Genomic DNA, 49,629 nt, shown 5'->3' on the forward strand with positions numbered 1-49,629 from the left:
ACCCGCCTCGACCGTCGCCCGATCGTCGGTGACCGTCGCATCGACGACGATCGAAGCCGCATCGTTGGCGCCGGTGAGCGAGATCGAGACATTTGCCTCGCTTAGTGTGCCATTGCCGAGCCGTATCGCGTAGACAAAACTATCTTTGAGGATTTCACCGGCAGACAGCGTGTTGATATCCGCGCCCGAGCCCGCGATGCCGCTTCCATCACTAAGACGGTATTCGATCTTTGCATTATTGATCCTGACCCAATTGCCGAGCAGGGTCTTCTCCCAGGCAGATGTCCCATTCGTTCCGACGTCTTTCGCAAGAAGCTCATAGTCGGCGGTAATTGGATTGCCATCTCCGTCGTCGACCGAAAAGAGGGATTTGGCATTCCCGCCAAGATCGTTCGACATCACGTCAAGGGTTATGGTTTTGGTAGCCGCATTGTAAAGCTGGAGACTGAGCAGTTGGTCTTCTGTCCAGATGTAAGAGTCATCCTTCGCCTGCGGCGTATTGGAGAAAGAAGTCGTGCTGCCACCGCCGGTGCTTTGCGTACCCATCAAAATACCCCCATAACACAAAACAAGTAACCCGGGGATGATTCAAGACTATCAAACCAGAACGACACGCATGAACACGCAGCCGCGCCGGTATTATCGGCAACAATGCCAATTTTTCTTAAATTATGACCGGAATACTCCCCATCCCTAATAAAGTGTTAACACATATACTGTGAAATGAAAGACGATTTTCTTGCGATGGTAAATTTATCCAGGAATTCGCCGCGAGAGACGCCGAAGTCGCAGACCTCGATCCTGACGAGCAGTGGGGGTGGGATGGCGGCGCGCAAGCCGCTTGCGAAGCGCAGGCCCAAACTTTAGAGCCTTTCCGCTTTTCCCCGATTAGGTCAGCACCGGCTGCTCCACGCCGATCATTTCATCGGGATGTTGTCCCGGATCGGCTTTCTACAACGAAGCCAAAAGAAGGAGCTCCAAATGTCCGACGAAGCCGAAAATAATGGTACAACCGCCATCATTCCAGCTTAGAACGCGTCACCAGCCGAACAAGCAGCCACCGCGTCCGTGCTCGAAGACATGCGAAAGGAAAGACTGGACACCCCGCCCGCGCTGTTCTCCTGGCAGCTCGATCCGCAGGGAATGGCCAAGCTGATCTTTGAGATGATGACACTGCCGATGATCGTGTGGTCGACGGGCATGTCCCTGGCGTATTCCCTCTGGTTAACGTCGCTGCTTCCCGCACGCGAGACGATCGATCAGAGCGCGGATTGTGCTTAGCAAATCGATCGATGCCGTCGGGTCGCACCCCAGCCACCTCTGGAACGCTCAACTCTCCGCCCAGAATTCCGAGGATATTCGCGGAATGACGGGCGGAGGCAGAGGGCCGAGCCATGCGCAGACGCAGCAAGCGGCTGCGAGCGGCTATGCTTCAACCTGACGAAACTTAATCGTTGATATCCGGCTCGATGACCCGGGCAAGATTGCGCAGCGACTCCTGCCAGCCGAGGTAGCAGGCTTCGGGCGGGATGACGTCGGGCACGCCGGCCTGGGTGATGTCCACCTCGGTGCCGACTGAAACCTTTTTCAGCGTCACGGTGACTTCCATTTCACCCGGCAGGTTGGGGTCGTCGAACTTGTCGGTGTAGCGAACGCGTTCGCCAGGGACGAGCTCGAGAAATTCGCCGCCGAAGGCGTGGCTGTTACCCGTCGTGAAGTTGCGGAACGACATTTTGAAGGTGCCGCCGACGGCCGGCTCCAGATGATGCACGGTGCAGAGGAAGCCGTTCGGCGGAAGCCATTTGGCAAGCGCGTCGGCCTCGATGAAGGCGCGATAGACCTTGTCCGGGCTGGTCGCGAAAACACGGTGCAGGCGTATGGTGTTCGGCATGATCGTAATCCTTTGAATGAACGGAATGGACGAAGCTAGGACGGGTGTGATTTGGCCGATCCGACACCGGATCGAAGTTTTCTTCAACAAAATTGCTCAGGGCGCGCGCGCGTCGTGCTCAATTGGCCATGCAGTCGAGCGGCTCAGCCGGGCATGCCGTCGAATTGCGGGAGATCGAGCGGTCTTGCCCATTTCAGCCGGCGCCGGGTAAACATTTCGACCCCCGGCTCGATCAGCTCGGGCCGGTCAAGGCTGCCGAGCGTCACGAAGACAAGGCCGGGAAAACTTTCCAGGTTGCTGCTGAACAATCTGGCGCCGCAATCCGGGCAGAAATTGCGGTCGAGCCCCTTGCCGGAAGCGGCAATGTAATGAAACGCTTTCGGGCGGCCGGCGATCAAGGTGAAATCATCCTGCGGTATGGCGAAGAATGTCGCCGCCTCGCCGCCCGACGCCTTCTTGCAATCCAGGCAATGGCAGTTGGCGACAAAATTGGGGTCGGTACCGAATGCAAATTTCACCGCGCCGCAGGCGCACTGCCCCGTATATTTCCCGGTCATGTCAGGCGCCTTTCATCAGTTCGCGCGTCTTACGATTGGCTGCCGAGGCCGTCATGCCGCAGGCCGTCGTGGAGACGTCCCTGCGGCCCGGCCGACGAGCCGAATGAACGATTGTCTATGATTCGCCGAGCGGTCGCCGCCTAAGCCGCATCTTGTTTTTTCAACGCCTCAAGGAGCGTTCTGGCGCCCTCTTTCGACGAAGCCGGATTCTGGCCGGTGATCAGCAGACCATCCTGAACGACATGCACGCCCCAATCCGCCGTCTTCGAAAACTTTGCGCCCTGCTCTTTCAGCACGTCCTCGAGCAGATAGGGAACGACGTCGACAAGGTGCATGGCTTCTTCTTCGGAATCGGTGAACCCCGTGACAGCCCGGCCCTTGGCGATGGGCGTTCCATCCGGCGCCTTCACATTCGTCAGGATACCGGGGGCGTGGCAGACGAGCGCCACGGGTTTTCCCGCCGAAAGCATGTCCTCGATGAGCGACAGCGCATAACGGTCGTTCGTCAGGTCCCAGAGCGGGCCGTGCCCTCCGGGAAAGAATACGCTGTCATAGTCCGTCTGGTTGATTTCGGACAGCTTCACGGTGTTGGCGAGCCTAGCCGTTGCGGCCGTGTCTTGTTCAAACCGTCGCGTCGCTTCCGTCTGGAAGGCCGGCTCATTGCTCTTCGGATCGAGCGGGGGCTGACCGCCCTTCGGCGAAGCCAGCGTGATGTCGACCCCGGCATCACGGAAAACGAAGTAAGGAGCGGCAAGCTCCTCGAGCCAGAAACCCGTCTTCTTGCCGGTGTTTCCCAACTGATCATGCGATGTGAGAACCATGAGAATTTTCATTGCTCAGCTCCTTCAAAGCCGGCCGGCGGACAAACCGTCGGCACCCGGATTTACGGTGAAATACTGCCTGCAATCTCATGCTGAAACCGGAGGGGACATAGAGCGGCTGCGCCGCGAAACAAGCTCTCTCGCATGGTGTTTGCGGGAATTGCGTTAGGCAACCTCACCAAGAACCGACGTCGCGCGCACCTTAGCCTCTGTGAGATTTGAGGCTAAGGTGTATGAAGAGGAAACGACGTCGCGTAAGGCCATTCGAGGGACCTGGAAAGTGAGCAAGCCGAATTACCGGGACATCGCCCGCCATGCCGGCGTGGGAACAGCCACGGTCGAGCGGGTGCTGAACGGGCGTGGGGGCGTTCGCCCCGAACTGGTCGAGAAGGTCATATCCGCCGCACGTCGCCTGGATTACCCGCGCAAGCTTCCCGAAACCCATCGCGGCCTGCTCAGGATAGAAGTGCTGATGGTTCGCCCGGAGACGAGCTTCTACCGTCGCCTTTCACATGCTTTCGAAAGAATAGCCGCTACCCTCGACCCCCTGGTCGTCGTGCACCGCAGCTTCACCGACGAACTGAATCCGGAGGCGATCGCGCGGCGCATCCTGTCGACCGACCTTTCGCGTGCCGGCTTGATCCTTGCGGTGCCGAGCAGCCCGGTGATCAGTGCCGCAGTGGAAAAGGTAAATGCGCAAGGTCTGCCGGTCGTGCACGTCGTGACACGCGCGTCCGAGCGCGTCGGCGAATTTATCGGTATCGACAACAATGCCGCCGGCCGGACGGCCGCGCTCTACATCAGCCGAATGGCTGCCCGGACCGGGCCTGTCGTTGCAATCTGCCACCCCATTTATCAGGTGCATCGCGATCGGATCCGCGGTTTTTCAGCCTATTTTCATGAACATTCCGGCGCCTCCAGCTTCGAATGGCTGGGATTCGGCGGCGATGAGGAGCGCTCCAGCGCCGATCTCCTGTGGTCGGCCCTGGAGATGTATCCCGGCCTTGCCGGTCTCTACAATGCCGGCGGCGCCAACTCCGCCCTGATCAAGGTGCTTCGCCGGCATCCGCGCGGCCGCGACGTGTTCTTCGTCGGGCACGAGTTGACCGAATACACGCGTGCAGCCTTGCTGGATGGCATCATGGACGTGGTGCTGGATCAGGCGCCGGAAGCACAGGCGCGCCGCGCACTCGACCTCATCCTGCGCCGCATCGGTTTGACCGATATCGAGCCGGACCGGGCTCCTATTCACTTCATCACCATCACCAAGGAAGGGCTTTGATCTAATCAGATCAAAGAAGGCTTCGGCGTTCGCAAGCCCCCCTGATACTTTTGCGTCAGGGAGGAGACCCGGCGCGAGACAAGCGACACCGGATCACCCCACCAGAGATATGTGTGGGGCGCGGAGAATATGCGACGCCCGGAGGAAATGGAATGGATGATCTGAAATTCGGCAAGCGCAACAAGCGCGGCGACTGGGCGCCGGACCAGCCGGCCGAGACCGCGCCGCTTTTTGCCTTTCCGCCGCGGCTGACGGCGATCCTGAAATGGCTGCCGCACTACTTCCTTCCCTGGAACCTGATTTTTGCCCTGTCTGCGCTCGCCTACTGGACCTGGGTCATTCCGCCGGTCGATACGATGAAATCGCTGAGCCTGGGCTGGGTCGCGTGGCTCTATGCCGTCAACGCCGTCTCGGTCTTCCTGTTCTACGGCGCCTTCGAACTGCATCTCTACGTGTTGAAGCGCCAGGAAAACCGCTTCAAATACAATGGCAAATTCCCGGCCGAGCAGAAGAGCAAGGCGTTCTGGTTCGAAAGCCAGAACCTCGACAACATCCTGCGCACCTTCCTGTCCGGCGTGGTGATCTGGACCGCCATCGAGGTCGGGATGCTCTGGGCCTATGCCAATGGCTACGCGCCGTGGCTGAGCTTCGCGGAAAACCCGTGGACGCTGGCGCTCGTCGCGCTCGTAGTGCCGATCATTCACGAGTTCCACTTTTTCTGCATTCACCGGCTCATCCACACACCTCTCCTCTATAAGTGGGTGCACTCGGTCCACCATAATTCGGTGAACCCCTCGCCCTGGTCATCGCTGTCGATGCATCCTGTCGAGCATCTGCTCTATTTCGGAACGGCCTTCTACCACCTGTTCCTGCCCTCCAACCCGATCATCATGCTCTACCAGCTCCACTATGCGGGTTTCGGAGCCATTCCCGGCCATGTCGGCTTCGACAAGGTCGAGCTCGGCGAGCAGGGGCTGGTCGATAGCCACGCCTATGCACATTACCTCCACCACAAATACTTCGAGGTGAACTACGGCGACGCCCTGATCCCGCTCGATAAATGGTTCGGCACCTGGCACGACGGCTCCCCCGAAGGCGAAGCACAGATGCAGGAGCGCTACCGCAGACGGAAGGAAAGGCTTGCGGCTCGCAAGGCTCGCCTGGAAGTCGGAGGGGCGGCCGAATGACCTGGGTTTCAGCTGGCAAACTCGACGATATCGAACAGGAAGGGGCCATCCGCTTCGACCACGGCGGGCGCACCTACGCGATCTACCGCGGCCCCGACGACAGTGTTTACTGCACGGCCGGGCTCTGCACCCACGAGGCGATCCATCTCGCGGAAGGCCTGGTCATGGATTTCGAAGTGGAATGTCCAAAACATTCAGGCGCCTTCGACTATCGCACCGGCGAGGCCCTGAGGCTTCCCGCCTGCGAGAACCTGAAAACCTATAAGGCCGAAGTGGTCGATGGCGAGGTTCGCGTCGCCCTCAGTTAGGCCGCACGTATCGGATGGCCGCGATGGGCATCCGGCATGAAGCCGGGTGACCCGGCGTTTTTATGGAGAAAACATGAACGGTATCGTCATCATCGGCGCGGGCGAATCCGGCACCCGGGCGGCCTTTGCCCTGCGCGAGGCGGGTTATTCCAGGCCCGTCACACTGGTCGGAACCGAGCCTCACTTGCCTTATGAACGGCCTCCTTTGTCTAAGACCGTCAACGATGCGGTGCAGATGAAGCTGATCTGCGCGGCAGAAGCGCTGGATGCGGCCGGCATCGCCTATCTCAAAGGGGTGTCGGCCTTAAGACTGGATACCGGCGCGGCAATGGTGACCTTGAGCGATGGGCGGGCGTTGCGTTACGAAAAGCTGCTTCTCGCCACCGGCGCACGGCCGAGACGGCTCACATGCCCCGGGGCAGAGCGCGCGCTCGACTTCCGTACCCACGCCGACGCCGAAGCGATCTTCTCCAACATTGCGCCGGGCCGGAGCGTGGCGATCATCGGCGCGGGTCTGATCGGGATGGAACTCGCATCGGTCCTTCGCGGAAAGGACGTTGCGGTCAGCGTGATCGAAGCCGCGCCGAAACCTTTGGGCCGCGCCGTCCCTGCCCGTTTCGCCGAACAGCTCCATGCCAGACATGCTGCCGAAGGCGTGCGCTTCCATCTCGATCTGGGCGTTGCGGCAATCGGCGATGACGGCGTCACCCTGACCGATGGCAGCCTGGTGGCCGCCGATCTTGTCGTCGGTGCGATCGGCGTCCTGCCTGAAACAGTTCTCGCGGAAGCGGCCGGATTGGCCACGGGCAACGGAATTCTGACAGACACCTGTCTTCGCACCAGCGCACCGAATGTTTTCGCCGCAGGCGATTGCGCGGCGGTAGCCCAACCCGGCGGCGGACATATTCGTTTTGAAAGCTGGCGGAACGCCCGGACGCAGGCCGAGACCGCAGCGCGGAACATGCTCGGTGCCACCGAGAATTTTGCCGCCCTCCCCTGGTTCTGGTCCGACCAGTATGATCTCGGCCTCCAGGTGGCGGGGCTGCCGCAGCCCGCGCATCGGATCGTTCTGCGTTCGATCGCCGACGGCGAGCTTGAATTCTATCTGGATGATGGGCGTCTGGTGGCGGCGGCGGGCCTTGGCATCGGCAATAGCCTCGCCAGGGATATCAAGCTCGCCGAGATGCTGATTGCCGCAGCTATCAGCCCCGGCCCCGCGGAACTGGCCGACCCCGGCATAGGCCTCAAAACGCTTCTGAAGAGCGCGCGGGCCGCATGATGCAGAAGCTGCTGATCTTCCAGTCGCTCTGGGCCATGGAGCGCCGGCACACCGACGGGTTCGAGCGCAGTCTCGAGGAGAACATCGCCATGATCTCCGAGGCCGGGTTCGACGGCATCAGTGCGCACTATACGAACCGCCGGGATGTCGTTCGTCTGAACGACGCCATCCGGGGCACCGGCTTGAAGATCGAGGCAGTCTGCTTCCCCCGCTCTGTCGACGACCTGCGACTGCCCCTGGAACTTGCCGCGGAATTTCCGGTCAGCCACATCAACCTGCAGCCTGATATCCGCCCGCGCCGCGTCGAGGCTTGCCTGCCGCTCCTCGACGGCTGGATGCGCCTCGCTGGAGATGCCGGCATTCCGGTGTTCATCGAAACTCATCGCGACAGGATGACGACGGACCTGTTCTTCACGCTGGATCTCTTGGACCGGCGTCCCGAACTGCCGCTGTTGGCCGACCTGTCGCACTTCCTGGTCGGCCGCGAATTAGCCTTTCCCGTCGATGAAGAGAACCACGCACTGATCCGCCGCATTCTGCAGAACGCCCATGCGTTCCACGGACGGGTCGCCTCACGTGAGCAGGTGCAGATCGAGATCTCCTTTCCGCACCACCGGCCCTGGGTCAATCTCTTCCTCGAATGGTGGGAGTATGGTTTTCGCCATTGGCGAGCACGCGCCGCCGATGACGCCGCGCTGATCTTCACCTGCGAGCTGGGTCCCAAACCCTATGCGATCACCGGCAGAGACGGCAACGACCAGACGGACCGGTGGGCGGAGGCCTTGGCGCTTCGGCAGATGATCCTTGAACTGTGGGTAGCGACTGGCCTCAAGCCTGTTACGCCTTAAATCGGGGTCCGGCATCCCAAGATTCGCGAAAACCATGGTCGACCGATCCGCGCATGAGATTGCCGCCTATGGCCGCGAAAACTCCGCCGTCTGCAACAGCCGCGGACGAAACATTTTCTACAAATCAGTAGAAAGGAACGACCTGTCGCATGACGGCCTCCCGTGGTCCTGTCCTTCGGAGATTGGCGTGAGGGCGATCGATTGCTTCTTTTTATCCGTGACATAAGTGTATCTCAATGCTGCGGTTGGGGATTGTTAATCAGAAATGCCTAATGTAAATCTTAACGTGCACAAGTTGTGTGGGAGTCGAACTGCTACAATAACTGATTAGGACATTCGGCCGAGGAGAGCCTTGGACATGCGGAAAATTCGTGCGGCCCGCCCGGCCCGCGGAAAAATGGAGGCAAAAGTTTTGAGCTCGATCGATCGGCTTTTGTTCTTTGACCGCGATTTCAATCCCGTCGAGAATTTGCTGGGCAATGAGCTGCCTGCTTCCGTCAAACCAGCAGCGTCGTTTTGGGAGCATTTTACAGAATTAGACAAATCGGAAATTACCCTCGCTTTCGCTTCCATGGGCGATGGTACCCAGCCTTTGCGGATATTTGGCGATCCCAGCAGGTCTGGGTGGCGCGGACTGACGATTTACAGGATCGGAGATCTGTTTGCCGTGGTTCGGTCCGAGGAACCTATCGACGAGGAGCGGGCAACCCTTTTGCATCTCGCCACCCACGATCCACTGACTGGACTGCCGAACCGACGCCAGTTCAGCGACGACCTCACCGAGTTGTTACAGGAGACCGCAGCCTCGAACGAGACCCTGTCCCTGATGCAGCTCGACCTTGACGATTTCAAGCCCGTGAACGACACGCTCGGGCATCCGGCCGGAGACAAGCTTCTTCAATTCGCAGCAAAGCGTATTCAAGGCTGCCTCACCGCTGATGACAGAGCCTATCGACTGGCGGGTGACGAGTTCACCGTCATATCGATGGGCTCGGGGCATCCGGCCAAAGCACACCACCTGGCAGAAGCTTTGGTTGCCGCATTCAAAAAGCCCTTCACCATAGATGGCATCACGGTATTTGTTGGTACCAGCATTGGCATCTCGACCGCTCCACCGGATGGAACAAGTCCGGAGCAGCTGATGAAAGCCTCCGATCTCGCCCTCTACGCCGCGAAGAAAGAGGGACGCGGCCGGGCAAGCGCGTTTGATCCCTCAATGCTTGAATTGCTGGAGCAACGCGAACTGCTGCGCCGCAGCCTTCGCATGGCCTTGGTCCAACAGGAATTCTCCGTCGAATACCAACCCATCGCCGAGGGCGGCTGCATTGTCGGCTTCGAAGCATTGCTGAGGTGGCACCACCCTCTCCTTGGAAATATTCCCCCCGTGACATTCATTCCGATGGCTGAGGCCGATGGACTGATGCCGGAAATAGGTGCATGGGTTTTGGAGCAGGCATGCCGCGAGGCAATGAAGTGGCCGCCGAACTACCTCGTCGCCGTCAATGTGTCGGCGGCTGAATTCTTGACGAGCGGCCTCACCGATCGGATATCCCAGACGCTCGACCTGGTCGGGTTGCCGCCCGATCGTCTGGAACTCGAGATAACCGAAAGCGTGCTGCTTGAGCGGACCGTCAATAACATCGATACCTTGAATACGCTCAACGTGCTGGGGTTACGAATCTCGCTGGATGATTTCGGGACCGAATATTCTTCGCTGAGCTATCTGAAGACATTCCCTTTCGACACGATCAAAATCGACAAATACTTTATCACCGATCTCGAAAGCGATCCGAAAAGTCAGACAATCGTCCGCTGTATTGTGGACCTGGCACATGGTCTCGACATGCAGGTGACAGCCGAAGGTGTTGAAACGCCGGCTCAAGCGGAATGGCTGCGCAGCGTGGGCTGCGACAGGCTCCAAGGCTATTTGGTGAGCAGGCCGCTACCGGTCGAGGCAATCGACGAGTTCATCGCCCGGGCAGAAACATCTGTGCAGCACGCTCTGCCATAACGAACAACCGATTTTTTGCCGTGCCTTTAGCTATCGCAAGCATTAGCCTGACGCCCCGGGCAAAACTGATGGAGGGTGGATTTGGAAGAGGAAGCATCTGGCTTCGACGACCACGCATTCGTGCCGATGGTATCGCTGGAAATGAACCTTGCGATGTTCAAATCCCGATGGCAGCTTTGCGACGGGATTACCGAATATCTCTCGGAAATCCTGGGCCAAAGCCACAGCGATCCGGCTCGATATTCCAATTTCCTTTCCGTCGCAGCAAACGAGCTCGTTGAACTTGCTTTCCGTTCGACCAGAGCGCCTGGAAGGATCAGGTTCGGTCTCTATCGCAGCGCGACATTCAATCGGCTGAGAATTGCGTTTCCTCGCGAGGACGCATTTGACCGCCAGCCTGTCGCCGGGTCCGCAGAGCTGGTCACGAAGTCCGAAGAAACAGTCTTGCTCCGAGATTTGGCGACAATATTCCGCGCCGCTATCCGCATTGAAGAAGACGACGTGCACGGGATGCAAATCATCGCGGATTTCCCCTCCAGGGAGGACTTCCAATGAACCTGCTTCCCCTGCCCTTCACCGCGCATTTCGATCCGACAAATCAGGAACTTTTGCTGGCTGGCAAGATGCGGCCCGAAAGCGCCGGTGAGATTGCCGATGTCCTGAAGCTCGTGCGGCAAAGTTTGGAAAAATACAGCGGGGTCGTTTACCTCAATGTGAAACGTCTGACACACATCAACATGACGGCCTTCGCCGCCCTGTCCGATGTCCTGACGGCAAGCTGCCGGGCCAGGCCGGAACGGAGGATCGTCATCATTACGTCGAGCGTGGTGGCATGGTCGACCTCGTTGTTCGAGACCTTGGTCGCCTCCCAACCAAACTTGTCGGTCGAAGTCTACGACTCGGCATTTTATCCGGGCCAGACCTTCGTCGAGGATGAGAGTTTCATTCCCATTCTGCGCACCCAGACGAAAATGACATGGAGGCACGAACGCGAACTGCTGCCTCGCCATGGCCTGCGCAACGGCCTTGTCATCGCCGATATCTGCTGCGGAATTGGTGATTTTGCCGCCCTGGTTCAGCGGGAGTTCAAACCGGCACGCCTTGTCGCGCTGGATCATTCCGTGCGCAGCCTCGATTATGCCCGCAAGGTCGCTGCCGATTTCGATCTGCAGGGAATCGAGTACACCTATGGTGACGCCTCGCAAATGCTGCTTCGAGACAACCAATTTGACTTTGTCACCTGCCGACATTCGCTGCAGATTTTCGACCGTCCCGAGATGCTGCTGCGGGAGCTTTACCGAATCTGCAAACCAGGCGGCCGCGTCTACATCACCAACGAGAAAAATTCGCATTGCCTGGGCGAGCCACATGCTGAAACAATAAAATGGACTTACGAGGAGGTCGCCAAACTGTTCAGGCATTTCCACATGGATGTCGAAATGGGGCCGAAAAGCCGCCATCTCCTTGCCGATGCGGGGTTCGATGACATCAAGGTCGACTGCTTCATGGTGACCAACCTTGATGGGGATCCCCAGGACTTCGCAGACATCATCGAAGCTTGGGAAAATGTCTACGCCGGTGAGATGGCCGTCCGACGGGGCGACTCCGTGGATTTCATTCGCAGGTTCCGGCAGGGATTCAAGGATCACATCTTTGCCGCTCTTCACCCCAAGGGTTACGCAGGCTGGCCGATCTGGGCTGCATCCGGAAGAAAGCCGCTGTAATGGACGCGCAATTATCGAAGAGACCGGCAGGATTGGCCTCGTTTCGGGCAAAGTTCATCCTGGTCGTCGGCGGAGCCGTCCTCTTTGACCTGCTGGTCAGCGGTGGACTGGCGCTTTGGAACGTTCAGAGGCTATCGCGTGACGCGACGCTCGAGGTCGGCCAGGGTCTTGAGGCTGCGAGCCAGGAATACATCGGCACTTATGCCGATTCGACCGCAGCCCAGGTGAGCCTGCTGCTGCGGCAGGTTCATAGCGACGTCGGTACCCTGGCAGGTGTGCTCCAGGCGCAGATCGACGATCCCGAGCGGAATTCGGACGTCGGCGCGGCAATCGCTCGCACTTCTCCGGGCAGCGTCAGCCTGTCCTACGATCAGAAGGGGAAGTGGTCCCAGAACGCTCCGGGTTCTGTCTCTGTTGTGAGCGTCTGGGGGTACTTGCTCGGACAAGATCATAGACCGAGGGCCGATGTGGAGAGCGATATCCAGGCGAGCGCTGTTCTGGATCTTATTGCGCCGAGCCTGATGCAGCACGGTGCTTCAAAGCTGCAGATGTATTATATCGGCTCGAAAGCACGACCGATCTTCAGGACCGCGCCCTATACCGACCAGGCTCAGACCTTCGACCGGCTTTATCCCGGTCACAACGAGGCCGATTTCTGGGACTTCTTTTTTCCCGGACTTTATGAGTCCTGGCAGGGCTGGGCCAAGGATATGAAAACGCGTCCGGTCGCCGACGATATAACCCAGACAGCGCCCTATACCGATGCTATTACCGGCAAGCTGATCGTCAGTTTCTTCCATCCATTGTGGACAGCCGACAGGAAGGACGTTGCCGGGACGGCCGGCGCCGATATCACACTCGACCAGCTCGCACAGATTGTTGAGAATGTGAAAGTGGCCCAGTCCGGCTTTGGATTTCTGGCAATGTCCGACGGAAACGTCGTGGCGATCAACGGCACAGGAGAAAAAACCCTCGGTCTGCGTTCTGCGAGCGATGCGGGCGGAGCCGGCGCCGGCGCCTTGACCGGCCTGCAGCGCTCGCTGAAGGGAAGCTCCCAGCCTGCCATCGCCAAACTGGCTCTTGACCGAGAACAGGGCATTCAGCACCTGCTGTTGCAGCAGGACGGCAACGAGGTCCCCTATATCGTTATCGTCAAGAAACTGCCGGCGACCAATCTCTGGGTCAGTGGCCCGGTTCGGCAAGAGGCGATGTTGCTGGGGGTGGTTGTGCCCGAGCGAGAAATCGAGGCCTCGCTCTATGCGGCCCAGGCCAAGATTTCCGAGGCGACGAACCGGATCGTGCTCTACCAAATCCTAGCGATTTTGATGTCATTGCTGATCGTGACCATCGCGGTATTTGCCGCCTCGAAACGAATAACCGGCGGCATCAGTGCACTCGCAGGTGCCGCCAAACGTATTCAGGCGAAGGATTATTCGGTCAGGGTGGCCATAACAAGCAAGGATGAAGTCGGCGCGGCTGGCGAAGCATTCAATCGGATGGCCCAAGAGATCAGCTATCACACGGAAAATCTCGAACAGCTCGTCGAGGAGCGAACCGCTCAGATCGCAGATGCAAAGGAAGAGATTTCGATGCTGAATTCACAACTTCAGCGAGAAAATAGGCGTCTCGGAACAGAGCTGGCCGTCGCCGAGAGAATCCAGTTGATGGTTCTTCCGCTGCATCAGGAGCTTGAGGACTTTCAGGCGCTCGAGATCGCCGCCTATATGAGACCGGCGGAAGAAGTCGGCGGCGATTATTACGACGTTTTGAAGAGCGGAAGCCGGTTGAAGATCGGCATCGGCGACGTCACCGGACACGGGCTGGAAAGCGGCGTGTTGATGCTGATGGTTCAGTCCGTCGCCCGCGCCCTGCAGGAAGCCGGAAATACCGATGCGGTGAAATTTCTCACCAATCTGAACAGCGCCCTGTTTAAGAACATCGTCAGGACGAAAATCGATAAGCACCTCACTCTGGCGTTTCTTGACTACGACGGAAAAGAGATGATCCTGTCGGGACAACACGAGGAAGTTGTCGTCGTGCGGGCGAACGGCGAGGTCGAGCGAATAGACACCATGGATCTGGGCATTCCGATCGGGCTGGAAGCCGATATTTCCGCTTTCATCAAAACCCGTGAAATCGCGTTCGAGACGGGAGACCTCATACTCTTGCACACCGACGGCGTAACAGAAGCCGCAAACGACGCGGGAGAACTCTTCGGCATCGAACGTCTCTGCCGCGAAGCACTTCGCTTGAAGGGTCAGGATGCCGAGAAAGTCGTTTCCGGAATTGTAGCGGCATTGATGCGCTTTGTCGGATCGCAGAAGATTTACGACGACATCACCCTTCTCGCCGTGCGGCATAGGTGAGACAATGACGCCAACGGTATACGGCATGGAATCTCTGGCTGATATAAGCTTAGGCTCGGGCACTCGCCTCACCTTAAGCGACGGACCGCTTCAGCTGGGATGGAAGCACTCGGGAATGACGGCGGACTTCATAGCGGAAGTCATGGCTCTGCCGTATTCACGTTCAAAGAAAGACTACATGCAGGCGCATCATGACATCGAATATCTCAGCAACGAATTGATTGAAAATGCCGTCAAGTTTCGACAGCCTGGCGAGATCCTCATTGAAGCCGGCATATTCGACGGAGCTTTTCTGATAAGGGTGAAGAACACGATCGATGGCGTGACATCGTCCCGCTTCCAGCAACTGCTGCATCGCCTCCAATCGAAAGACCCGGGGGAACTTCTTCTTGAGCAAATCGAAACCAATGCCATATCGACAACGAGCGGTTCGGGCTTGGGATTGCTCACGCTTCTGAGCGACTACGAGGCAAAAATGGCTTGGGCGTTCGAAGAGAACAATGACCAGCGCATCATACTGACGACGACTGCAGCCGTGGCGATGCCGCCCTCCTCCAATCCGTGAGCGAAGAATGGAAATCAGCGACGAAAACTTCCGCGTATGGGCGGAAAGAAACCAGGTATATTTCGACGGCGTATTCCGGCTGGCAGGACCGGACGCCTATGCACCCATTTATTCATTGATTTCAGGCCTGCTTCATGAGGGGCACGAACAGGTGACGTTCAACCTGACCGGTCTCGAGTTTCTCAATTCCTCGGGCATAAATCTCCTGGCCAAATTGACGATCGAAGCCAGAAAGATGGGCGACCTGCTGCTCGTCATCAAAGGCACCAATCTATATCCCTGGCAAGCCAAGTCGCTGCCGAACCTCAAGAAGCTACACCCGCTTCTCGATTTGCGCCTGGCGTGATTCTCCTTCGGTCCAACCGGGACGCTTGCGTGAGGGGCATCGGCCTCCGCTGACCCGTGCGGATATCGCCTGACGCCGGCCCGGGTGATGATATGGATTTGTTAAGTACTTCCATTTGTTTAGGACCATAGTCGGATCGACATCCGGACCTCGGGCCGATGTGCAAGATGCAATCAAGGTCTAACCTCTGACACTCCAGACGCGATGCACTCACACCGCGCTTGATGAGCCGATCCGGAGGAAAATGATGCGGATAGCAACTTTGGCGTCCTTGGCCGCACTCTCGCTGGCCCTTGCAGCAAGCCCGGCAACCATTGCAGGCTTCGACATATCAGCGCTCGCAAAGGACGGCGGCAACGGCGGCGGAAATGGTGGTGGCAACGGCGGCGGCAATGGTGGTGGCAATGGCGGCGGCAATGGAAACAGCGGCAGCCACGGCAGCAGCAACCAGGGCAGTGGCTCAAGCCATCGCAACGGAGCAACGCATGGCAGCACCAAATCGTCGGGCGTGAAAGGCAAATCCACTGACGCAGGCAAAAAATCCAAGGCTGACGAGACCACGAAAGAGAAGAACCTGTCGGCGCAACTTGCGGGCCTGAACTCTCTGAAGCGGAATTACAAGGCGTTGATGCATACGTCGGACCCACGCATGACCGCCATCGCGGCCTATGCCGTGGCTTATGCCCAATACGAAATCGACAATGGAACCGAGCCCGCAGCCGATGACCCTCTGTTGGGGGACGCGGCGCTGGAGGAGGCATTGGCGTCCGCAACGAAAACCGGTCAGGTCAGCCCGGCCGTTCTTGACCAAGCCAAGACCATCCTTGGCGTGGGCGACGCGAATGGAAAGATCGATCAAATCCGCACCTCGCTGGAACAACGTCCCCCGGCAACGTCAGACGAATAGCCGCGCGTGAGGTGCAGGCGGTGCGAAGCGCCCCAGAATGGCTCCGCACTAAATTACGAGAGCATTTCCGTTTGTTTGAGTAACGGAAATGCTCTTTTTTTGCGCAATTTTGGGATCAAAGCTGCTGTAGATGTGGGCAGCAGCCCCATCCGGCTGCCGCCACCGACCGGGGTCGAGCCACGGGTCTCGACCCGTCCTTCGGACCCCCGCTCGCGGGGCGAAGGTGGTATGCCGCACCGCCTTCCCTCATCCTCAACATTGCGTTTGGCACGTCCCCTCTCCCCGTTTTTTACGGGGGTCCGAAAGACGGGACGAGACCGATGGCTCGTCCCCGGCAAGGGTTAGGGTGAGGGGCAGCTTTTGGTTCAAGCCGCCTTTTCGACCACAGGCGCGCGCATCGCCTGCGGCTTTCCGAGCAGATAACCTTGTGCCTCGTCACACTGCTCTTCTAAAAGCGTGTCGAGCTGCGCCTGGGTTTCCACGCCTTCCGCCAGCACCGGCACCTCCAGGCTGCGGCCGAGCGCCAGAATGGCCCGGACGATCGCCTTGGATTGGGCGTTGCTTTCGACCTCGGCCATGAAGCTCTTGTCGAGCTTGATCTTGTCGAAGGGGAAGGAGCGCAGCGTCTCCAGCGAGGAATAGCCGGTGCCGAAATCGTCGATGGCGATCGAGACGCCGAGCGCCTTCATCTCCCGCATGGTGCGCAGCGCCTTGTCCTTGTCGATGATAATAGAACTTTCGGTGATCTCGATTTCCAGGCGGCGCGGGTCGAGGCCGGTTTCGGCGAGGATGCCTGATATCACGGCCGCCATGTCGGCATGGCCGAGCTGGACCGGCGACAGGTTGACGGCGATCTTGTGGCCGTTGCTCCAGCTCGCCGCCTCCCGGCAGGCTTCGCGCAGCACCCATTCGCCGATCGGCAGGATCGCGCCGCATTCCTCGGCCAGGCCGATGAAATCCATGGGCGGGATATTGCCGCGCTCGGGATGGCGCCAGCGCAGCAGCACCTCGTAGCCGGTGATTTCTCCCGTCCGCACCGATTTCTGCACCTGATAGTGCAGATGAAGCTCGTTGCGATCGATTGAGGCCCAGAGATCATTGGCGAGCGCGCGGCGGTGGCGCGCGGTCTCGTCCATATCAGCCTCATAGAAGCAGACCCTCTGCAGCAGGGTGTGCTTGGCGCGGTACATGGCCAGGTCGGCATTGGCGAGAAGCCCATCGACGCTCTCGGCATCGTTCGGATAGATCGCAACGCCGAGGCTGGCGCCGGTCTTGATCTCGAAGCCGTCGACTAAGACCGTGCCGCCGAGCGCGCTTTCCAGGCGGCCGATGAAATCGTGCAACGCGCTCAAATCGTCGAAGCGCTTGGTCGCGGCGAACTCGTCGCCGCCGAAGCGGGCGATGAACTCGCCCTCCTGCCGCGCTTCGCCCAGACGCCGCGTCAGCTCGACGAGAACGATGTCGCCGGTGGCGTGCCCGTGCTGGTCGTTGACCTCCTTGAACTTGTCGAGATCGATGCCGATGACGGCGACATGGCCGCTCACCCGGTCCGCAACCATCAGTTCCTCGGACACCCGCTCGCCGAACTGCAGCCGGTTCGGCAGGCCCGTCAGCGCATCGTGCATGGCGAGGAAGGCGACCTGCTCCTCGGATTTCAGCCGGCTGGTGATGTCTTCGAAGGTGACGACCCAGCCGCCATTGGCCAGCATGTTGACATTCTGCTGGATCGACTTACCGCTCGCATATGTGTGCACCGCGCTGCCGGCGCCGGCCCGGATCAGCGCCATGTTCCTGATGTAATGCGCCTCGGCTTGGGCAGCCGCTTCCGCCGCATCCTCGGTGTTGGCGGCATAGCCGATTTCGACAATCTGCCGGTAGGGCATGCTCGGCCGCACCGAACCCTCGGGGAAGCGGAAGATATCGAGATAACGCTTGTTGCAGAGCACCAGGCGCTCGTCTCCGTCGAACATGCAGATGCCCTGCCCCATATTCTGGAGCGCCACGTCGAGATTGCGGGTCACCTCCTCGATCCGGTCGGCATCGGCCTTCTGCTTGCTGTTGTCCTTGGTGATCTTGGCAAAGCCGACCAGCGCGCCGGCTTCGTCATGGATCGCGTCGATCACGACATCGGCCCAGAAGGAGGAGCCGTCCTTGCGATAGCGCCAGCCCTGCGCCTCGAATTTGCCCTCGGTGCGGGCGGTCTCAAGCGCCCGCTGCGGCAGGCCATTCCGGCGGTCTTCCGCCGAATAGAACAGCGAGAAATCCTTGCCGACGATCTCCTCGGCGCGATAGCCCTTGGCGCGCTCGGCGCCGGCATTCCAGTTGCTAACCTTGCCGTCGGGATCGAGCATACAGATGGCGTAGTCGGTGACGCCCTGCACGAGCAGCTTGAAATTGCGCTCCGCCTTGGCGGTCTTGGCCTCCGAGCGCACGGCGAAAATGGCCGCCGCAAAACCCGCTGCCAGCAGTGAAAAGGTAACGGCGGCGATCGTCACCACCATGACCGCGGGCGAAAGCAGCGTCGCGGGATCGAGCGCCACAATGCCGGGCGTGACGGTGACACCGGCCATCGCGGTGAAATGCAGGGCGACCACACCTGATGTCAACAGAAGCGTCGGCGCGAGCCTGCCGAGAAGCGAACGCTCGCCCCTGCCCGCAAACCGGAAGGCCGCGACCGAAAAGGCGATGCCGAGAGCGACCGAGGCCGTGACGAACCCACCATCCCACGAGATATCTCCCGGGAATTCGATGGCGAGCATTCCGGAAAAATGCATCGACCCGATGCCGGCGCCGAAGAGCACGCCCGCCAGAATATTCGCCACCCATCTGCTATAGGCGATCTTGGCCGCGATCGCGCCTGTCGTCGCGACGATCGCGACCAGCAGCGAAACCAGCGTCAGGCCAACATGATAACCGACGACGACACCGGGGTCATAAGCCAGCATGGCAACGAAATGCGTCGCCCAGATCCCAAACCCGCCAGCCGCCCCCGCCGTCCCGATCCACACCCACCGGGCAGCGCCATCGGATGACATCGCCCGATCGAGCAGAACCATGGCGCAATGGCTGGCGAGAAAGCAGATCAAACCCGCGAGACCGACCAGCGTGAGATTATGCTGCTCGGTAACGCATGTCAGAACGGTGAACATGGAAGTGGCCCTCGATTTGCGGGGTCACGCTAATCAGCGGGCGCTTAAGGAAGGTTGAAGTGGGAGCGGGCGGCTGGCGGGGATATCGCGCCAATTCAGCGGGTTGTGAGATTAGGGTTTATGGTGGGTGTCTTGATATGGTGAATGGATCTTCGACTGGCGCGGCGGGCGAGGTCCGGCGAAATAGGGCTTGCCCTGCCCCACCACGACCGGGTGCAGGTAGATCCGATACTCGTCGATCAGACCAAGTTCGGTCAGGCTGTGGGCAAGCTCCGGGAAACGGCCTCGATCTCCCCAATTTCACCCAAGCACCATGGTACCGGACTTGGATGAGGGGAATCTGGGATGTCGATCTTGCTAAGAAGTTTGTCGCTACTGGTTGGAATAACGTTGGCAGTACCAGCCTTTGGAAATTGCTTAACCGCCAATGAGACCAAACAGGGCGTGCTGCTGACCAGAGAAGCGCCTTTCTATTCCGTCTTCTACAAGCCGGACGGCCCAGGTCTCACCGAACAACGGCTGATGGAGCGCGACGGTTCACTGCAGCCGGTATCGGCTGTCTATCTGCACCCCTTGCTCGTCGAAAAGAGAGTGAGTGCCAGCGGTACGCATGAGCTGAAATACGCGAATGCGATTGCGTTGGACGATCTACCAGAGAAGAAGAACTGGCAATCCGACACCACGCTTTTCATCAATGGCAAAAAATCCGATTACGGCTGGGGAGAGGAAACGATTGCATCCTGTTCCTACAAAGTTTGGGCCATTAACAGCCGTCTGAAACTGACGGAATTGCCTCCGATTATTTTCGAACAATACTATTCCCCCGAGCTTCATCTCGTTCTTCGTTCAGTAAGGTTAGGCCCCTCCAACCAGCCGCTGAGCGAGGTTCGATTTGATCGGTTCCAAATCGGCTGGGGCAACTAGGGGGACATTGTGTCCCCTCTATCATCTCAGAAAGCCCGGTCTCTAAGGCTTCTAAGCGATGATGGGCGCTCCCAGAATTGGTTTTTGGGAGTTTCCAGGAAGGCCCTCAGATCCACCCGACTTGAAGGATCGCCTTCATCGCGCTGCGGGCCACGTCGGCAGCGCCTGCCCGGCGACGGCCTCGAGCGTTTCGCGGCTGAAGCCGGCTTTGGCCTGCACCGCCATGCCGTGGAGCACGGCCATCAGGAATACCGCAAGCACCTCGGGCTTCGCCGTCTCCGGCAGGTCGCCCTCGGCTTTCGCCCGTTCGAAACGGTGACGAAGCTGCGCTTCGCACACCGTGCGCGCCTCTGTCAGGGTCTGGCGCACGGGTTCTGCCTCATCCGATCCGGCCAGTACGCCATTAATGACGAGACATCCCCTGTGATCGGCATGAGGTGCGTTGAGATCGATAGCGCCCATGGAGGATATGCGCGGCAACCTCCTGCGCCGTCGGCAGCTGCGGTAACATGTGCTATTGACAGCTTCATATCCCCCGTACAACTCTTTGCTACATGACTTCAACAAAACATTTATTGACAGAGCAACCAGGAACATTCGCAAATCCAAAATGCTATTTGCATTTTCTCGGCGGCTGCTGCGAGAAAATGACAAAAGAGCATCTTATGTCTCGCAAGATGACATTTCCTGGGCCTAAACCGCTTCGCGACTACGCTGGCAACCCCTTGGTCAACCCAACACCACTGGCCGAAACAGCGAAAATTCTATGCAAGAACCACAACTCTGGCCTCAGCGCTTTTGATACGGCAGGCACCAACCTTTTCAATGCGGTCGAAGCGGCAAACCGTCTCGAAAATGGGACTGTAGAAATTAACGGCAATGACCTCGAGCGTTTCATGATGCAAAGGTTGTGTGCTCACACGTTTTCGAACGTGGCTACGTTCCGAGGCGTGCCGTTAGGGTGTCGCGTACCGCAGGAATTGATCAGAGAGATCTTCACCCAAGAAGAGATTGCTCGTCCTTGGGGTCTGTATCTTACAATACCACCAGAGTACATCGACAAGCCGGGAGTAAATATGGAATTCGCTCCATTTTATAATCTGCCAACCGACCAAGCGATCGGATGCCGAATCTCCTTTGGAAGAGTGAGCCTAGCAGCTATTTTCGGTCCGGTTTCCCCGGGACTCCCGCTTCAATATTACAGAATGGCGGGTTTTCGCTTCTGGGTCGATGGCGCAAAATCCTTTGAAATCCGCCTCCACTGGAAAAGTGGAGCTCAATCCGATTTCATTGATCTGGATTACGATCGGACGCCGGTAACCACGAACTAGAACCTGCGAGCGCCTAATTAGCCATACCGAAATAGGCCCCAAGTTAAGTCGACCGTCTAGGTCACGCCTGATGTCTTCGCAGACCACCTACCCCCTCCAAGCACAGGACGAGGTAGCTTGAAGGATTTTTCATTCCCGTCTAGCACTGTTCAGGTGGAATGATCATTTCATCAGGCCTCTTACCGTCCTCGTAATGGCGGATAAGACCTGTCAAAGATTTTAAGGCCATTGTTCTGTGAGGCTCATCCCAGTGGCTGAGCTTTTCCACGACTGCGGCATAGACGCCCCGCGCCCACTGAAGTTCCTGAAGTAAAGGGTCTCCATCTCTTGCTCGGTGGTACCGATAGGCCAACAGTTTCGAACCAGCATTCAGTTGTGGAACGTCCTGAGCCATGAGCGTAGCGAGCCTATCCACGGGTATATTCGTCAGGATCGGCTCTGCGGACAGTTCGTAGTCGTCGGTACGTACAAACTTGAAAAGGGCGTCCAAATCGCCTGCTTCCGCTTCACTCAGCACGGACTCGGCCCGTGCTTGAAGGTCGAAAGCCGCTGCCTCTTGCGACCGAGTGTGGATATACCGGAGAATTTCTTGAAACTCATCCGTCTCGTGTGAACTGAAACCTAGGCCACCGTGGCTGTCGGAAACCGCAGGAAAGTGACCGAACTTGCTTCTTTCCAGCAGGCGCTTGTCAGCAAGCTCGTCGATATAGCGTTTGAAGAACGCCACCACCTCCTCCCTATCGGTCAGCCTTCGATCATTGACCGCCCATTGCCTGATCGCCAAGCCGGCGGAATGGAGGATTGGGCCGAGTTCCGTATGGATGCGTTGGGCGAGTTCATTGCTGAGGTCGGCTATAGCCTGTTCGGTTTCTGCTATCGGCCTGTCGTGGCTGTGCCATAGCTTGCGCCAAGATGCCTCAGTGTACTCTTTTCCGAATCCAAATTGAGACTTGATCCACAGATTCACCTGATCGCGATCGAGTACTCCGCTGTTTTCAAATCCTTTGACGAACTCATAATCTACTGGTGGAGCATCGACAGAAAGCGACGCAAAGGTGTCCGAAAAGGCTTTTGCCTTCGCCAGCAGCGGTTCTAGTGGAGTGTTTTGATTTCTGTCACTAATCGAATGGACTGCGAGAGAGATTGAAAGCCCCGGAAGTTTCCTCAGCGTTTCAGAATCAAGCAGTCCCGACCTTATCCATAAAGTTGTCGCGAGCACGACGCCCATCGTCCATACGACATGGGATTCAGGGATCTCGCTGTCGGCGATCAGGCAGTCCACGAAGACAGCGGCGTTGTGCATCGCCCAACTGAGGTTACGCAGGTTCTCAACTTTCGAACTCCGTGCAATCTCAAGCAGATCACCAACCTTATTGGTCATAAGCTCTTTCGATAGACCGTTCGGCAAATCTCTCACCGAACTCCGGATTACGCTTTCCAGATCGGCCTCGATACGGGCTCTCCTACCGACAATCTTTTCATTCTGATCCTTCCAGATCCCTCCACCGACGAGGTCTTTCAGCTTCTCCTCATCCGTCACCAACAACACATGGCGACCATGTTCAGCTACGAACGAATTGACGAGACCCATCACCTCTCCGAAGGCTTGCCTCTCCACGCGCTCCAAGTCGTCAAAAACGAAGACATAATCACGCAATCGCTTGATTGCGTTCTCGCCGAACTTCTCTAGCGCCGTCTTGGTTGCGTCCTTGACACGGAAGATTTCTCCTATGCCGATTGCAATAGTCCCAGCGATTCCACCGGCGACCGCCTCCCCCGGACAGGCGGTCTTGTAGATACGCATCTCCACGTCCTTTGCAGAGGCCGCACCGAACAGACTGACAAAAAGGAAAGGGGTATGGTGACGGCCTTCCGCGTTCATCTGCTTTATGCGGGCTGGCTCATAGACGTTCTGCAAGAAATAGGTTTTGCCGCTTCCCCAACGCCCCTCGATCAAGACGGCATGAGGAACAGACAACGTGTCGGCATCGAGATACGCATCGAGAACTTTGGTGGCGTGTTCGTTCATCGCGCATCTAGCTCCGGTGCAATTTTTGAAATGAACGTATGCCTCAAATGACAGCGCTCGTCCAAGGATTCATCGCCAAGAACATACGTGGACGCCCTCGTCAGCCGTTCACCCCGCCAACTCCACAATCGCACACCCATACCCCTCAAGCTCCAGCCTCCCCGCCACCATCTTCTCTCCATCCAGCAGATCCCGCCCGGCAGGCACCCCACCCACCGTCACCGCCTGATCCATATAATTCTGCACAAACAGCAGCCGCCGCTCGTCGTTCATCCGCATCGTCACCTCCACGCCCTCGGGCAGCCCGCCGACCAGCGGCTCGATGCCAGCGGGGGCGAACAAGCGTTCGGTGAGCGCCTCGGTCAGATCAGGTGTGAGATAGGTGCCGAGATAGACCACCTGGCCCTTACCCACCTTGCGGGAGGTCGCCATCGGCTGACCTTCGGCGTAGCGGTTGGACCAGGCGGCGATCACTTCGACGTCGGGGTCGATGGTGAGGTTTTCGTAGAAATGGCCGGCCGTCATTTCGCGGTTGCCGATCTTGAACAGGCGCTGGCGGCGGTTGCTTTCGGCCGGTTTGTTCGGCGGAATGACAAGGCCGCCGGAGCGCTCCATCACGTCGAAGAGGCCGTTGGCGCCGGGGGCGGTGAGACGGCCGAAATCTTCGACGCGCACGCCCGTCAGCTTCGAAAGCGCGGTGCCCGGCGCGGTCTCGCGGATGACGTGGTTGTCCTGGTTGCGGGTGCCGGTGCGCGCGCCGATGACGACGGTGCCGCCTGCCTCAGCGAAGGCTTCGAGCCTCGCCGTCCATTCGTCCTTCCACATCACCCAATGGGGGACATAGAAGAGCTTCAGCTTCGATAGATCGTCCTCGGGATGGATGAAGCCACAGGCGATGCCCCTGTCATAGCAATATTGGTGCAGCAGGATCGCATCGTCCTGCGGGCTTGGCAGGCCGATCGGATAGGTCTTGTGGGCCTCCTGATTGTCGAAGTCGGAGCCGGCGATGCCGACATCCATGCGCACATAGGTGCCGAGGATCTTGGGCGCCAGCGCCGTCATCTCGGTCGCGAAGCGCTTGGCCTCCTCATAGCGATGGCGGCCGATATCGTCATGGTCGATGATGCCCATCCAGTAGATCTCGGCGCCGAAATGGGCCGGCCGCCAGCGGAAGAACATCAACCCGTCGGCGCCATGGGCGACCGAGGAGAGCGCCATGCGGCGCAGCTCGCCCGGTTCCGGCGTCAGCGTGCAGAAGCCCGGCTGGCTGCCGAAGCCGGATTGCTGCTCGGGCACGATGTAATTGCCGGAAAAGCCGCGGCAGATATCGAGATGCAGTGCCTGCACCTTGGCATGGTTTCCGAGCCGCATGAACTCGTCATAGAGCATCGGATAGATGTCGTAGCCGACGAAATCGAGATCCGTGCCGAACTGGCCGCGGAAATCGATATCCCTCAGGCCGCCGAGATTGTGGAAGACGAACCAGGAAGGCTTCACATCTCGCAGGATCTCGACCTGATCATGCTGGAAACGCGCCGTCGAGAAGGCGAGGAAGCGGTGGTAATCCTGCAGATGGCCGGGGCTCGGGAAGGTCGGGCCGAACTCGATCGGCAGCACCACCTGATCGAAGCTGTCATAGGCCGTCGCCCAGAAATCGCCGCCCCAGGCGGCGTTGAGCTTTGATATCTCGCGGTATTTGCCGGCGAGGAAGGCCTGGAATTCGGTGAGCGTCGCTTGGGAAAAGCTCTCCGGCATGCTGGTGTTGAGCTCGTTGTCGGTCTGCCAGCCGACGACGAAGGGATTGCCGCGATAATGCTCGGCCATCGCCCTGGTGATGCGCTTGCTGTGTTCGCGGAAAACGGGGCTTGCCGTGTCGCAGTGCTGGCGCGAGCCGTGGCTCATTGGCCGGCCCTTGCCATCGACCCTTAGAATTTCAGGGTGTGCCGCTGTCAGCCAGCGCGGCGGGGTGGCCGTCGGCGTGCACATGATCGTGTCGATGCCGTAGCGGCCGAGCATTGATATGGCGCGGTCGAAGAGATAGAAATTGTAGGTGCCGAGCTTCGGCTCGAGAATATGCCAGGCGAATTCGGCCATTCTGACCACGTTGAAGCCGGCCTTCGCCATGCGCTCGGCGTCGCGCTCCCAGTAACTTTCGTCGACATGCTCGGGATAGTGCGGCGCACCGACGAGGAAGCGGTCGGTTTTGACGGGGTTCCATGCGGAGAGGGTCTTGTCGGACACGGTGAGGTTTCCTGTGATTATCTGTCGAGGATGGTTTTGCGGGCGCTGATCGTGCGTCCGCCATCGGATGAAAAGAGATAGAGTTCCCGGGCATCGAGCTTCAGCGCGACGTTCTGCTCGGCGGCAAAGGGCGCCACGTAACTCAGCTGCACCGTGATATTGCCGGTGCCGCTCTCCGAGGCGATGGTCCTGAGATTGCCGGCGTCGACATAGAGGATGGTTTCGCGGCCGAGATGCTCGACGAGCCTGACCTGGCCGTGGATCGCCCCGCCCTCGCCGCCATCGGCGACCATCGATATGTTCTCCGGCCGGACACCGAGCGTCAGGCTGGCGCCTTTCGGCAGCGCTGTCGCCTCCGCCAGTTCCACCGTCACCGGCACCAGGCCTGGCGCCGAGACTGTGACATTGCGGCCGGACACGCCATCGACGGTGACGCCGAGGAAGTTCATTCTGGGTGCGCCGAGGAAACCGGCGACGAAGAGATTGTCGGGGTTGCGGTAAAGCTCCAGCGGCGAGCCGACCTGCTCGATCACCCCCTGGTTCAGGACGACGATGCGGCTTGCCATGGTCATCGCCTCCACCTGGTCGTGGGTGACGTAGACCATGGTGGCGCCGAGCTCGGCATGCAGGCTGCTGAGCTCGACGCGCATCTGGGTCCGGAGCGCCGCATCGAGGTTCGACAGCGGCTCGTCGAACAGGAAGACCTCGGGCGAGCGGGTGATCGCCCGGCCGATCGCCACGCGCTGCCGCTGGCCGCCGGAAAGCTGCTTCGGCCGCTTGTCGAGCTGGTCGGTGATCCGCAGGATCTTGGCGGCGCGCGCGACAGCCGCCTCGATCTCGGCCTTCGGGCGCTTGGCCATCCTGAGGCCGAAGCCCATGTTCTCCGCCACCGTCATGTGCGGATAGAGCGCGTAGGACTGGAAGACCATGGCGATGCCGCGATCGCCCGGCTCCTGTTTGCTGACGTCGCGGCCGTTGATCAGGATCTGGCCGGAGGAAATCTGCTCCAGCCCGGCGATCGATTTCAGAAGCGTGGACTTGCCGCAGCCCGACGGGCCGACCATGACGATGAACTCGCCTTGCGCGACCGAAAGGTCGATGCCGCGCAGCGCATGATAGGCGCCGTAGTTCTTGTTGATCTCACGGAGTTCGAGACTGGTCATGTCTGGCTCTCTTCTGTTGAAACTTTGGACTGCCGATTGTTCATCCCTTCACCGCCCCCATGGTCAGGCCGGCGATGAAGTGCCGCTGCATCAGGAAGAACATCACGACGGGCGGCACGGCGACGACGATGGTGCCGGCGGAAATGAGATTCCAGGCCGAGACCCATTCGCCGCGCAGATTGGCAAGGCCGGCGGTCACCGGCTTGACGCTGTCGCTGACGGTCAGCACCACCGCCCAGAAATAGTCGTTCCAGATGAAGGTGAAGATCAGGATGGCAAGTGCCGCCAGCGCCGGCCGCACCAGCGGGATCGCCACATGCACGAGCGTCTGGAAGGGAGACGCCCCCTCGGCCCGCGCCGCCTGGAACAGTTCATCGGGCAGTGCGGCGATGAAATTGCGCATGAAGAGTGTCGCAAAACCCGTCTGGAAGGCGACGTGGAAGATGATCAGCGCCGCCGTCGTGTCGATCAGGTCGAGCCGCACCATCAGGTCGCGCACCGGGATCATCATGATCTGATGCGGCAGGAAATTGCCGCCGACGAAGAGTGCAAAGATCAGCATGTTGCCGCGAAAGCGGTAGCGCGACAGCACGTAGCCGGCGAGCGTCGAGAGCGCCAGCACGCCGATGAGAGAGGGAATGGTGATGATCAGGCTGTTGAGGAAGTAGCGGGCCATCGGCGTCTGGGTGAAGACATCGGTATAATTGTCGATCACGCCGATGCCGGTCGGCCATCCCCACAGATTGCCGCCCATGACATCCTCGGTCGTGCGGAAGGAGGTGAGGATGATGGCAATCAGCGGGCAGAGCCAGAGCAGCAGCACGATGACGACGGCGAACACATAGAGGCGGCGCTGCCAGACGGCGGCCTCGGGAATGGGACGAGGATACATCAGCCTCCCCTCTCTTCGCTGCGGATGATGTGGCTGAGATACCAGGCGATGAAGACGGCCATGATCACGAACAGCACCGAGGCGATCGCCGCGCCGTAGCCGAAGCGGTAGGAGAAGATCGACTGCTCGTACATCTGATAGGCGAGCACCGAGGACGATCCGAATGGGCCGCCTGATGTCATCACCGACACCATGTCGAAGGAGCGCAAGGCACCGACGACGGTGACGGCAATGGCGATGAAGGTCACCTGGGTCAGTTGCGGCAGCACGATATGCCAGAGCATGTTCCAGCCTCTCGCCCCGTCGACGCGGCCCGCCCCGATCAGTTCTTCGCTTAAGTTGTTGAGGCCGGCGAGATAAAGCACCATGCAGAAGGTGATCTGCGGCCAGAGTGCGGCGATGACGATCGCGAAGGTGACGAAATGCTCGTCGGAGAGAACCGCCGGCGCCACCGCTCCGAATGCCCTATAGATCAGCGCCAGCAGCCCGAATTCCGGCGTATAGACCCAGGTGAAGACGACCCCCACCGTCACCGAGGCCAGCACCAGCGGAATGAAGAACAGCGACTTCAGGAAGCGCATGCCGCGGATTTTCTGGTTGACCAGCAGCGCGATGGCAAGCCCGATCGGCGGCGCGGCCATGAACATGACAAGCCAGATCAGATTGTTCTTCAGCGACACGTAGAATTGCGGATCGTTGTATAGCTCGACGTAATTGCCGAGCCCGATCCAGACCATCGGCCCGAAACCGTCCCACTCGTGCAGGCTGATCCACACGCTCCGGACCGCCGACAGCAGAATGACGGTAGAAAACAGCAGGATCGCAGGTGCGATGAGCAAGGTCGGGGTCAGCCACCACCGCTGGCGGCGCCATAATGTCTGCATTTCAGGAGCCTCATGTTGTTCGTATGGGCTTTGCCGCCCCACAGGCCGCCGTCAAAGTCCGCCAACCCCTCCTTTCGTCATGCTCGGGCTTGTCCCGAGCATCTGCCCCCGGTCGATAGGGCAGTAGATCCTCGGCACAAGGCCGAGGATGACGTCGAGTGGAAGGCGGGCGCGGAGTGACGCCCTCGGCTGGCAAAGCCCACCACCCCCTTCTTCGTCATGCTCGGGCTTGTCCCGAGCATCTACCTCCCGTCGATAGGGCAGCAGATCCTCGGCACAAGGCCGAGGATGACGTCGAGTGAGGAGCGCGGTCCGCAGCAAGCCGCAAGCACTCTCAGATCTTATAAATCCGCTTCCGCGTCCCCTCGAGCCGCGTGAGGATGGCCTTGCGCCGGTCGGGCTTGGCCATGAACTCCTGGAAGCCGACGAGGCCGGCCTGGGCCATGTCGGGATCGCTGTCGCGGTCGTAATATTGCGACGTGCCCTGCACCGTCTTCATCGTCTCCACCGCGACATTGACGAGCGGGTCCTTACTCGGCGGCAGGTCGTGGCGCGGCGGCACATTACCGCCCGGCTCCAGATAGGCGGCCAGGTTCTCCGGCCTGTAGAAATAGGCGAGGAATTCGCGCGCGCCCTGCTTGTTCTTGGCCTTGGCGGGAATGTGGATCGAATTGACCGAGAATTCCTCGAAATGGCCGACCTTGGCGTCGAGCACCGGGAAGGTCGCGTAGCCAAGCTGCGGCAGGTCCGCTTCGGTGAAGGCCGAGCGCAGGAAGGCGCCGAGATTCATCATGCCGGCTTTCTTCTGCGCCAGAAGGGCCGCGGCCTCCTGCCAGCCGAAGGAGGTGTGGTTCGGCGTGAAGAAGCCCTTCGATATCATCGCTTCCCACTGGTCGAAAACATCGGTCAGCGACGGATCGAGATAGCTCATCTCGCCGTTCATCAGCGCCATGTGCTTGTCGAGACCATTGATGCGAAGGTTCATCTGATCGAACCAGCCGGCCGCCGGCCACAATTCCTTGGTGCCGATCGCAACCGGGGTAATGCCAGCCGCCTTGCACTTGTCGCCATAGGCCATGAATTCCTCGGCGGTCTTCGGCACGGTCAGCCCGTGCTGCTCGAACACGTCCTTGCGATAGAACATGCCCCAGAGCGTGCCGCCTGTGGGAAGGCCGTACTGCTTGCCGTCTTCGGTAACGGCGCCGGCCGTCGCCCCCAGCACATCCTTGTACTTTTCCTTCTCGAAGAGATCGGAGATGTCGTCGAACAGGCCACGCTTGACGAAGGCACGCATGCGGTTGCCGGAAAACCAGGAGCAGACATCGGGGGCGCCGGCGACGAGATAATTGCGGATCGCCGTCTTGTGGGCCTCGTGATCCATATTGTTGATGACGACATTGACGCCGGCTTCCTTGCTGAAGCCCGCGGCGATCGCCTTCAGCGCGTCGAGCGCGGCGCCATTGTTTTCGGCCGAGATCATCGTGACTTCCTGCGCCTGCGCGATCGCAGGGATCGAGAAGCTGCCGGCAACAGCCGCGGCAGAAACCAGGCCCGCGCCCTTCAGGAAGCGTCTGCGGGTGGTCGACGGAAATTGCTTCAAAAATGCCATTGAATTCCTCCCAGTTGATCGATCGACATCTCCCGACCGCCGCCTCCTCCATGAAACGACCGACCAGGTTTTCAACGCGGCGATCCACTCGGCGATTAGAGCGATAATCCGCCTGGCTGAGTTGATCCGCGGCCGAACTTATGCATAGATCTTTGCAGCCCGCAATAATTAATTTACAAAATTAAGGAATGCAAAGTGAAGCTCAAAGGCGACCAGACCACGGCGAGAGCCATGAACCGACGCCTCATTCTCAACCTCCTCAGGCGTGAGGGGCCGAGGAGCCGCGCCGACATCGCCACCGTCATCGGCTTGAGCCCGGCCGCCGTGACCTTTGTCATTGCCGACCTGCTGCAGGAAGGCATCGTCATCGAAGGACAGTCCGTGCCCGGCCCCGCCGGCCGTCGGCCGATCCCTGTCGACATCAACTACGAGCATGCACTCGCCATCGGCTTCAAGCTGATGGTGGATTCGGTGGAATGCGTGGCGACCGACCTTGCTACCAACCCGGTCGCCGCCATGCGGGTAAGCCTCGGCGGCCACGACCCCGATAAGGTCGCCGACCTGCTGGCGGGCACCGTGCCCGAACTGGTGAAACTCGCCGGCCGGCCGAAAGCCAGGCTCGCCGGCATCGGCATCTCCATGCCCGGCGTCATCAACCACGAGCAGACCGCCTGCGTGCGCAGCCACCGCTTCCAATGGGACAACGTCCCCCTCGCCTCGCTGGTCGCCAGCCGCGTGCATGTGCCGGTCTGGCTGGAAGACGATACCAACGCCTATGCCATCGCCCAGCAGCTCTTCGGCCTCGGCCGCCAGCACCGCAACATGGCGGTGCTGGCCGTCGGAGTCGGCATCAGCTGCGCCCTTGTCATCGACGGCAAGCTCTATCGCGGCGCAAACGGTGCGGCCGGCAAGTTCGGCCACACGCTGTTCGAAGAGAACGGCCGGCTTTGCGAATGCGGCAAGCGCGGCTGCCTGATGGCCTATCACTCGGAACTCTCGATGCTGCGCCGCTGGCGCGAGGCAACCGGCAGCAGTGAGGAACTCGGCCTGCCCGAACTCTGCGAAGCGCTCGCATCAGGCGACACCACCGCCACCGCGCTGGTCGCCGATTCCGGCCGCGGCATCGGCACCGCCCTTGCCAACCTCGTCAACATCACCGACCCCGAAGTCATCGTCGCCGGCGGCGAAGCCGTCTCGCTCGGCGATGCCTTCCTGACGCCGCTGCGCGAAGCCCTCGCCGCCCGCACCTTCCGCACCGCCCCGCCGCTGCTGCCCGACTGGGAGGATAATTCCTGGGCAAGGGGCGCGGCCGCGCTGGTGACCCAGAAGATCTTCGATTTTGAATCATCGGGCGGGGTGACGGATATTGCGACGCTGGGCGTGAGAGGCTCGACCTCGGCGGCTTGAGGCCTGCACGGCACGCGATCCGACCCACTCCGGGCTGTTCGCCCGACGGGATCGGGTATATACTTCTGGCCCGCCAAATTAGCCGGGGGAGAGCGAGATGCGCGGGCTGATAGGGGGCATATTCATCTACTTGAGTGTTCTTGCAGCGTCCGATGCCCGCCAGCTTCACGAGGCGGCCAAGAGCGGCGACGTGACCGCAATCGCGGCGGCCCTCGATCAAGGGGCCGACATCGAGGAGCAGGACAAGGGAGCCACAGCTCTGCTGCTCGCAGTCCGCAGCGGCCATACCGATGCCGCGGAATTGCTGATCAAGCGCGGAGCAAACGTGAACAAGGAATCCGGCCTCGGCCTGCCTTTGACTGCTGCCGTCCTCACCGGTTCCGCCGACCTCATGCGGTTGCTGTTGGCGCACGGCGCCGATCCCAATGCCGCCGCGAGGGGCGAACGTATGCTGCACTTCGCAGTCGCCGGCAACTGTCTCGACTGCGTCAAGCTGCTCGTGGAAGCAGGCGCAGATGTCAACGCCATCTGGGTACGGGGAGACCCAACCCGCAACCCTGCCATCATGACGGCCTATCATCTGGCCAGACACGACGATCGCGCCGAAATCGCCGACTACCTCTTGGCGCACGGTGTCATAATACAGAAGCCCCAACCGATTTCCGCGAAACTGGCAAAAGCTGATCCTGCAAAGGGCGCGGCCTTCTTTGCCGCCAACTGCGTCAGCTGCCATGGCAAACGTCCGCAGGATATACCTTCCCGCAAAGGCCCCAACCTGTGGAACGTCGTTGGGCACGACAAGGCCTCAACCAAGTTCGGCGGCTACTCCAAAACCCTGCTGGATTGGCCGGGCTCATGGACCTACGAGGACCTCAACATTTTCATCGCCGGACCGACCCTCACGACGCCCGGCGTCAACATGGACGTTCGCGGCGCGCCCGATGAAGCCGACCGCCTGAATGTGATCGCTTATCTCAGAACGCTGAGCGACGCGCCGGCTCCGCTGCCCTGAGCGGTGTGGTCTGTCGGCCACTTCCGCGGGCCGGTTGCATTTCGCGCTCACGCGACTACCTTTCATACCAGACCGCTTCCCCCCATTGGCAAACAGAAACGACCGTGAGCAAGCCATGTGCCGAAACATAAAACCTCTGTTCAATTTCGATCCGCCGGCGACGGACGAAGAGATTCACGATGCCGCGCTCCAGTTCGTGCGCAAGCTGAGCGGAGCGACCAAACCGTCGAAGCGCAATGAGGTGGCGTTCGAACGCGCCGTCAGTTCGATCGCTACTTGCGCCCGCGAACTGCTCGATTCACTGGAGACGTCTCAACCGCCTCGCGACCGCGAGGAAGTAGCGGCGAAGGCGCGCGAGAGAAGCGCGATCCGGTTCGCATAAGAAAGGTCCATGAGAGATCTTAGTCAGGTCTCTCGATACACTCGCTTACAAAAATGGGGGTTTCCAGACACATCCCTGGTTCAATCATCGACTGAAATACCGGTGCGGCCATGAGCCGACAAATGGTCAATTCAGGAAGGATGACAAGATGAAAATGATCCAGGCTATGGCGCTAGCCCTCGTTCTCGGCGGCGCGGCAGCAGCACATGCGGAACAGCCGATACAGCGCACCGACCTCATCCAGAACGATATCGACGTGCCCGGCCACGAGGTCGTCCAGGTCCGCGTCGATATCGCCCCGGGCGTTCTCGCGCCGAACCACTCGCATCCCGGCGAGGAAGTCGCCTTCGTCATCGAGGGCACGCTGGAATACCAGCTCGAAGGCAGGCAGCCCGTGATCCTCAAGCCCGGCCAATCCCTGTTCATTCCCTCCGGCACCGTCCACTCGGCGAAGAACGTCGGCAGCGGCAAGGCGTCGGAATTGGCGACCTACATCGTCCGCAAGGGCGAGACGCTCGTCGTGCCTGCCAAGTGAGACCACCTAGCGCCTCATCCCTTCTCCTCTCGGGGAGAAGGCGGCGACAGCCAGATGGGACGTAGCGGTACATTGGCTGGGAGAGCTGCCGCTTCGCGTTAAAACCATCGCCGAACCACGAGAAAAACCTACCACTTTCCCGAGTCACCCCTTTCCGCGCACCCGACCGCTGCATATTCTCTGGCCGGCGGTCGCACTCCGATTCAGGGGCTGCATCAGGGACGACAAAGGAATAATGATGCTTCGCGTATTCACTGGATTTTTCAGCCTTTTTCTATTGTCCTGTGTCTCCTGGTCTGCGCTTGCTGCGGATAATACCTGCCCGCAGAGAGAAACGATCCTCTCCTTCAGCGATATCGTTCTTGCCGACCGCGCCGCCTTGCCGCCGCTAATCGCGCGTCGGTACGGCGCGGAGGCTGCATATCTGAAGATCCGCTATGCGACGCTTCCGGACGAAGAAATCCGCAGCCTCCTGCAGACCTTGCTCGCATCGAATGTTCATAGCGCCGATGACCTTGCCTATGCTTGGCACATCCACCGGGAAGGTTACTCGGCGACGATCGCCGCGCTCGGCCAAGAAGGGTTCGATAGGCTCGTTACCACGCTTGGGCCATCGACCATTCGTGCCTTTCTGCTGAACGAAAGAACCCCTGATGCCCTGATGAAGCGGCTCGCGGATATCGCGACAGAAACGAGGAGCAGTCCAATCCTGCAACTCAGCAACACGCCAAGCTCCATTGCGACGGCCATCATCGACCAGCCGGACGAATTCAAGGAGAAGGTCGCCCTTGCCGCGGAAGCCCAAGGTTTATTTTCGGCCTCAGCCCTTGTCGCGGCCAGCGAAAGCAGCCCACAGGCATGGAACGCATTTCTGGTTCGCAACAAGGGAATACAAATCCCAAGACTGCTGACCTTCGACGCCAGCAAGATGCGGGCCATGGTCGGCAATCCGGGAATAGAGCGTCAAGATAGCTATTCGACTGGCGAGGAGAGCAGAATCCACTCGGTTCAAATGGCCTCCGCTTTCGAGCCCGAGCAGGACTTTTTGGTCAGATTGATGGACACCGCGGGGCAGTTCAGAAACCTTGAGCGCGCCGCCCGTACCCTGCTGTCGCAAATCCAGAGCGGCGCAATCAAAAGAAACGGCAGTATGGATACCGCATGGCTGTTCGCCTATCGAAGCGCTACCTATTTTCTCGGTCGGCCCCAGGTCGAGTCTTTGCTTGACATCTTGCCTTATGCCGGCCGGCGGTATGTCAGGTCTTCGGGCGCCTTCATGTTACGAGACGTCATTGACCAGCTTCTGGTGATCGAGGCATTGCAGCCTTACGTAACAGGCAAGGTGAGCGACATCCCGCTGTGGCCCGTCGGCGTGTCTGACAAGATCAAGGCCGATTGGCCGCGCTGGAGCGATCTGGCCACGAAGGTTCGCGATGGAGCTGTTTCGCCCGCCCTCGCCGCCGCCCCGGCAACGTTCGGGATGGTGTCGGAACTTCTTTTTGCCAAAGCGAACCAGCCGGCATTGCGAGCATTCGTCGAGCAGGCTCCCGCCGGCCAAACTCGCGTCTCCGTGGCCAATGATTTCGCCATCCGCCTCGACCGCGCCTGCGCCGCCTACCTCTACCACCCGACAGAGGCCGCAACGCTCCAAGGTCAACCGATCTTTAAATTCGACACGGAGTGAGCGTCGACCATGAAGACCGCCATCATATTCGACTGTGAATTTCTGTGCCTCGAAGGCTCACAGCGCAGATTTTGGTGCGCGGCCCATGATCCCGATCCCGTCATTGCGCAGATCGGAGCCGTCAAGCTCGGTCTCGAAGGCGAGTTTCCGATCCTTGGTACGTACAAATCCTATATCAGGCCCGTCGATCGCTTCGGCAAGCGGTATCCGCTCGATCCTTATTTCACCCATCTGACCGGAATCACCGAAGAGGATATCGACGCTCATGGCGTGGCGTTGGAGGATGCGCTTTCCGGTATCGACAGCTTTTCGGGCGGCGCCCGGTTTTGGTCCTGGGGTAAGGATGAGATGAACATGGTGGCCATCAGCTGCTATGTCGCAGGCATTCAGCCCTCCATCCCGGCCCGCCGGTTCGACAACGCCGTCAAGCTTCTCATCGCAGCGGGCATGCCGATCGAGGATTTGGCAAAGACGCCCAGCAACAAGCTGGCCGACTACTACAACGTCGACCATCCTCCATTGCAGGCGCATGACGGGCTCGACGATGCTCTGTCGCTATCATACACGCTGCAGCATCTGATGAAGATCGGGAAATTGCAGCCCGAGGTTTTCGATCGGCTCTGAAGGCACGAGACAAGAGGGGCTTGAAGCAGCGACCGGCCAAACGGCGGGCACTGCTTTCTTAGGGCGGGCAGCTTATTGCTGCTGTTGCGCTGGCGCCGCCGGCGGCGGCGTGCCGATCTTTTCCAGAACCTTCTTGGCCAGGGCCGGGTCGCTCTGGGCGGCGGTCAGAATCGAGGAATATTCCTCGACGGAGATGCCGTTGGAGGCTTCGACGGTGTCGACCATCTGCTTCTTGGCTTCTTCCTGCAGCTTTTGCTTGGCAGCCTCGTCCTTCGTCGCGCCGATCTTGGCCGAATATTCCTGCCTGACCTTGTCGACCTGCAGATAGGCAACGGCAAAGGCCTCGATTTTCTGATCGCTGACGGGGGCGGCCGCACCGTTGCCGCCGCTCTGTCCCTGCATCGGCGCCTGGCCTTGTGCCGGCTGCTGCTGAGCGGATGCCGGGCTGAAAGCAAGCAGGCTGAAGACCGCAGCGGTCATCGTTGCGACGGGTGTGTAACGAGTGATCATATTCGTTCCTTTTCACGTGCATGATTTGATCGGCAGCAGGACCGCCTCGGTCGATCGCTCAGCCGCTGGGGCTGGCGAGGTCGCAACGATGGAACCTTTAAGAGGGCACGGTGCGGCGGTAACGGGGCGATTTGCTGACGATTGAGCGGCGGCTTTGTGACCGTCGACGGCCGGCTGCTGGTCAGCGCGCCTTCACCCCAACGCTTGGTGCGACCGGGTCAACCACCCTATCTTGCAAACCGCCGGGCGCCAGCCACGCACAGGATGACCGCGACGGTAACGGCCAGCATGGCCCAGGTCACAGGCTCGTGCAGCAGGGTGGCGGCAAGCGCCAGGCCGAAGAACGGCTGAAGCAGCTGCAACTGGCCGACGGCGGCGATGCCGCCCTGCGACAGGCCGCGATACCAGAAGATGAAGCCGATCAGCATGGAAAACAGCGAGACATAGGCAAGGCCGAGCAGCGCCGGCGTTTCAATGCCGGAAAAGCTCGCCGGCCGATGCAAAAGCGCAACCGCGACCATCACCGGCAGCGACAGCACCAGCGCCCAGGAAATCACCTGCCAGCCGCCGAGTGTGCGCGACAGCCTGCCGCCTTCGGCATAGCCGAGGCCGCAGACGATGATCGCCGCCAGCATCAAGAGGTCGCCGATCGGTGACGCCGTCAGCCCTTGCGTCAGCGCGAAGCCCGCCACCAGCGCGCTGCCCAGGATGGAAAACAGCCAGAATGCCGGCTTCGGCCGTTCTCCGCCGCGGATCACGCCGAAGATCGCCGTTGCCAGCGGCAAGAGACCGACGAAGACAATCGAATGGGCTGACGTGACGTGCTGCAGCGCCAGCGCCGTCAGCAGGGGGAAGCCGACCACGACGCCGAGCGCGACGACGACAAGGGAGAGCAGATCGCGCCCGCTCGGCCGCTTCTCCCGGAAGGCGATCAGCAGGCTAAGCGCCAGAATGCCGGCGATCGCCGCGCGCGCCACGGTCAGGAAGACGGGATCGAACTGCATCACCGCCACGCGCGTCGCCGGCAGTGATCCGCTGAAGATCACCACCCCGATAAAACCATTGATCCATCCCGATGCCATGCGGTCCATGATGCGCTGCGCTCCTTCACTATCTGGTCCTTATCGGCCAACAGCGATGGCCATGACAGTGACAGTCTGATACAATTTTGCAAAACTGTAATGGTTCAGAAAGCAATACAGATGAACGAAGGACGCACACGCGTGGAGATGGTCGTCGCGACGATCAGGCAGCGCATCGCCGGGCGCAGCCTGACACCGGGCGCCAAGCTGCCTTCGGTCCGGGGACTGGCGGCAACGTTGAAGCTGTCGACATCGACCGTCGTCGACGCCTATGAGCGGTTGGTCGCCGAAGGCGCGATCCTGGCAAGACCGGGTTCAGGGTTTTATGTCGCCAATCAGGCAGCCCCCTTTGCGCTTGCCGAGGCCGGGCCGAGGCTCGACCGCGCCGTCGATCCGTTCTGGATATCGCGGCAATCACTGGAGGCTGACGAAACCGACCTGAAGCCCGGTTGCGGCTGGCTGCCACCCTCCTGGCTGCCGGGCGAAGGCATGCGCCGCGGGCTGAGGACGCTTGCCCGCGCCGACGGGGCAGCACTTGCCGATTACAGCTCGCCGCTCGGCTTACCGCAGCTGCGCCAGCTGATTTCGCGGCGCATGGGCGAACGGGGGATCGAAGCCTCCCCTGAGCAGATCATGCTGGCCGATTCCGGCACGCAGGCAATCGATCTGCTCTGCCGTTTCCTGCTGGAACCCGGCGACACGGTGCTGGTCGACGACCCCTGCTATTTCAATTTCCATGCGCTGCTGCGCGCCCACCGGGCAAAGATCGTCGGCGTCCCCTACACCCCGTCCGGTCCCGATATCGAGCTGTTCGCGCAAGTCGCCGCCGAAGAGCGGCCGCGGCTCTACATCACCAACTCCGCCATCCACAATCCCACAGGCGCAACGCTTTCCCCGGTGACCGCCCACCGGCTGCTGAAACTCGCCGACCAGTTCGACCTGACCATCATCGAGGACGATATCTTTGCCGATTTCGAATATACGCCGGCGCCCCGCCTTGCCGCCTTCGACGGGCTGGAGCGGGTCATCCACATCGGCAGCTTTTCGAAAACCCTGTCGGCCTCGGCCCGCTGCGGCTTCGTCGCGGCGAAACCCGAATGGATCGATGGCCTGACCGACCTCAAGATCGCCACCTCCTTCGGCGGCGGACGGCTGACGGCGGAACTGGTGCTGATCGTCTTGAGCGACGGCAGCTATCGCAAACACATGGAGACGCTGAGACACCAGCTCTCCCGGGCAATGAGCGAAGTCGCGGTCCGGCTGAAGAGCTTGGGGATAGTGCCCTGGCTGGAGCCGCAGGCCGGAATGTTCCTCTGGTGCCGCCTGCCCGACGGCATCGACGCGGCTGATGTGGCGCGGGCCGCACTGGAAAAGAGGATCGTGCTGGCGCCGGGAAACGCCTTCAGCCTGTCGCAATCGGCAACGAATTTCATGCGTTTCAATGTGTCTCAGACGCTGGATGCGCGGGTGTTCGAGGTGTTGGGGGATGCGCTGGCGGGACGAGGATAATGGAAGCCATGAAGCGTCCGTGGCGAGGCAATAGCGAACGGCTTGCACCCTCTTCTCCCCGGCGGGGAGAAGGTGGCCCGAAGGGTCGGATGAGGGGGCCGCACGGCACCCTTCACGTTGCCCTTCGCTTGCGCTCAGCGCATTCGCGGCTTTGCCGCTCACCCCCTCATCGCCTCGCTATCGCTCCGGCACTTCTCCCCGCTGGGGAGAAGAGATATGCGGCAGCGCCTCGCCCTTCTTGAAAGTATCTTTTCCGGAAATGGAGAGCGTTGTCCTTCCTTCCCCAGCGACCATCAAAACGACCGATTGACCGCCTTGTCGTTCTCCAGGCGCGTCACACAGCCTTCGAGCTTGGCAAGCAGCAGATCGAAGTCGAGCGGCTTGGTCAGATAGTCCGCCGCTCCGCCGCGCAGGCCGGCGAGTGTGTTTTCCCGGTCGGTCAGCGCCGTCAGCAGGATGAAGGGGATGTTGGAAAGCTCGGGATGATTGATCTGGATTTCTGCCAGAAGCTGGTGCCCGTCCATGACAGGCATCGAAATATCGCTGATGACGATGTCGGGCCATTTCGACAGGATCATCTCCAGCCCTTCGGCGCCGTTCGAGGCCTCGATCGTTTTATAGCCGGCTTCGTTCAACTCCTCGACAAGGAGGTTCCGAATCTCGACTTCGTCTTCCACGCACAGAACTGTAACCATAAGCTCTTCCTTAAGCTGCAACGTGTTGATCCGACAATAGAAACTCTATTGGCAGAAGAATGGTGAATGTTGTCCCCTGGCCGAGCGCGCTCGTCACCTCGACGGTGCCGCCATGCAGCTCGACGACCTGCTTGACGACGTTCAGGCCGATGCCGGTGCCGGCAATGCCCGTTGCGCTGCGGGCGCGGTAATAGGGTTGGAACAGCTTCGGCAGATCGTCCGCATCCATGCCGATGCCGCTGTCGGAGATGGCGATCTCCACGGTCTTGTCGTCGGCCCGGGCGCGAACATGAATGTCGGGCGCGTTGGGCGAATATTTGACGGCGTTAGAAATCAGGTTGGTGAAGACCTGTTCCATCGCGCTGCGGTCGAACGTCAATGTATCGGGTATGGGCGCGAGATCGAGATGGAACTGATGCGAGCGGCTGAGGTGGCGTTGCCTGTCGCAGCAGGTGGCGAGCACGGCTTTCAGATCGCCTTCGCTCCGCTTCAAGTTAATCTGCCCGGTTTCGAGCCGGCCGCTGGCGAGGATGCTTTCCATCAGATCGACCATGCGCACCACCGCGCTGCGGATCACGCCGGCTTTTTCGTGAACGTAATCGCCGCTGACATTGGTGGTCGAACGGCAGAGCCGCTGGGCAGCGGCGTCGATGATGGCGAGCGGCGTGCGAAACTCGTGCGACGCCATGGCGACGAACTGCCGCTGGAGCGCATTCACCTGGCGTTCGTGCACCAGCAGCCGGTCCAGTTCCTCTCTCTGCCTTTCGATCTCGGCCGTTCGATCGGCCACCATCTCTTCCAGATGGTTGCGGTGGTGGGTAAGCTCGGCCTGGCTGTCCAGCAGGGTCAGCGAGGTGCGATGCAGACCGCGTCCGAGCCAGAATACGACGGTGATCAGCAGCGCCAGGCAGCCAAGCCCGGCCGGCGCGATCTGTTGAAGCAGCATGAATCCCGGCAGGATGGGCGGCCATACGAGATAGCCGATCGTGCCGCCGTCATGGGACGGCACAGCGACCTGCACCCGCTCATCCGCACTTTTCGAAGGCGTGAAATGCAATCCTTCGAGCCGCGCATGATGGGCGATGTTTTCAGCAACTTTTCCATCGATGAACTTGACCGAGACGGCGATGAACTCCTGGCCCGCCTCGACCTGCATCCTGGCCGAACTCGGCAGAATGGGGCGCGCGCTGGCTATTGCCGGCCTGTTGCCGATCATGATCGTGCGAACCTCAGCCAGCTGACCAAGCGGTTCGGCGCCGGGCTTTGCAGCCCGCTCGACGAGAGTGGCGCGCATTTCTCCGGCGAGAGCGGCCATCTCTTGGCCGTCGTCGCTGCCGAGCCGGGGCGGCATGGCATCCGCGCCGTCGCGGAACGCGAACATCAGGCGATTGGTATCGTCGAAGATATAGGTCCTGTCATGTCCGAAATACCGGCTCGTCCACTGGCCGACATTATCGAGCAGCCAGTCATGGTTGCGCTGATTGGCGTAGAGGAAGGCATCATCCCATTTGGCGACGCTTTCCTGCTCCCGGGGGAGCGCTGCGATCTGCTCTTCCAGGCCTTGGCCGACAAAGTCCGCCTGCCGGCGCAACGAGAGGTCGTCGACCTTGACGGCGGCGAGCCACGCAAATCCGCACAGCAACACGGCCGCCGCGCAGGTGAGCGTCACCAAGACGAATGTGATGTGGGATGTGAGCCTGACCTTCAATACCCGCAACCTTTTGATGGCGACTGCCACTGAGAAATTGACACGCAAAGGTTGACGGATTGTGAATTATGCGCTCCCGTGCGGGTCCGCGGCAGGTCTCTCATAGGCATCGCGATCATTGAAGGAGAAGCACATGGATGCAGCATCGTCGGATACATCAGGCATCAGGATCGAACCGATCGCTGCCGCTCATATCGACAGCTTTCATCATGCGCTCGACGTGGTCGCGCGGGAGAAAAAATACCTGTCCATGCTGGAAGCAACTCCCCTGCCGCAGACGCGTGAGTTCGTGACGGGCATGATTGCAAAAGGCAATCCGCAATTCGTTGCCACCGCTCAAGGCCAGGTCGTCGGCTGGTGCGACATCAGTCGGCATTTTTTCCCGTCGCACGCCCATCGCGGAAAGCTCGGAATGGGGATCCTTCCCGCCTATCGGGGCAAGGGTCTGGGACGCATGCTCATCGAGGCGACACTGAGAGCCGCGCAGAAAAGCGGTTTTGCCAGGGTTGAACTCGATGTTTATGAGGACAACGCTCGTGCTATCGCTCTCTACGAAAAGATGGGATTTGCCCGCGAAGGCATCGTCCGGCGTGCGGCACGCATCGACGGTCGGTTCATCGATGCGATCAGCATGGCGCTTCTGTTCGACGAGCGCGGCGCGGCTGATATCGCCGAGAATTCTTGAACGAGTCCAGCTGACTCCTACCTCTCGGACGATCCTCTTTTCGACCGGGAGTTGGAACAAATGCTCTTTCACGCGATTAGTCCGATGCGAATGCGCCGCCATGCATCGGGCTCAGCGAGGAGGCAGCCATGCACATTACTCGCCGGCAATTTGCAGCGCTTGCAGCCGTAGTTTTCCTGCCGGGGATGGCACGCGCGGCAGACCAGGAGAACGCTCTCTTCTGGCGCGCCAAATCTCCCGCGAATGACCATGTGCTTTTCGGCTACGTGCGCATCCGCGCCGACACTTTTCCTGACATCGTCGCCGAGGGAAAACGCCTGGTCGATCAATCGAAGACGGTGCTGATCGACGTCAATCCCAGCCTCACCCTGTCGACCACCAAGTTCAGGAACAGTGATATCAAGCCCGTCTTTACAGGTTTGACGCCATCCGATCAGGATGAGTTCAAGACCATTTTCTCGACATCCCCGGCAAAGGGAGCGATCGAAAAGCTTTCCGGTTTCGAGGCGAGCCTGCTCCTCATCGGCGAAGGACAGCATGCCTTCGGCCCCGACGCGCCGAGCATCGGCCTGGCGCTTGCGAAGTACGGCGTATCGATCGGGCGCGATGTGAAGACGCTTGCCGCCGACGGGGAAATGCAGGCCATGCAGAAGCCATTGACGCTCGAAACGGTCAATTCCGTCGGCCCCGCCTCGATCGCCTATCTTCTCGAGCTGCGCCGCCGGATCGGACTGATCGGCGCCCATTTCGACGAGCTGTACAAGGCTCGAAAGAGCGCAGAGATCGCACGCCTCGGAGAGGAAATCACCACCAAGGTATCGTGACGCCCACCGATCTCATCGATGCGGACAAGTTGCGCGCGCTTCTGATCGAGCGGATCGCGAACCTGCCGGCAGGCACCAACGCTTTCATCATCCTGCCGATCGGGCTTTTAAACGGTCCCCACAGCATTGTCGGCGACCTCCGCTCTCGCGGCGCCGAAGTGGCGGCAATCGGCTGAACCGGGTTTTGAGCAATTCCAGGCGTCGCGGCATGATTAAGCGGGATTCTTTCGCCGGGCCACGCACCTATCGGGCGAAAGCCTCGAACGGATTGTCGTGGGTCAGGCGCACCAGGGTGCCATCATCTATGCCCCGCCGTTTCAATTCGGGCAGCAACACCGTGGAAAGATGCGTATACGGTTTGGGCGTCCCGCCCATCGGCAGCGCCGGATCGAACCAGCCGCGGTCATGGCTCAACAACAGGCGATCGCCGCAGCCCGCCTCCAGCGCCTTGATCACCAGCTCTGCTACCTCGCTGTCTCCGCCCCGGCCGACGTGGTCATATTCGATCCAGGCACCTCGCTCGGCGACGGCGACATTATAGGCGAAGTCTTTTTCTTCCTGCGTGTGGATCGAGATGAACCTGTCGGCCCTGTAGCCCTCTGCCTCGATGACATCGAGCTGATCCATAACGACCCGTCCTCTGATCGTATGACTGCCGATGACGGCGTCCGTCTGCGCCGCGGCGCGCGCGGCCGCCCGCAGGATTTTCGTCTCAAGCGCCGTCATGCCGTCATCGCCGGCGCTGAGCTTGATCCAGCCCGCCTGGAACCCGGTCTCGTCGATCTGCTCCGTCAGCTCGCGAAGCATCCACGCCTCCAGCTCCTTCTCGGAAGCATGGCGGACCCATTCGGGAATCCACGGCTCACGGTAATTGCCGGTGGGCACGACGATCGGAAAATCCGTCGCAATGGAAACCGCAAGATCGATATCCGCACGGCGTCCGACGCCGCCCGTCGAGCATTCGACCAATGCCGTCACCCCGAGCTTCTTGATCCGCTCGATCTCGGGGGCCATCAGCCGAACGACGTCTTCGATGTCTGCTTCGGCATAACCGGGCTGGTCCGGCGTCCTGAGGTCGACGAAGACGTGCTCGTGCGGGAGGATCATCCCAAGTTCGGATTTGCTCTTAGGCCCGAGCGTCGTGCGCAGATGTTTCAAAATCTCTCCTCGCGGTCACGCCGGCTTTGTGTGCAGTCCTTGACCGACACCGAAGCCTTGACACTGCCGCGAAGGTAGATCGCCACGTGACGAAATCAATCAATCACTCGATCGAAATTCCAGCACCTTGACCCTTGATGTCGACTTCCCTCTTGGCGCCCGGATTGCTAGCGAGCTGACTGTCGCTGGGGAGAGATATACCGCATCGGCTACTTTCCTTCCCTCCTTGCTTCTCCCGGCCCTTCGCATAGCTCAGGGCGTTCGGCCCTGTGATCGATCCACTGGATCGATCACACCCGCTTTGCGGGACCGGGCCTCACCCCGGCCGGCGCACCGCGCGGATCTTGCCGCTGCCGCCGCCTCCACAGAAGAAGCGGTCGGCGCCGTCGGATTCCAGGCCGGAGACGCCGGTGCCTTCGGGCATGTCCAGCCGTTCCAGCACCTCTCCGGTTTCCGGGTCGATGCGCCTGACATCGCTGTCGTCACCTTCCCAGGTGCCGTGCCAGAGCTGGCCGTCGACCCAGGTGACGCCCGTCACGACGCGGTTGGATTCGATGGTGCGCAGGATCTTGCCGGTCTCCGGATCGATCTGATGGATCTTGCGGCCGCGGTGCTGACCGACCCAGAGCGTGCCTTCGGCCCAGGCAAGACCGGAATCGCCGCCGTTGCCAGGCGCCGGTATGGTGGCAAGGATACGGCCGGTCTTCGGGTCGATCTTGTGAATGACATCCTCGGCGATCTGATAGAGGAACGCGCCGTCGAAGGCCGTCCCGGCATGGGATGCGACCTCGATGACGCGCACCACCTCGCCGCTTGCGGGATCGAGTGCATTCAGCCTGTCGCCCGAGGCGAACCAGACGTGCTCACCGTCGAAGGTGACGCCGTTGACGCGCTCGGCGCCGGGAAAAGGCCCATATTCGCGCAGGATATTCGCAGCTGATTTTTTCATCTCTTCCATCCCCATAACTCTGGCTTGCCTATAACTCGGCCGATCCTAATCGCTCGGCAACGGTCCAGGGAGTAACAAGATCGTCGGGAAAGCCGATAGCGGCGGGCTCATCCAGCGCCGCGCCCGCCCGCGCCCCAGCGATTGCACCTTGCCGTCACCGGCAAGCGAATCCAGCGCCCGCTGCACGGTGCGCGGGCTGGTTGCGAGCGCAATCGCCAAAGCCGAACTCGACCACGCCTCGCCATCGGCCAGTAACGCGAGCACCGCCCCATGCTGGCCGTCGAGAAGCGGCGCCAGTACGGCGATATCGCCGGCAGCGCGCGGCGAAAGCGTAAAGCCGCGCTTCGTTGCCGAAACCTCCGCCACCCCCCGCAGTTCAGCGCGCAGCCGACCGATCTCGACCCGCAGCCGGGCACGATGAGAGTCATCGGCGTGTTTGCCGCGGAAGGCGCGCGCAATCAGCGTGCCTCTTGCCACATCCCCCGGCCAGGCTTCGGCGAGCGTGCGGGCAAGCGCAAACAGCACCGGCCGCGTCGCCAGCGAGACGACCGTGCCGGCGTTCCACACCACATGGCGGCAAGCATCGATGACGAGCGTGCCCGAACCGAGCAGCGCTTCCACCTCGCCAAGCAGCAGCGGGCGTTCCTGCCCACGCGACATCAGCCGCGCTGCCGGGGTATCGAGCACGAGGGCAGCGGCTTCGACCTCCGCCGTCAAAGCCGGAATATCGGCCGCGCGCGCCGCACCCCTTGCGCGGTCAAGCGCCGCACGCGCCGCCTGCGTCTGCAGGCGCCGGACTGCGATGCCAGCCGCCACCAGCTCGTGGGCGGTCCGCAGCGCCGGCGGCAGCGGCGTCGGATCAAGGGCTGCGAGCGCGCGCTCGGCCTCGTCGAGGCCGCCGATCAGCACCAGCCTGCGAATGGCGACGTTGCCCGCATGGGCGGCATTGACCCTATCGCCATGCGCTTCCAGCACCCTGCGCGCCGCTTCCAGTGCCTTCGGCGGCCAGATGAGATCGCGCGAGACGAGCGCGATCTCGGCCTCGGCGACCACGCAACGCGCCCGCGCAACCGCCTCGCGCGGGCCAAAGGCGCGCGCCGCACTCTTCAGCAACACCTTGGCGCGAACGAGATCGCCGAGCTGTGCCATGGCGATGCCACGCAGCGCCAGCGCCGGCGGATCGTCGCGCAGCGCCACCCGCTTCAACGCGCCGAGTGCGTCACCCGTTGCCAGCGCCCGCGCCGCGGCTGTGATCAGCGAGTCCATTCAAATCCCGTCACACTTGTCACTCCCGCCACTCCCCTGCCCAGACGTAATCTGCTCAGGACCGGCAGCCATCCCGCGCCGGATGCTACGACGATAGACAGGCAAAGGAGAAGACCCATGACGGCACAGCTGAACGCAACACGACAGCAATGGCTGGCAGCAAGGCTCGATCTGCTCGAGGAGGAGAAGGAACTGACGCGGCGGAGCGATGCGCTGGCGCTCAAGCGCCAGCAATTGCCCCGTGTGAAGATCGACAAGGACTATCGCTTCGACACCGAAGGCGGCAGCGTCTCGCTGAACGATCTCTTCGGCGGCCGTTCCCAGCTTCTCGTCTATCACTTCATGTTCGGGCCTGATTATAGCGCGGGATGCCCCTCCTGCTCGTCCATCGCCGACGGTTTCAACGGCGTCTTCGTCCATCTCGAAAACCACGACGTCGCCTTTTGGGCGGTCTCGCGCGCGCCGCTTGCAAAACTTGAGGCATTCAAGCAGCGCATGGGCTGGAGCTTTCCCTGGGCCTCGTCCTTCGGAAGCGAGTTCAACGGCGATTTCAGCGTCTGGTTCTCCGCCGAAGAGCAGCGCGGGGGCGGCATAGAATACAACTACCGCCGCGAGCCGCCCGCTCCCGAACCGCTCGCCGGCAAGACCGTGCAGGAATGGCAGTCGCCCGGCAACGAGGGCCCGGTCGCCGAAATCGCCGCCATGACCGGCACCGATGTCGCCACCTATACCCGCGACCGGCCGGGCGTCAGCGCCTTCGAACTCGTCGACGGCGCGGTCTATCACAGCTATTCCAGCTATGCCCGCGGGCTGGATGGGCTCTGGGGCATGTACCAGTGGCTCGACCGCGCGCCCAAGGGCCGCAACGAAACCGGCATCTGGTGGCGCCACCACGACCGCTACGGCAAGGAGTGACGCCGATGCTGCTTTCCGCTCCCACCCCGGAGAGAGGCGACGGCAACGCCGCCCTCAACGCCGCAGAATGGCTCTCGCTGGCCGCCGCCGCAGACGGATCAGCCGATAAGCCGAGCAGCAGTGTAGCGAGCGTCGGCGGCCGGCTCGCATTCGCCGCCGCCCCGACATTCGCGCTCATGGCACTGCTGACGGCAGCAACCGGCAGCACCGAGGTGATGTGCATGACGACGGCTGATGCCTTCCCGATCGGGGGAATGGTGCCGATGTACCTGCTGATGGGCGGCTTCCATCTAGCGCCCTGGCTGCGGCTCATCGCCGGTTGGCAGGGTCGGAGGCGGAGGTGATGGTGGCAAGCACCGCCGCATCTCCGCCCAGCAGTCTTGCACCGCCGTCTCCGGCTTTACACCTTTACCGGCGCGGCCAAGTTCATGCTTTCACCTCGATAAAATCGATCGGCCCGCCGGGAGCATCGTCGTCGAAGACCGCGCATGAAAGCTTGCCGCCGAAGACGCAGGCGCTGTCGATGTTGGTGCGGTTTCCCGTCGTCACCGGGTTGGACAGCGACGGCGTATGGCCGTGGACCAGGTGCTTGCCCCAATAGTCGCTGGACTCACCGGGAGGGAACCGTAGCCAGAGAAGATCGCGCTTGGTCTGCCGTTCCAGCGGAAATTCCGGAACAACACCGGCATGGACAAAGATGCGATGCCGGTCGACGTGCATGAGAGGACGATCGGTAGCCCATTGCAAATGCTGAGACGGAACCCTGCCGTCATAGGACATTTCGGTCTCCAGCCCGCCGTTGCTGATCCACACGTCTCTGCTGTCGCCGTCGGCATAGGCAGCGACCATCATGTCCTCATGATTGCCTTTGAGGCAGATCCACGACCACTGGCCCGATGGACCGGCAATGATCCGATCGAGGACACTTTTACTGTCAGGCCCGCGATCGACATAGTCGCCAAGGAAGACGACCGTGCCTTCAGACGCATGAGCCTCGATCCGATCGATCATCCTGTTCAGCGGATCGATGCAGCCATGGATATCGCCGATAGCAAACGTGTAGCGCATGTCTCACTTTTAGCGCCTGTCGTGGGCAAGGTGAAGTCAGGACCACCGCGGCGGATCTCAAATACTGCCGACAGAAAATCTGACTCATTTCCCGGCACTTGCGGCGATTGCCTCGCCCTTGGCTTGAGTTCGCATATTGATCGCCGCATCGTCCACCGAGGACGCTGATCCGCGGACGAGTGCGGCATTGCTAGCCAGCCCTCTTCAACAATTGGTCGGCCAACTCGATGCAATCAACCGGCCAATATAGTTCCGGCCTTGGATGCGCGACTTTTGGGTTTCCTTCATGTGGTCGACACGACAGTATCGATTCACGCCATTGGCTGGGAATTGCACGCCCCCCATAAATCGCACCGAGCAACGCTCCTGCAATCGCTGCATTCGTATCGGTATCGCCACCATAGGAGACGGTACTCACAACGCCGTCCTCCAAGGAATTCGAATGCAGCAATTGAAAAATTGCATTCTGAAACGCGGTCAGCACCCAGCCTTGCTGATTTACGAAATCCTTTGGCGGTTCCTTTTCGGCGGTGGCGATTGCATCACGAATGCTGTGATCGACACCAAGCTCATCGGACCATTTTCTGATTGTCTGATAAACATCTTGAGGCGTCGGGCCGTCGGCAATTGCGTACGACAGCGCGCGAGCAAAGAGATTGTTGATATGCCGGCACACAAGGTTCGGATGGGTGATGATGGCGTCCTGCTCTGCCCACAACCCGACCTGTTCGGTTGGAAACTGAGATCCAAAAATGCCGAGAGGTGACACGCGCATGAGCGCGCCGTTGGCTTGGCTTTGATGGTCGGGCTCGTAGCGAATTCCATTATATACCGTCCTGCCAATGTCGAAAGGCTTGGATGCCAGCCAGTCTTCGTAGGCATGTCGGGCAGCATCCTGGACATATGCTCCTTCTGCGACAATCGACCTGGCTAAAGCCAGCGCCATCTCGGAGTCATCAGTTGGCTGACCGGCGATGGTATTCCATGCGCCGCCATCATGAATTTCGCGAACACCATTGGGATATTTTTGTCTTATTTCTTGAGGCGTCTGAAACTCCACCAACGAGCCAAGTGCATCTCCTGTAAGTTGACCGAAAATACAACCGATGGCACGAGACTTCATGGTATTGTCTATCATTTTCATTCAACCTCAGGCAAAGAGTCATGGCATCATGCAAGTGGCGCAACCTCGCTAAGCAACGATACTGACCGTCTGAGATTTCCACTAGAGCGGTTCATTGCTTATCGGAATCGAGGTGGGATTCCCAAATCAGCAGAATTGTGATTCATCCTGGGTGCTGG

General features: G+C 60.4%; 47 protein-coding genes and 2 pseudogenes. 27 read left to right on the plus strand and 22 right to left on the minus strand.

What is annotated here, in order from left to right:
* Nucleotides 1-546: VCBS domain-containing protein (locus CO667_RS30960; protein ID WP_210421755.1), on the minus strand; the 546-nt coding region annotated here is incomplete at its 3' end.
* Nucleotides 547-1,068: 522 nt separating this feature from the next.
* Between CO667_RS30960 and CO667_RS30965 the strand changes: the two genes are divergently transcribed.
* A complete protein-coding gene (locus CO667_RS30965) occupies nt 1,069-1,281 on the plus strand; it encodes a hypothetical protein (RefSeq protein WP_245433374.1) in 213 nt (70 codons plus the stop codon).
* Between the two features lie 166 nt (nt 1,282-1,447).
* Here the strand turns inward: CO667_RS30965 and CO667_RS30970 are convergent, their stop codons facing one another.
* From CO667_RS30970 to CO667_RS30980, 3 genes are all read right to left on the minus strand, one after another.
* On the minus strand, nt 1,448-1,891 hold the full coding sequence (locus CO667_RS30970; protein WP_097621981.1) for an SRPBCC family protein: 444 nt from the start codon (nt 1,889-1,891) through the stop codon (nt 1,448-1,450).
* 143 nt (nt 1,892-2,034) lie between these two features.
* Nucleotides 2,035-2,448, minus strand: coding sequence for a GFA family protein (locus CO667_RS30975; protein WP_097621982.1), 414 nt, complete (start codon nt 2,446-2,448; stop codon nt 2,035-2,037).
* A gap of 140 nt (nt 2,449-2,588) precedes the next feature.
* Nucleotides 2,589-3,281, minus strand: a complete 693-nt coding sequence (locus CO667_RS30980; RefSeq protein WP_097621983.1) for a type 1 glutamine amidotransferase domain-containing protein — start codon at nt 3,279-3,281, stop codon at nt 2,589-2,591.
* Between the two features lie 268 nt (nt 3,282-3,549).
* On the opposite strand from CO667_RS30980, the gene CO667_RS30985 reads away from it, so the two are divergent.
* The 12 genes from CO667_RS30985 (at nt 3,550) to CO667_RS31040 (ending at nt 16,092) form a co-directional block, all read left to right on the plus strand.
* Nucleotides 3,550-4,551, plus strand: a complete 1,002-nt coding sequence (locus CO667_RS30985; protein ID WP_097621984.1) for a LacI family DNA-binding transcriptional regulator — start codon at nt 3,550-3,552, stop codon at nt 4,549-4,551.
* Between the two features lie 152 nt (nt 4,552-4,703).
* Nucleotides 4,704-5,738 carry a sterol desaturase family protein gene (locus tag CO667_RS30990; RefSeq protein WP_097621985.1) on the plus strand — a complete coding sequence of 345 codons (1,035 nt, stop codon included), beginning with the start codon at nt 4,704-4,706 and terminating at the stop codon, nt 5,736-5,738.
* On the plus strand, nt 5,735-6,046 hold the full coding sequence (locus tag CO667_RS30995) for a MocE family 2Fe-2S type ferredoxin (RefSeq protein WP_097621986.1): 312 nt from the start codon (nt 5,735-5,737) through the stop codon (nt 6,044-6,046). Before CO667_RS30990 ends, CO667_RS30995 begins: the two co-directional genes overlap by 4 nt.
* 73 nt (nt 6,047-6,119) lie before the next feature.
* Nucleotides 6,120-7,325 (plus strand): FAD-dependent oxidoreductase, encoded by a 1,206-nt coding sequence (locus CO667_RS31000; protein ID WP_097621987.1) that lies wholly within the window; start codon nt 6,120-6,122, stop codon nt 7,323-7,325.
* Nucleotides 7,322-8,173, plus strand: coding sequence for a sugar phosphate isomerase/epimerase (locus tag CO667_RS31005; RefSeq protein WP_179874256.1), 852 nt, complete (start codon nt 7,322-7,324; stop codon nt 8,171-8,173). Before CO667_RS31000 ends, CO667_RS31005 begins: the two co-directional genes overlap by 4 nt.
* A 358-nt stretch (nt 8,174-8,531) precedes the next feature.
* Nucleotides 8,532-10,184 (plus strand): EAL domain-containing protein, encoded by a 1,653-nt coding sequence (locus CO667_RS31010; protein WP_097621988.1) that lies wholly within the window; start codon nt 8,532-8,534, stop codon nt 10,182-10,184.
* Nucleotides 10,185-10,265: 81 nt separating this feature from the next.
* Entirely contained in the window at nt 10,266-10,739 is a 474-nt protein-coding gene (locus CO667_RS31015) for a hypothetical protein (RefSeq protein WP_097621989.1), read from the plus strand.
* A complete protein-coding gene (locus CO667_RS31020; protein ID WP_097621990.1) occupies nt 10,736-11,908 on the plus strand; it encodes a class I SAM-dependent methyltransferase in 1,173 nt (390 codons plus the stop codon). The genes CO667_RS31015 and CO667_RS31020 overlap by 4 nt, the downstream gene beginning before the upstream one ends.
* Nucleotides 11,908-14,274 (plus strand): SpoIIE family protein phosphatase, encoded by a 2,367-nt coding sequence (locus tag CO667_RS31025; protein WP_097621991.1) that lies wholly within the window; start codon nt 11,908-11,910, stop codon nt 14,272-14,274. The genes CO667_RS31020 and CO667_RS31025 overlap by 1 nt, the downstream gene beginning before the upstream one ends.
* Before the next feature lie 4 nt (nt 14,275-14,278).
* Nucleotides 14,279-14,839, plus strand: coding sequence for a hypothetical protein (locus CO667_RS31030; RefSeq protein WP_097621992.1), 561 nt, complete (start codon nt 14,279-14,281; stop codon nt 14,837-14,839).
* Between the two features lie 7 nt (nt 14,840-14,846).
* A complete protein-coding gene (locus CO667_RS31035) occupies nt 14,847-15,185 on the plus strand; it encodes a hypothetical protein (RefSeq protein WP_097621993.1) in 339 nt (112 codons plus the stop codon).
* Nucleotides 15,186-15,432: 247 nt separating this feature from the next.
* A complete protein-coding gene (locus tag CO667_RS31040; RefSeq protein ID WP_097621994.1) occupies nt 15,433-16,092 on the plus strand; it encodes a hypothetical protein in 660 nt (219 codons plus the stop codon).
* Between the two features lie 365 nt (nt 16,093-16,457).
* Here the strand turns inward: CO667_RS31040 and CO667_RS31045 are convergent, their stop codons facing one another.
* Both CO667_RS31045 and CO667_RS31050 read right to left on the minus strand, forming a co-directional pair.
* Nucleotides 16,458-19,241 carry an EAL domain-containing protein gene (locus CO667_RS31045; RefSeq protein WP_097621995.1) on the minus strand — a complete coding sequence of 928 codons (2,784 nt, stop codon included), beginning with the start codon at nt 19,239-19,241 and terminating at the stop codon, nt 16,458-16,460.
* Between the two features lie 162 nt (nt 19,242-19,403).
* A pseudogene (locus CO667_RS31050) lies at nt 19,404-19,517 on the minus strand (dihydrofolate reductase family protein); the annotation flags it as partial.
* 69 nt (nt 19,518-19,586) lie between these two features.
* Between CO667_RS31050 and CO667_RS31055 the strand changes: the two are divergent.
* Nucleotides 19,587-20,165 carry a hypothetical protein gene (locus CO667_RS31055; RefSeq protein ID WP_097621996.1) on the plus strand — a complete coding sequence of 193 codons (579 nt, stop codon included), beginning with the start codon at nt 19,587-19,589 and terminating at the stop codon, nt 20,163-20,165.
* Between the two features lie 135 nt (nt 20,166-20,300).
* On the opposite strand, the pseudogene CO667_RS31060 reads toward CO667_RS31055, so the two are convergent.
* A pseudogene (locus CO667_RS31060) lies at nt 20,301-20,667 on the minus strand (TetR/AcrR family transcriptional regulator); the annotation flags it as partial.
* Nucleotides 20,668-20,719: 52 nt separating this feature from the next.
* On the opposite strand from CO667_RS31060, the gene CO667_RS31065 reads away from it, so the two are divergent.
* Nucleotides 20,720-21,496 carry a hypothetical protein gene (locus tag CO667_RS31065; RefSeq protein ID WP_179874257.1) on the plus strand — a complete coding sequence of 259 codons (777 nt, stop codon included), beginning with the start codon at nt 20,720-20,722 and terminating at the stop codon, nt 21,494-21,496.
* A gap of 139 nt (nt 21,497-21,635) precedes the next feature.
* Here the strand turns inward: CO667_RS31065 and CO667_RS31070 are convergent, their stop codons facing one another.
* The 6 genes from CO667_RS31070 to CO667_RS31095 form a co-directional block, all read right to left on the minus strand.
* Nucleotides 21,636-23,525, minus strand: coding sequence for a P-loop NTPase fold protein (locus CO667_RS31070; RefSeq protein ID WP_097621998.1), 1,890 nt, complete (start codon nt 23,523-23,525; stop codon nt 21,636-21,638).
* A 108-nt stretch (nt 23,526-23,633) separates the two neighbouring features.
* On the minus strand, nt 23,634-25,766 hold the full coding sequence (locus CO667_RS31075; RefSeq protein ID WP_097621999.1) for a beta-galactosidase: 2,133 nt from the start codon (nt 25,764-25,766) through the stop codon (nt 23,634-23,636).
* Between the two features lie 17 nt (nt 25,767-25,783).
* Complete coding sequence (ugpC, locus tag CO667_RS31080; RefSeq protein ID WP_097622000.1) at nt 25,784-26,929, minus strand: sn-glycerol-3-phosphate ABC transporter ATP-binding protein UgpC; 1,146 nt, start codon at nt 26,927-26,929, stop codon at nt 25,784-25,786.
* 40 nt (nt 26,930-26,969) lie between these two features.
* The gene (locus CO667_RS31085; RefSeq protein WP_097622001.1) at nt 26,970-27,821 is read right to left on the minus strand and encodes a carbohydrate ABC transporter permease; all 852 of its coding nucleotides are present in this window, start codon (nt 27,819-27,821) and stop codon (nt 26,970-26,972) included.
* Nucleotides 27,821-28,705 (minus strand): sugar ABC transporter permease, encoded by an 885-nt coding sequence (locus tag CO667_RS31090; RefSeq protein ID WP_097622002.1) that lies wholly within the window; start codon nt 28,703-28,705, stop codon nt 27,821-27,823. Before CO667_RS31090 ends, CO667_RS31085 begins: the two co-directional genes overlap by 1 nt.
* Before the next feature lie 334 nt (nt 28,706-29,039).
* Nucleotides 29,040-30,314 carry an ABC transporter substrate-binding protein gene (locus tag CO667_RS31095; RefSeq protein WP_097622003.1) on the minus strand — a complete coding sequence of 425 codons (1,275 nt, stop codon included), beginning with the start codon at nt 30,312-30,314 and terminating at the stop codon, nt 29,040-29,042.
* Between the two features lie 195 nt (nt 30,315-30,509).
* Between CO667_RS31095 and CO667_RS31100 the strand changes: the two genes are divergently transcribed.
* The 6 genes from CO667_RS31100 (at nt 30,510) to CO667_RS31125 (ending at nt 35,958) form a co-directional block, all read left to right on the plus strand.
* Entirely contained in the window at nt 30,510-31,721 is a 1,212-nt protein-coding gene (locus CO667_RS31100; protein WP_097622004.1) for an ROK family protein, read from the plus strand.
* Between the two features lie 97 nt (nt 31,722-31,818).
* Nucleotides 31,819-32,733, plus strand: coding sequence for an ankyrin repeat domain-containing protein (locus tag CO667_RS31105; protein ID WP_097622005.1), 915 nt, complete (start codon nt 31,819-31,821; stop codon nt 32,731-32,733).
* A gap of 115 nt (nt 32,734-32,848) precedes the next feature.
* Nucleotides 32,849-33,115: a DUF2277 domain-containing protein gene (locus CO667_RS31110; RefSeq protein WP_097622006.1), complete on the plus strand. Its 267-nt coding sequence runs from the start codon at nt 32,849-32,851 to the stop codon at nt 33,113-33,115.
* Between the two features lie 148 nt (nt 33,116-33,263).
* Complete coding sequence (locus CO667_RS31115) at nt 33,264-33,650, plus strand: cupin domain-containing protein (RefSeq protein WP_097622007.1); 387 nt, start codon at nt 33,264-33,266, stop codon at nt 33,648-33,650.
* 238 nt (nt 33,651-33,888) lie between these two features.
* Nucleotides 33,889-35,334, plus strand: coding sequence for a hypothetical protein (locus CO667_RS31120; protein ID WP_097622008.1), 1,446 nt, complete (start codon nt 33,889-33,891; stop codon nt 35,332-35,334).
* A gap of 9 nt (nt 35,335-35,343) precedes the next feature.
* Nucleotides 35,344-35,958, plus strand: a complete 615-nt coding sequence (locus tag CO667_RS31125; protein ID WP_097622009.1) for a 3'-5' exonuclease — start codon at nt 35,344-35,346, stop codon at nt 35,956-35,958.
* Between the two features lie 72 nt (nt 35,959-36,030).
* Here CO667_RS31125 and CO667_RS31130 read toward each other — a convergent pair whose 3' ends face one another.
* Nucleotides 36,031-36,468 carry a DUF4168 domain-containing protein gene (locus CO667_RS31130; RefSeq protein ID WP_097622010.1) on the minus strand — a complete coding sequence of 146 codons (438 nt, stop codon included), beginning with the start codon at nt 36,466-36,468 and terminating at the stop codon, nt 36,031-36,033.
* Nucleotides 36,469-36,695: 227 nt separating this feature from the next.
* Nucleotides 36,696-37,559: a DMT family transporter gene (locus tag CO667_RS31135; protein ID WP_097622011.1), complete on the minus strand. Its 864-nt coding sequence runs from the start codon at nt 37,557-37,559 to the stop codon at nt 36,696-36,698.
* 90 nt (nt 37,560-37,649) lie between these two features.
* Here CO667_RS31135 and CO667_RS31140 point away from each other — a divergent pair, with 90 nt between their 5' ends.
* Nucleotides 37,650-39,059: a PLP-dependent aminotransferase family protein gene (locus CO667_RS31140; protein WP_097622012.1), complete on the plus strand. Its 1,410-nt coding sequence runs from the start codon at nt 37,650-37,652 to the stop codon at nt 39,057-39,059.
* A 293-nt stretch (nt 39,060-39,352) separates the two neighbouring features.
* On the opposite strand, the gene CO667_RS31145 is transcribed toward CO667_RS31140, so the two are convergent.
* On the minus strand, nt 39,353-39,754 hold the full coding sequence (locus CO667_RS31145; RefSeq protein ID WP_097622013.1) for a response regulator: 402 nt from the start codon (nt 39,752-39,754) through the stop codon (nt 39,353-39,355).
* Nucleotides 39,755-39,764: 10 nt separating this feature from the next.
* On the minus strand, nt 39,765-41,510 hold the full coding sequence (locus CO667_RS31150) for an ATP-binding protein (protein WP_097622014.1): 1,746 nt from the start codon (nt 41,508-41,510) through the stop codon (nt 39,765-39,767).
* 85 nt (nt 41,511-41,595) lie between these two features.
* Between CO667_RS31150 and CO667_RS31155 the strand changes: the two genes are divergently transcribed.
* The 3 genes from CO667_RS31155 to CO667_RS36045 all read left to right on the plus strand — a co-directional run bounded on the left by CO667_RS31155 (nt 41,596) and on the right by CO667_RS36045 (nt 43,147).
* Complete coding sequence (locus CO667_RS31155; protein WP_097622015.1) at nt 41,596-42,147, plus strand: GNAT family N-acetyltransferase; 552 nt, start codon at nt 41,596-41,598, stop codon at nt 42,145-42,147.
* Between the two features lie 128 nt (nt 42,148-42,275).
* The gene (locus CO667_RS31160; RefSeq protein WP_245433376.1) at nt 42,276-42,971 is read left to right on the plus strand and encodes a hypothetical protein; all 696 of its coding nucleotides are present in this window, start codon (nt 42,276-42,278) and stop codon (nt 42,969-42,971) included.
* Nucleotides 42,968-43,147 carry a hypothetical protein gene (locus CO667_RS36045; protein WP_245433379.1) on the plus strand — a complete coding sequence of 60 codons (180 nt, stop codon included), beginning with the start codon at nt 42,968-42,970 and terminating at the stop codon, nt 43,145-43,147. Before CO667_RS31160 ends, CO667_RS36045 begins: the two co-directional genes overlap by 4 nt.
* A 67-nt stretch (nt 43,148-43,214) precedes the next feature.
* On the opposite strand, the gene CO667_RS31165 is transcribed toward CO667_RS36045, so the two are convergent.
* From CO667_RS31165 to CO667_RS31175, 3 genes are all read right to left on the minus strand, one after another.
* Nucleotides 43,215-44,129, minus strand: a complete 915-nt coding sequence (locus CO667_RS31165; protein WP_097622016.1) for an esterase — start codon at nt 44,127-44,129, stop codon at nt 43,215-43,217.
* Nucleotides 44,130-44,445: 316 nt separating this feature from the next.
* Nucleotides 44,446-45,078 carry a PQQ-binding-like beta-propeller repeat protein gene (locus tag CO667_RS31170; RefSeq protein ID WP_097622017.1) on the minus strand — a complete coding sequence of 211 codons (633 nt, stop codon included), beginning with the start codon at nt 45,076-45,078 and terminating at the stop codon, nt 44,446-44,448.
* Between the two features lie 45 nt (nt 45,079-45,123).
* Nucleotides 45,124-46,344, minus strand: a complete 1,221-nt coding sequence (locus CO667_RS31175; protein ID WP_097622018.1) for a helix-turn-helix domain-containing protein — start codon at nt 46,342-46,344, stop codon at nt 45,124-45,126.
* Between the two features lie 117 nt (nt 46,345-46,461).
* On the opposite strand from CO667_RS31175, the gene CO667_RS31180 reads away from it, so the two are divergent.
* Together CO667_RS31180 and CO667_RS31185 are read left to right on the plus strand one after the other, a co-directional pair.
* Complete coding sequence (locus tag CO667_RS31180) at nt 46,462-47,259, plus strand: thioredoxin family protein (RefSeq protein WP_097622019.1); 798 nt, start codon at nt 46,462-46,464, stop codon at nt 47,257-47,259.
* Between the two features lie 5 nt (nt 47,260-47,264).
* Entirely contained in the window at nt 47,265-47,603 is a 339-nt protein-coding gene (locus tag CO667_RS31185; protein ID WP_097622020.1) for a hypothetical protein, read from the plus strand.
* Nucleotides 47,604-47,685: 82 nt separating this feature from the next.
* On the opposite strand, the gene CO667_RS31190 is transcribed toward CO667_RS31185, so the two are convergent.
* Together CO667_RS31190 and CO667_RS31195 are read right to left on the minus strand one after the other, a co-directional pair.
* Nucleotides 47,686-48,327 carry a metallophosphoesterase family protein gene (locus tag CO667_RS31190; RefSeq protein ID WP_097622021.1) on the minus strand — a complete coding sequence of 214 codons (642 nt, stop codon included), beginning with the start codon at nt 48,325-48,327 and terminating at the stop codon, nt 47,686-47,688.
* A 190-nt stretch (nt 48,328-48,517) separates the two neighbouring features.
* Nucleotides 48,518-49,471 carry an ADP-ribosylglycohydrolase family protein gene (locus CO667_RS31195; protein WP_097622022.1) on the minus strand — a complete coding sequence of 318 codons (954 nt, stop codon included), beginning with the start codon at nt 49,469-49,471 and terminating at the stop codon, nt 48,518-48,520.
* Nucleotides 49,472-49,629 lie beyond the last annotated feature (158 nt).

The sequence above is a fragment of the Rhizobium sp. L43 genome (assembly GCF_002531725.1).
GTDB lineage: Bacteria > Pseudomonadota > Alphaproteobacteria > Rhizobiales > Rhizobiaceae > Rhizobium.

What these genes read in the sequence shown, in the direction of transcription:
- CO667_RS31040 (WP_097621994.1), top strand. Translation starts at nt 15,433, where the DNA reads ATGCGGATAGCAACTTTGGCGTCCTTGGCCGCACTCTCGCTGGCCCTT.
- CO667_RS31065 (WP_179874257.1), top strand. Translation starts at nt 20,720, where the DNA reads ATGACTTCAACAAAACATTTATTGACAGAGCAACCAGGAACATTCGCA.
- CO667_RS31025 (WP_097621991.1), top strand. Translation starts at nt 11,908, where the DNA reads ATGGACGCGCAATTATCGAAGAGACCGGCAGGATTGGCCTCGTTTCGG.
- CO667_RS31110 (WP_097622006.1), top strand. Translation starts at nt 32,849, where the DNA reads ATGTGCCGAAACATAAAACCTCTGTTCAATTTCGATCCGCCGGCGACG.
- CO667_RS31170 (WP_097622017.1), bottom strand. Translation starts at nt 45,078, where the DNA reads ATGAAAAAATCAGCTGCGAATATCCTGCGCGAATATGGGCCTTTTCCC.
- CO667_RS31095 (WP_097622003.1), bottom strand. Translation starts at nt 30,314, where the DNA reads ATGGCATTTTTGAAGCAATTTCCGTCGACCACCCGCAGACGCTTCCTG.
- CO667_RS31030 (WP_097621992.1), top strand. Translation starts at nt 14,279, where the DNA reads ATGACGCCAACGGTATACGGCATGGAATCTCTGGCTGATATAAGCTTA.
- CO667_RS31195 (WP_097622022.1), bottom strand. Translation starts at nt 49,471, where the DNA reads ATGAAAATGATAGACAATACCATGAAGTCTCGTGCCATCGGTTGTATT.
- CO667_RS31035 (WP_097621993.1), top strand. Translation starts at nt 14,847, where the DNA reads ATGGAAATCAGCGACGAAAACTTCCGCGTATGGGCGGAAAGAAACCAG.
- CO667_RS31055 (WP_097621996.1), top strand. Translation starts at nt 19,587, where the DNA reads ATGTCGATCTTGCTAAGAAGTTTGTCGCTACTGGTTGGAATAACGTTG.
- CO667_RS31160 (WP_245433376.1), top strand. Translation starts at nt 42,276, where the DNA reads ATGCACATTACTCGCCGGCAATTTGCAGCGCTTGCAGCCGTAGTTTTC.
- CO667_RS31190 (WP_097622021.1), bottom strand. Translation starts at nt 48,327, where the DNA reads ATGCGCTACACGTTTGCTATCGGCGATATCCATGGCTGCATCGATCCG.
- CO667_RS31020 (WP_097621990.1), top strand. Translation starts at nt 10,736, where the DNA reads ATGAACCTGCTTCCCCTGCCCTTCACCGCGCATTTCGATCCGACAAAT.
- CO667_RS31010 (WP_097621988.1), top strand. Translation starts at nt 8,532, where the DNA reads ATGCGGAAAATTCGTGCGGCCCGCCCGGCCCGCGGAAAAATGGAGGCA.
- CO667_RS30995 (WP_097621986.1), top strand. Translation starts at nt 5,735, where the DNA reads ATGACCTGGGTTTCAGCTGGCAAACTCGACGATATCGAACAGGAAGGG.
- ugpC (WP_097622000.1), bottom strand. Translation starts at nt 26,929, where the DNA reads ATGACCAGTCTCGAACTCCGTGAGATCAACAAGAACTACGGCGCCTAT.
- CO667_RS31090 (WP_097622002.1), bottom strand. Translation starts at nt 28,705, where the DNA reads ATGCAGACATTATGGCGCCGCCAGCGGTGGTGGCTGACCCCGACCTTG.
- CO667_RS31145 (WP_097622013.1), bottom strand. Translation starts at nt 39,754, where the DNA reads ATGGTTACAGTTCTGTGCGTGGAAGACGAAGTCGAGATTCGGAACCTC.
- CO667_RS31185 (WP_097622020.1), top strand. Translation starts at nt 47,265, where the DNA reads ATGCTGCTTTCCGCTCCCACCCCGGAGAGAGGCGACGGCAACGCCGCC.
- CO667_RS31155 (WP_097622015.1), top strand. Translation starts at nt 41,596, where the DNA reads ATGGATGCAGCATCGTCGGATACATCAGGCATCAGGATCGAACCGATC.
- CO667_RS31045 (WP_097621995.1), bottom strand. Translation starts at nt 19,241, where the DNA reads ATGTTCACCGTTCTGACATGCGTTACCGAGCAGCATAATCTCACGCTG.
- CO667_RS31105 (WP_097622005.1), top strand. Translation starts at nt 31,819, where the DNA reads ATGCGCGGGCTGATAGGGGGCATATTCATCTACTTGAGTGTTCTTGCA.
- CO667_RS30980 (WP_097621983.1), bottom strand. Translation starts at nt 3,281, where the DNA reads ATGAAAATTCTCATGGTTCTCACATCGCATGATCAGTTGGGAAACACC.
- CO667_RS31175 (WP_097622018.1), bottom strand. Translation starts at nt 46,344, where the DNA reads ATGGACTCGCTGATCACAGCCGCGGCGCGGGCGCTGGCAACGGGTGAC.
- CO667_RS31125 (WP_097622009.1), top strand. Translation starts at nt 35,344, where the DNA reads ATGAAGACCGCCATCATATTCGACTGTGAATTTCTGTGCCTCGAAGGC.
- CO667_RS30990 (WP_097621985.1), top strand. Translation starts at nt 4,704, where the DNA reads ATGGATGATCTGAAATTCGGCAAGCGCAACAAGCGCGGCGACTGGGCG.
- CO667_RS31140 (WP_097622012.1), top strand. Translation starts at nt 37,650, where the DNA reads ATGGTTCAGAAAGCAATACAGATGAACGAAGGACGCACACGCGTGGAG.
- CO667_RS31130 (WP_097622010.1), bottom strand. Translation starts at nt 36,468, where the DNA reads ATGATCACTCGTTACACACCCGTCGCAACGATGACCGCTGCGGTCTTC.
- CO667_RS31070 (WP_097621998.1), bottom strand. Translation starts at nt 23,525, where the DNA reads ATGAACGAACACGCCACCAAAGTTCTCGATGCGTATCTCGATGCCGAC.
- CO667_RS30970 (WP_097621981.1), bottom strand. Translation starts at nt 1,891, where the DNA reads ATGCCGAACACCATACGCCTGCACCGTGTTTTCGCGACCAGCCCGGAC.
- CO667_RS31120 (WP_097622008.1), top strand. Translation starts at nt 33,889, where the DNA reads ATGCTTCGCGTATTCACTGGATTTTTCAGCCTTTTTCTATTGTCCTGT.
- CO667_RS30975 (WP_097621982.1), bottom strand. Translation starts at nt 2,448, where the DNA reads ATGACCGGGAAATATACGGGGCAGTGCGCCTGCGGCGCGGTGAAATTT.
- CO667_RS31180 (WP_097622019.1), top strand. Translation starts at nt 46,462, where the DNA reads ATGACGGCACAGCTGAACGCAACACGACAGCAATGGCTGGCAGCAAGG.
- CO667_RS31005 (WP_179874256.1), top strand. Translation starts at nt 7,322, where the DNA reads ATGATGCAGAAGCTGCTGATCTTCCAGTCGCTCTGGGCCATGGAGCGC.
- CO667_RS31000 (WP_097621987.1), top strand. Translation starts at nt 6,120, where the DNA reads ATGAACGGTATCGTCATCATCGGCGCGGGCGAATCCGGCACCCGGGCG.
- CO667_RS31135 (WP_097622011.1), bottom strand. Translation starts at nt 37,559, where the DNA reads ATGGACCGCATGGCATCGGGATGGATCAATGGTTTTATCGGGGTGGTG.
- CO667_RS31085 (WP_097622001.1), bottom strand. Translation starts at nt 27,821, where the DNA reads ATGTATCCTCGTCCCATTCCCGAGGCCGCCGTCTGGCAGCGCCGCCTC.
- CO667_RS31115 (WP_097622007.1), top strand. Translation starts at nt 33,264, where the DNA reads ATGAAAATGATCCAGGCTATGGCGCTAGCCCTCGTTCTCGGCGGCGCG.